The organism is Cohnella abietis, assembly GCF_004295585.1.
In the GTDB taxonomy this organism is placed as follows: domain Bacteria; phylum Bacillota; class Bacilli; order Paenibacillales; family Paenibacillaceae; genus Cohnella; species Cohnella abietis.
Window position 1 is genome coordinate 173,014 of record NZ_AP019400.1, and the last position, 57,671, is coordinate 230,684.

56 protein-coding genes, 1 tRNA gene and 1 riboswitch (2 of these 58 only partly in view) are annotated in these 57,671 nt (G+C 42.3%); of the genes, 30 read left to right on the plus strand and 27 right to left on the minus strand.

The window, feature by feature from the left end; translation table 11 throughout:
• A protein-coding gene (locus tag KCTCHS21_RS00785; protein ID WP_130604683.1) for an S-layer homology domain-containing protein crosses the window boundary here: on the plus strand, nt 1–210 show its end. It extends 282 nt beyond the left edge of the window; 210 of the gene's 492 nt are visible here — the last part of the coding sequence; its start codon lies beyond the left edge, outside the window; its stop codon occupies nt 208–210.
• Between the two features lie 54 nt (nt 211–264).
• On the opposite strand, the gene KCTCHS21_RS00790 is transcribed toward KCTCHS21_RS00785, so the two are convergent.
• The 3 genes from KCTCHS21_RS00790 to KCTCHS21_RS00800 all read right to left on the minus strand — a co-directional run bounded on the left by KCTCHS21_RS00790 (nt 265) and on the right by KCTCHS21_RS00800 (nt 5,034).
• Nucleotides 265–1,386 (minus strand): tyrosine-type recombinase/integrase, encoded by a 1,122-nt coding sequence (locus tag KCTCHS21_RS00790; RefSeq protein WP_130604684.1) that lies wholly within the window; start codon nt 1,384–1,386, stop codon nt 265–267.
• An 894-nt stretch (nt 1,387–2,280) separates the two neighbouring features.
• Nucleotides 2,281–3,732, minus strand: coding sequence for a stalk domain-containing protein (locus KCTCHS21_RS00795; RefSeq protein ID WP_130604685.1), 1,452 nt, complete (start codon nt 3,730–3,732; stop codon nt 2,281–2,283).
• A 57-nt stretch (nt 3,733–3,789) separates the two neighbouring features.
• The gene (locus tag KCTCHS21_RS00800; protein ID WP_130604686.1) at nt 3,790–5,034 is read right to left on the minus strand and encodes a stalk domain-containing protein; all 1,245 of its coding nucleotides are present in this window, start codon (nt 5,032–5,034) and stop codon (nt 3,790–3,792) included.
• Between the two features lie 161 nt (nt 5,035–5,195).
• Between KCTCHS21_RS00800 and KCTCHS21_RS00805 the strand changes: the two genes are divergently transcribed.
• Together KCTCHS21_RS00805 and KCTCHS21_RS00810 are read left to right on the plus strand one after the other, a co-directional pair.
• Complete coding sequence (locus tag KCTCHS21_RS00805; protein ID WP_130604687.1) at nt 5,196–5,537, plus strand: helix-turn-helix domain-containing protein; 342 nt, start codon at nt 5,196–5,198, stop codon at nt 5,535–5,537.
• A gap of 27 nt (nt 5,538–5,564) precedes the next feature.
• Complete coding sequence (locus tag KCTCHS21_RS00810; protein ID WP_130604688.1) at nt 5,565–6,299, plus strand: Crp/Fnr family transcriptional regulator; 735 nt, start codon at nt 5,565–5,567, stop codon at nt 6,297–6,299.
• Nucleotides 6,300–6,367: 68 nt separating this feature from the next.
• Here the strand turns inward: KCTCHS21_RS00810 and KCTCHS21_RS00815 are convergent, their stop codons facing one another.
• Nucleotides 6,368–6,646 carry a hypothetical protein gene (locus KCTCHS21_RS00815; protein WP_130604689.1) on the minus strand — a complete coding sequence of 93 codons (279 nt, stop codon included), beginning with the start codon at nt 6,644–6,646 and terminating at the stop codon, nt 6,368–6,370.
• A gap of 72 nt (nt 6,647–6,718) precedes the next feature.
• Nucleotides 6,719–6,850 (minus strand): hypothetical protein, encoded by a 132-nt coding sequence (locus tag KCTCHS21_RS31875; RefSeq protein WP_269472736.1) that lies wholly within the window; start codon nt 6,848–6,850, stop codon nt 6,719–6,721.
• On the opposite strand from KCTCHS21_RS31875, the gene KCTCHS21_RS00820 reads away from it, so the two are divergent.
• Both KCTCHS21_RS00820 and KCTCHS21_RS00825 read left to right on the plus strand, forming a co-directional pair.
• A complete protein-coding gene (locus KCTCHS21_RS00820) occupies nt 6,849–7,262 on the plus strand; it encodes a hypothetical protein (protein ID WP_232058015.1) in 414 nt (137 codons plus the stop codon). The two genes, KCTCHS21_RS31875 and KCTCHS21_RS00820, sit on opposite strands and share 2 nt — an antisense overlap.
• Before the next feature lie 2 nt (nt 7,263–7,264).
• Entirely contained in the window at nt 7,265–7,582 is a 318-nt protein-coding gene (locus KCTCHS21_RS00825) for a hypothetical protein (RefSeq protein ID WP_130604690.1), read from the plus strand.
• A gap of 465 nt (nt 7,583–8,047) precedes the next feature.
• Here KCTCHS21_RS00825 and KCTCHS21_RS00830 read toward each other — a convergent pair whose 3' ends face one another.
• The 3 genes from KCTCHS21_RS00830 to KCTCHS21_RS00840 all read right to left on the minus strand — a co-directional run bounded on the left by KCTCHS21_RS00830 (nt 8,048) and on the right by KCTCHS21_RS00840 (nt 12,767).
• Nucleotides 8,048–9,166 carry a CpaE/TadZ family protein gene (locus KCTCHS21_RS00830; protein WP_130604691.1) on the minus strand — a complete coding sequence of 373 codons (1,119 nt, stop codon included), beginning with the start codon at nt 9,164–9,166 and terminating at the stop codon, nt 8,048–8,050.
• Nucleotides 9,167–9,258: 92 nt separating this feature from the next.
• Complete coding sequence (locus tag KCTCHS21_RS00835; RefSeq protein WP_130604692.1) at nt 9,259–12,243, minus strand: leucine-rich repeat domain-containing protein; 2,985 nt, start codon at nt 12,241–12,243, stop codon at nt 9,259–9,261.
• Between the two features lie 50 nt (nt 12,244–12,293).
• The gene (locus tag KCTCHS21_RS00840; RefSeq protein ID WP_130604693.1) at nt 12,294–12,767 is read right to left on the minus strand and encodes a hypothetical protein; all 474 of its coding nucleotides are present in this window, start codon (nt 12,765–12,767) and stop codon (nt 12,294–12,296) included.
• A 643-nt stretch (nt 12,768–13,410) separates the two neighbouring features.
• Between KCTCHS21_RS00840 and KCTCHS21_RS31025 the strand changes: the two genes are divergently transcribed.
• Complete coding sequence (locus tag KCTCHS21_RS31025) at nt 13,411–13,587, plus strand: hypothetical protein (RefSeq protein WP_162309238.1); 177 nt, start codon at nt 13,411–13,413, stop codon at nt 13,585–13,587.
• Nucleotides 13,588–13,975: 388 nt separating this feature from the next.
• Nucleotides 13,976–14,809, plus strand: coding sequence for a SinI family restriction endonuclease (locus KCTCHS21_RS00845; protein WP_157993906.1), 834 nt, complete (start codon nt 13,976–13,978; stop codon nt 14,807–14,809).
• Between the two features lie 202 nt (nt 14,810–15,011).
• Here the strand turns inward: KCTCHS21_RS00845 and KCTCHS21_RS00850 are convergent, their stop codons facing one another.
• From KCTCHS21_RS00850 to KCTCHS21_RS00860, 3 genes are all read right to left on the minus strand, one after another.
• Nucleotides 15,012–16,241: a DNA cytosine methyltransferase gene (locus tag KCTCHS21_RS00850; RefSeq protein WP_130604695.1), complete on the minus strand. Its 1,230-nt coding sequence runs from the start codon at nt 16,239–16,241 to the stop codon at nt 15,012–15,014.
• 135 nt (nt 16,242–16,376) lie between these two features.
• The gene (locus tag KCTCHS21_RS00855) at nt 16,377–16,847 is read right to left on the minus strand and encodes an NUDIX hydrolase (protein ID WP_130604696.1); all 471 of its coding nucleotides are present in this window, start codon (nt 16,845–16,847) and stop codon (nt 16,377–16,379) included.
• Nucleotides 16,848–17,418: 571 nt separating this feature from the next.
• Nucleotides 17,419–18,114 carry a hypothetical protein gene (locus KCTCHS21_RS00860; RefSeq protein ID WP_130604697.1) on the minus strand — a complete coding sequence of 232 codons (696 nt, stop codon included), beginning with the start codon at nt 18,112–18,114 and terminating at the stop codon, nt 17,419–17,421.
• A gap of 455 nt (nt 18,115–18,569) precedes the next feature.
• On the opposite strand from KCTCHS21_RS00860, the gene KCTCHS21_RS30750 reads away from it, so the two are divergent.
• From KCTCHS21_RS30750 to KCTCHS21_RS30695, 6 genes are all read left to right on the plus strand, one after another.
• On the plus strand, nt 18,570–18,710 hold the full coding sequence (locus tag KCTCHS21_RS30750) for a hypothetical protein (protein WP_162309239.1): 141 nt from the start codon (nt 18,570–18,572) through the stop codon (nt 18,708–18,710).
• Nucleotides 18,711–18,743: 33 nt separating this feature from the next.
• The gene (locus KCTCHS21_RS00865; RefSeq protein ID WP_130604698.1) at nt 18,744–19,121 is read left to right on the plus strand and encodes a hypothetical protein; all 378 of its coding nucleotides are present in this window, start codon (nt 18,744–18,746) and stop codon (nt 19,119–19,121) included.
• A gap of 294 nt (nt 19,122–19,415) precedes the next feature.
• On the plus strand, nt 19,416–19,607 hold the full coding sequence (locus KCTCHS21_RS00870; protein WP_130604699.1) for a hypothetical protein: 192 nt from the start codon (nt 19,416–19,418) through the stop codon (nt 19,605–19,607).
• 240 nt (nt 19,608–19,847) lie between these two features.
• On the plus strand, nt 19,848–20,027 hold the full coding sequence (locus tag KCTCHS21_RS31030) for a hypothetical protein (protein WP_130604700.1): 180 nt from the start codon (nt 19,848–19,850) through the stop codon (nt 20,025–20,027).
• A 622-nt stretch (nt 20,028–20,649) separates the two neighbouring features.
• Nucleotides 20,650–20,988, plus strand: coding sequence for a hypothetical protein (locus KCTCHS21_RS00880; RefSeq protein WP_130604701.1), 339 nt, complete (start codon nt 20,650–20,652; stop codon nt 20,986–20,988).
• Nucleotides 20,989–21,649: 661 nt separating this feature from the next.
• A complete protein-coding gene (locus KCTCHS21_RS30695) occupies nt 21,650–21,814 on the plus strand; it encodes a hypothetical protein (protein WP_162309240.1) in 165 nt (54 codons plus the stop codon).
• Nucleotides 21,815–22,127: 313 nt separating this feature from the next.
• Here the strand turns inward: KCTCHS21_RS30695 and KCTCHS21_RS00885 are convergent, their stop codons facing one another.
• The 4 genes from KCTCHS21_RS00885 to KCTCHS21_RS00900 all read right to left on the minus strand — a co-directional run bounded on the left by KCTCHS21_RS00885 (nt 22,128) and on the right by KCTCHS21_RS00900 (nt 25,127).
• A complete protein-coding gene (locus tag KCTCHS21_RS00885) occupies nt 22,128–22,787 on the minus strand; it encodes a hypothetical protein (protein ID WP_130604702.1) in 660 nt (219 codons plus the stop codon).
• Nucleotides 22,788–22,800: 13 nt separating this feature from the next.
• Nucleotides 22,801–23,313 (minus strand): hypothetical protein, encoded by a 513-nt coding sequence (locus KCTCHS21_RS00890; RefSeq protein WP_130604703.1) that lies wholly within the window; start codon nt 23,311–23,313, stop codon nt 22,801–22,803.
• A gap of 677 nt (nt 23,314–23,990) precedes the next feature.
• A tRNA-Arg gene (locus tag KCTCHS21_RS00895) sits at nt 23,991–24,066 on the minus strand.
• Between the two features lie 98 nt (nt 24,067–24,164).
• A complete protein-coding gene (locus KCTCHS21_RS00900) occupies nt 24,165–25,127 on the minus strand; it encodes a hypothetical protein (RefSeq protein WP_130604704.1) in 963 nt (320 codons plus the stop codon).
• Nucleotides 25,128–25,372: 245 nt separating this feature from the next.
• Between KCTCHS21_RS00900 and KCTCHS21_RS00905 the strand changes: the two genes are divergently transcribed.
• Nucleotides 25,373–27,337: a stalk domain-containing protein gene (locus tag KCTCHS21_RS00905; protein WP_130604705.1), complete on the plus strand. Its 1,965-nt coding sequence runs from the start codon at nt 25,373–25,375 to the stop codon at nt 27,335–27,337.
• Between the two features lie 72 nt (nt 27,338–27,409).
• On the opposite strand, the gene KCTCHS21_RS00910 is transcribed toward KCTCHS21_RS00905, so the two are convergent.
• From KCTCHS21_RS00910 to KCTCHS21_RS00925, 4 genes are all read right to left on the minus strand, one after another.
• A complete protein-coding gene (locus tag KCTCHS21_RS00910; RefSeq protein ID WP_130604706.1) occupies nt 27,410–29,965 on the minus strand; it encodes an ABC transporter permease in 2,556 nt (851 codons plus the stop codon).
• Entirely contained in the window at nt 29,962–30,654 is a 693-nt protein-coding gene (locus tag KCTCHS21_RS00915; RefSeq protein WP_130604707.1) for an ABC transporter ATP-binding protein, read from the minus strand. Before KCTCHS21_RS00915 ends, KCTCHS21_RS00910 begins: the two co-directional genes overlap by 4 nt.
• 108 nt (nt 30,655–30,762) lie before the next feature.
• On the minus strand, nt 30,763–32,073 hold the full coding sequence (locus tag KCTCHS21_RS00920) for a sensor histidine kinase (RefSeq protein ID WP_130604708.1): 1,311 nt from the start codon (nt 32,071–32,073) through the stop codon (nt 30,763–30,765).
• On the minus strand, nt 32,061–32,750 hold the full coding sequence (locus KCTCHS21_RS00925; RefSeq protein ID WP_130604709.1) for a response regulator transcription factor: 690 nt from the start codon (nt 32,748–32,750) through the stop codon (nt 32,061–32,063). Before KCTCHS21_RS00925 ends, KCTCHS21_RS00920 begins: the two co-directional genes overlap by 13 nt.
• Nucleotides 32,751–32,969: 219 nt before the next feature.
• On the opposite strand from KCTCHS21_RS00925, the gene KCTCHS21_RS00930 reads away from it, so the two are divergent.
• Entirely contained in the window at nt 32,970–33,248 is a 279-nt protein-coding gene (locus KCTCHS21_RS00930) for an aspartyl-phosphate phosphatase Spo0E family protein (protein WP_232058017.1), read from the plus strand.
• On the opposite strand, the gene tadA is transcribed toward KCTCHS21_RS00930, so the two are convergent.
• Nucleotides 33,180–33,641: a tRNA adenosine(34) deaminase TadA gene (tadA, locus tag KCTCHS21_RS00935; RefSeq protein WP_130604710.1), complete on the minus strand. Its 462-nt coding sequence runs from the start codon at nt 33,639–33,641 to the stop codon at nt 33,180–33,182. The genes KCTCHS21_RS00930 and tadA overlap by 69 nt on opposite strands.
• A 236-nt stretch (nt 33,642–33,877) precedes the next feature.
• Here tadA and KCTCHS21_RS00940 point away from each other — a divergent pair, with 236 nt between their 5' ends.
• Together KCTCHS21_RS00940 and KCTCHS21_RS00945 are read left to right on the plus strand one after the other, a co-directional pair.
• Entirely contained in the window at nt 33,878–34,636 is a 759-nt protein-coding gene (locus KCTCHS21_RS00940) for a hypothetical protein (RefSeq protein ID WP_130604711.1), read from the plus strand.
• A gap of 33 nt (nt 34,637–34,669) precedes the next feature.
• A complete protein-coding gene (locus tag KCTCHS21_RS00945) occupies nt 34,670–35,338 on the plus strand; it encodes an NAD(P)H-binding protein (RefSeq protein ID WP_130604712.1) in 669 nt (222 codons plus the stop codon).
• A gap of 71 nt (nt 35,339–35,409) precedes the next feature.
• On the opposite strand, the gene motB is transcribed toward KCTCHS21_RS00945, so the two are convergent.
• Complete coding sequence (gene motB / locus KCTCHS21_RS00950; RefSeq protein WP_130604713.1) at nt 35,410–36,246, minus strand: flagellar motor protein MotB; 837 nt, start codon at nt 36,244–36,246, stop codon at nt 35,410–35,412.
• Nucleotides 36,227–37,033: a flagellar motor stator protein MotA gene (gene motA / locus KCTCHS21_RS00955; RefSeq protein ID WP_130604714.1), complete on the minus strand. Its 807-nt coding sequence runs from the start codon at nt 37,031–37,033 to the stop codon at nt 36,227–36,229. Before motA ends, motB begins: the two co-directional genes overlap by 20 nt.
• A 186-nt stretch (nt 37,034–37,219) precedes the next feature.
• Nucleotides 37,220–37,407: riboswitch (cobalamin riboswitch) on the plus strand.
• Nucleotides 37,408–37,672: 265 nt separating this feature from the next.
• Between motA and KCTCHS21_RS00960 the strand changes: the two genes are divergently transcribed.
• Both KCTCHS21_RS00960 and KCTCHS21_RS00965 read left to right on the plus strand, forming a co-directional pair.
• Nucleotides 37,673–40,435 carry an S-layer homology domain-containing protein gene (locus KCTCHS21_RS00960; protein ID WP_130604715.1) on the plus strand — a complete coding sequence of 921 codons (2,763 nt, stop codon included), beginning with the start codon at nt 37,673–37,675 and terminating at the stop codon, nt 40,433–40,435.
• 91 nt (nt 40,436–40,526) lie between these two features.
• Nucleotides 40,527–40,814: a 4a-hydroxytetrahydrobiopterin dehydratase gene (locus tag KCTCHS21_RS00965; RefSeq protein WP_130604716.1), complete on the plus strand. Its 288-nt coding sequence runs from the start codon at nt 40,527–40,529 to the stop codon at nt 40,812–40,814.
• Between the two features lie 86 nt (nt 40,815–40,900).
• Here the strand turns inward: KCTCHS21_RS00965 and KCTCHS21_RS00970 are convergent, their stop codons facing one another.
• Nucleotides 40,901–41,104, minus strand: a complete 204-nt coding sequence (locus KCTCHS21_RS00970) for a DUF378 domain-containing protein (protein WP_130604717.1) — start codon at nt 41,102–41,104, stop codon at nt 40,901–40,903.
• Nucleotides 41,105–41,215: 111 nt separating this feature from the next.
• Complete coding sequence (locus KCTCHS21_RS00975) at nt 41,216–41,701, minus strand: GNAT family N-acetyltransferase (protein WP_130604718.1); 486 nt, start codon at nt 41,699–41,701, stop codon at nt 41,216–41,218.
• Nucleotides 41,702–41,882: 181 nt separating this feature from the next.
• On the opposite strand from KCTCHS21_RS00975, the gene KCTCHS21_RS00980 reads away from it, so the two are divergent.
• The 6 genes from KCTCHS21_RS00980 (at nt 41,883) to KCTCHS21_RS01005 (ending at nt 49,306) form a co-directional block, all read left to right on the plus strand.
• Entirely contained in the window at nt 41,883–43,073 is a 1,191-nt protein-coding gene (locus KCTCHS21_RS00980; protein WP_232058018.1) for an MFS transporter, read from the plus strand.
• Nucleotides 43,074–43,130: 57 nt separating this feature from the next.
• On the plus strand, nt 43,131–43,982 hold the full coding sequence (locus KCTCHS21_RS00985; protein WP_130604719.1) for a sulfurtransferase: 852 nt from the start codon (nt 43,131–43,133) through the stop codon (nt 43,980–43,982).
• 608 nt (nt 43,983–44,590) lie between these two features.
• Nucleotides 44,591–45,319, plus strand: coding sequence for an HIT family protein (locus tag KCTCHS21_RS00990; protein WP_130604720.1), 729 nt, complete (start codon nt 44,591–44,593; stop codon nt 45,317–45,319).
• Entirely contained in the window at nt 45,291–45,899 is a 609-nt protein-coding gene (locus KCTCHS21_RS00995) for a hypothetical protein (protein WP_130604721.1), read from the plus strand. Before KCTCHS21_RS00990 ends, KCTCHS21_RS00995 begins: the two co-directional genes overlap by 29 nt.
• A 34-nt stretch (nt 45,900–45,933) precedes the next feature.
• Nucleotides 45,934–48,438, plus strand: a complete 2,505-nt coding sequence (locus KCTCHS21_RS01000) for a nucleoside triphosphate pyrophosphohydrolase (protein WP_130604722.1) — start codon at nt 45,934–45,936, stop codon at nt 48,436–48,438.
• Nucleotides 48,439–48,931: 493 nt separating this feature from the next.
• Entirely contained in the window at nt 48,932–49,306 is a 375-nt protein-coding gene (locus KCTCHS21_RS01005; protein ID WP_130604723.1) for a DUF2812 domain-containing protein, read from the plus strand.
• 295 nt (nt 49,307–49,601) lie between these two features.
• Here KCTCHS21_RS01005 and KCTCHS21_RS01010 read toward each other — a convergent pair whose 3' ends face one another.
• The 3 genes from KCTCHS21_RS01010 to KCTCHS21_RS01020 all read right to left on the minus strand — a co-directional run bounded on the left by KCTCHS21_RS01010 (nt 49,602) and on the right by KCTCHS21_RS01020 (nt 51,345).
• Nucleotides 49,602–49,904 (minus strand): PadR family transcriptional regulator, encoded by a 303-nt coding sequence (locus KCTCHS21_RS01010; protein WP_130604724.1) that lies wholly within the window; start codon nt 49,902–49,904, stop codon nt 49,602–49,604.
• Nucleotides 49,905–49,928: 24 nt separating this feature from the next.
• Entirely contained in the window at nt 49,929–50,744 is an 816-nt protein-coding gene (locus KCTCHS21_RS01015) for an RDD family protein (RefSeq protein ID WP_130604725.1), read from the minus strand.
• 181 nt (nt 50,745–50,925) lie between these two features.
• The gene (locus tag KCTCHS21_RS01020) at nt 50,926–51,345 is read right to left on the minus strand and encodes a zinc-ribbon domain-containing protein (protein WP_130604726.1); all 420 of its coding nucleotides are present in this window, start codon (nt 51,343–51,345) and stop codon (nt 50,926–50,928) included.
• Between the two features lie 393 nt (nt 51,346–51,738).
• Between KCTCHS21_RS01020 and KCTCHS21_RS01025 the strand changes: the two genes are divergently transcribed.
• The 5 genes from KCTCHS21_RS01025 to KCTCHS21_RS01045 all read left to right on the plus strand — a co-directional run.
• A complete protein-coding gene (locus KCTCHS21_RS01025; protein WP_232058019.1) occupies nt 51,739–52,308 on the plus strand; it encodes a YkoP family protein in 570 nt (189 codons plus the stop codon).
• Nucleotides 52,309–52,643: 335 nt separating this feature from the next.
• Entirely contained in the window at nt 52,644–54,179 is a 1,536-nt protein-coding gene (locus KCTCHS21_RS01030; RefSeq protein WP_130604727.1) for a hypothetical protein, read from the plus strand.
• A gap of 296 nt (nt 54,180–54,475) precedes the next feature.
• Nucleotides 54,476–54,796: a PadR family transcriptional regulator gene (locus tag KCTCHS21_RS01035; RefSeq protein WP_130604728.1), complete on the plus strand. Its 321-nt coding sequence runs from the start codon at nt 54,476–54,478 to the stop codon at nt 54,794–54,796.
• Nucleotides 54,783–55,385 carry a DUF2812 domain-containing protein gene (locus tag KCTCHS21_RS01040; protein WP_130604729.1) on the plus strand — a complete coding sequence of 201 codons (603 nt, stop codon included), beginning with the start codon at nt 54,783–54,785 and terminating at the stop codon, nt 55,383–55,385. The genes KCTCHS21_RS01035 and KCTCHS21_RS01040 overlap by 14 nt, the downstream gene beginning before the upstream one ends.
• A gap of 295 nt (nt 55,386–55,680) precedes the next feature.
• Nucleotides 55,681–57,671 carry the 5' portion of an FG-GAP-like repeat-containing protein gene (locus tag KCTCHS21_RS01045; RefSeq protein WP_130604730.1) on the plus strand. 379 nt of this gene lie beyond the right edge of the window, so 1,991 of the gene's 2,370 nt are visible here — the first part of the coding sequence; the start codon lies at nt 55,681–55,683; its stop codon lies off the right edge, out of view.

Here is a 57,671-nt window from a genome sequence, read left to right on the forward strand (position 1 = left end):
TATATCGTAGCAGCTGTACAAGGTGAAATCACTTGGGGGTTTAACGATTCTAAACTGAGGGATGCCGTAATGACGATCCATCATGTTCGGCAGGTGATAGACTTCCGTGGGGATGTATTCACACGTATCGAGCTGGTTAAGTATCTGAAGCGTTTTTCGGAAAAACAAAACAGTCAAATTATTCAGATCGTAGATGCCAAGTGGAAATAACAAAAGTAAGGTCCGCCAGAAATGGCGGACCTTACTTTTGTGTATCCTATAAGACTAAGCCAATAGCTGCTCCAAAGCCAACGTTATTCCTTCCTCCATCTGTGGCGTTACATGAGAATAGGTGTCTAGCGTCATGTTGACCGTGCTATGCCCGAGTCGCCTGGAAACAGCCTTCATGTTAATGCCTGCTTCGAGTAACAAGGTTGCGTGCGTATGTCGCAGATCATGGAATCGAATCTTCCTTAAGCCGCTTTCCCGTACAAGCTTCCTCCAGGTCTTGACGAAGTTGTGCGGACTGAGGTAATTCCCATCAAATGTATGAACGATAAAATCCTTGGGGTTGTTGAATACTCTTGCATCCACTTCGCTCTTCTTAGACCCAACATACAGCACATTTTTTAACACCAAAAGTTCTTGTATGACGGTGGCCGGCAATCTAATCTGTCTTATGCTACTACGGGTTTTAGTTTGGCCCAACTGGAAGCCCCGATCTTTACGAGTTAATGCGTTTTTGATCGTGACCGTCCCCTTGCTAAAGTCGATATTTTCCCACCGAAGTGCTAGTACCTCTCCAAGTCGGGCTCCAGTGTATGCGGCGATTAAAAAGGCTAAATACCATCGACTAGACTTGGCAAAATCCAAGAATTGCCGAAGTTCCTCCGCGTTCCAACAGTCGAAAGGTTCATTTTCAATTTTCGGGAGCATACAGTCCTCTGCGGGATTTTTGGCTATGATATTAAGTTTAACTGCCCGGCCGAGACCTTGTTTCAGCATCGTATGAAGGTGCTTTACAGTACGGGGTGAATTCGTCTGATTCATCTTCATGTACAACTGTTGAATATGTTGCGTCGTTAGTTTGCTTAAAAGGATGTTGCCCAAGTTCGGTGCGATGTGGTTATTAAAGTAGCCCAGGTAATTGGAGTACGTGCTCGTCCTCAGTTGGCTCTTCTTTTGAGCGATCCATGTTGAAAAGAAATTAAACACCGTCTCTTTAGAAGGCTCGATAAATAAACCGGCATTAATCTCATACATCTTTTTAACCATTGCTTCCTCTGCCTTCTCTTTATCTGCAAAGCCTCCGCCAGTAATTCGTTTCCTAGATCCGTCTAAATTCTTTCCCACAGGAATTACAAATTCCCATTTCTTGTTTGAGCGCGCGCGTACATGCCCCTTCATAGCAGACAGCCTCCTGTTGTCAATTCAATTTTGGTATTTATACCAAAATCAAAACATGTGCTGTCACAGGCTCTCAATATAATTCCTAGCTCAAAATTAGAAGTAGTAATCTCGGGGTACCGGGGGACTTATAGGGGATAACCTAGGGGACAGTTATAAAATAAGGTTAAAGTTAATAAATAAAGAAATAGATAATAGTGGGTATTAGATTGTCCCTCTGTCCCCCAATAGATCTGCACTCTCTTAAGGGAGAGTTGTTTTCGCGGTTCCGATGTTTGCTTTTCCATCGGGAATCGGGGGACAGAGGGCAATATTATCTCCGTTTCTTTCTACAAAGAAAGAGGAGACGCTCATATATGCGTCCCCTAACTTGTCCCCAGCTTATTAAGTTCTGATTTAATCATATTCGAAGCGCATTTCAGCATCATTCCAACCTTAGTTCAAATTTTGGAGTTTGATCATATATGCTAAACCACATTTTGTTGTTTATAAATCAATTAGCCTAACGTTTCCAATCTGTAGTTTCGGTTTAACTGCTGTGAACTTACAGGGTAGAGGTCCCATCCTATTAAAACCTTCATTCTTGGAGTGCCCAAGTGTCCGTATCCATACTCACTTTGCCCACAAGGCGGTTTAACCGAGTTTAAATCCGTTTAACCTGATTTAACTGGGTTAATATACAGTATCCCCTTGTGTCTCGTCAAAACTAGAAACACATTAATAAGAGTATCATATCGACGACGAAAATGCCTTTCCGACGAGCTTCTTATAGTTTCCCTTACATTTTACAACAGAGGCGATATTTCAACCACTCCAGCAAACACTCTAGGGCTAGAAAAATGCCTTCCGTGTCTCATTGGCCGTCCTCATACCGATGTCGTATCTGTACATGTATTAAAATCGGAGGTATAAATAACCATCGCTGTATTCAAATTCAATACGTTCCCCGTCATATGTGCGTGAGAACCAGGAATCGTCAGCTTTTAGTGCCTCTTTTACATCATTGTCAAAAGTAGGCATAGATAGCATCAACTTTTTACTAAGAATATCTTTGACTAATCCCATGACGGAAGAGTTGTTAATTCCGGAAGGTGCAATCTTGAACTCCATAACTGACTTTGCTGTTTTGTAGTTTTGTGTCAGAACAACTTGGTGGTCTACATAATATTGGTAGCCTTCGTCAAGGTCCCTATCTTCGTAAATAGTGAACTTACCAGGAAACTTTTTGGACACGAAATCAAAGAAGAAAATATTGTTAAGCTCGCGTGTTTTACTTTTATCCGCATTGGCTTTAACATCATAATCAAACAATGCTTTATCTCTAGCATCCGATAACTGCTTGATTTCAGCATCGGTTTTTGCAGCACTGATCTTGGTATTGTAGTTATCTACCAAGGCAACACGATCGTGATATAACTTGAAAGAATCCTTAGATGAGGAGATGATAAACTCTTGTGCCCAGAAGTTATTGTACAAGCCAATACCCATTTCAGTATAACTCTCTGTTTTAATAGTCGCAAAGTGGCTAGGGCTTTGATGCCACCCTTCTACTACTTTGTCCCCCGCGGTAAACCCACGGGCTAAATTTTCACCCATACTAGCAAACGAAATCCCTGCTTTGGAAAGCATCGCTTGAGGTGTTCCTAAGGTGACTGATTCATGTTCTACTGTGTTGTGTGTGTATATATCTTTTGCTTTTATTCTCGCTACTTTGGATAATTCTACATTAAGAGTCAACGGATTTTTGGTTCCTGCGGAAAGCCTAAGAGCATTAGTAGCGAAAAATGCATTTAATTCTTCCGTTGATTGGTCCCAGATACTACCTATAACTTTGTATTCTGGAAAGGATTGAGGAAGGTCTAGAATGCTCAAATAGTTAAGGCTAGCGATTTGATTAGCATTATCCCACTTGACCTCGGATCCAAGAGATTCGCCACTAGCACGAAGCGGAATAAGTGTTGAACCTTTAATCGTTTGAGCCGGTGTATCGAGTTTTTGAACGAATGTACGTGTATTATTGTATTGGTCTGATATTGTGCGTTGGATAAAAGGAGACCCAATGGTCAATTGCAAAACGACCGTCTTGTTGTCTTTCTTGTAGGTTGCAGTAACCCGTTGGTTAGCATTATCCCAATCTACTTTTGCACCCATTGCTTCAAATACTGCACGAAGAGGTACCATTGTACGTCCTTTGATGCTAATTGGTTGTGCATCGCTAAAATTAACAGGTTTTCCCTCGACAAAGACTGTAATATCGCTTGTTTTCCCATCAGCAAATACATGGATAGGGACGCTAAGGGTGACACATAGTATTAGGCATAATAAACCTAATTTTTTAAATTTCAAAAATTACAACTCCTTCAAATGAAGAGAATTGCACTAGGCAATTCCCTTTAATTAGGTCTATTTAGCACCCGCTTTGACAAGAACTTCAACTAGATTATCCTTTTTAAGTTCTTTTGCGATTGACAATATTTTATTCTTTTGAGCTTGCGTCAGCGAATCCAAATTCGCTTTGTATTTTATAGCTAACAACTCAAACGTGTCTGCTGAGGCAGGCTCAATCATATAAAATGATATAGCCGTTGTGTATGCCGATACGATCAATTTTTGCTTTAAATTCTTATCTGGAACTCCAGCAGGGATATTATAGAAAGTCATTCCCTTGTCGTCAGCATAAAAAATCTTAACTGACTCACTGTTCGGATCTGCACCATGACTAAGCATCCAATCTACCCATTGCGGATCTCTAAGGGTAATAAACACATCTACATCAGCAGCATCAGCCCTAAATCCGTAATCATATAGCATTTGTGCCAATTCAATAGAAGGGGTTGTATACCCAGTTATTTTTTTCCCCTCGGGTGTGAGATGTGTGGCCTGTATACCCAAGCCCGCCCTCCTCAAATACGAATACCATCCATCACTTCCCGTTCCCAGATTTAGATCTACTTTCTTGGTTGCTAGTAGTACTTTTACAATGTCAGTCAACTTATTAGAAACAGCATCCGAAAAGTAAGTATTTACATTTGCCCCCGCCGCTACTGCAACACTAGCCCAAGACGCGTCTTTCTGGTACATGATAAGCTTATTCAAAGCATCATTTGGATTGATGCCATCTTTAAGCAATGCAGAGAACTTAACTAGGTCATTATTCTTTAGAACAATGTCCAACTGCGGAAGAAGTTCGATAAGTTCAAGCGTATATTTCTTGTTATCCCATCTAACCCCTATCTCCAAATACTTTTGTAAAACATCAACCGGAACATAGAATGACCCATTAATTAACGTTACAGGTTGCGTTAGTTTTACATTTTCATCATTCCTTGTAGCGATCAAAGTACCAACTTGGGTTTCAAAAAAATTACGTTTATTGGTGGTAATTAGTAATGTTTTTTTGTTATCGCCCGGAAACACTTGACCACCTAACTGACGAAATACACTTGTAGGAACAAAAACTGTATTCTTTTGAATAATTGGCCCTGGCATCAAAACAACGCTTTTATTGTTAATGGTAAGCGAAATTTTTTTTTCAGGAGTCACAGGTTTCTTTGCCGGTTGTTTGTTAGTCGTTGCTGCTGCGGAAGTCACAGCGGAACTTGCGAGAATCAGAGCTACGACTAACATTAGCGTTATGATGCGTTTCATTAATTCAACACTCCATTGTATGGTTTTAGTTAATTTACATACTACGAATACGACAAATAAATTACAATACACATTATAAATGTTATAATTATATAAATACACACCGAAATGCCGTTAATACTTTATTCCACCTCTTGTAAGCTTGTTATGAGGTGGTTCACATGGAAGAGCTCGTAAAGCGATTAGGTAAACGTATTCGCCAACTTCGTAGGGAGAGGAAGCTAAGCCAAGAAGAATTGGGCGAGCGATCCAAGTTACATACAAACTACATTGGTCAGGTCGAGCGTGGGGAGAAAAATTTAACTGTCCAAACACTCGAAAAAATAGCACGCGGTTTAAATGTATCCCTTGAACAGCTTTTTCGTCATCTTGACCCAATGACGACAAGCGACGGAACAAGTGAACTACTTGAGTTGCTAAGCGAGCGTTCTAAGGATGACAAAGCCTTGGTTCTGTCGCTCGCTAAGTCAGTGTTTAAGTGGGGGCAAAGAAAGAACTATTAGAAGATTGACCAACAAGGAGTCTGTCGTATGTATTCCTCTGTCCTCGATACATCATTTTTCAAAGGTGTAATAGATTCTGCGGACGATGACTTTGTAATAGGAATGTTCGTGGAACGTCACTACCCTAAAGGTTCAGTTGTGTTTCAACAAGGCGATGAAGGACGTGAGATGTACGTCATTAAGTCCGGTACATTAAAGATTTACAGGCAGGACCAGGGACGAGAAATTGTGCTTGGGCATCAGTTTTCAGGCGAAGCGATTGGTGAACTGGAAATGTTTCACTATGACAATAAACGGCTTGCCTCTGTTGCTACTATGGAGAAGACGACCCTCTGGATGATTCGTAAAGCCGACCTCGATAAGCTGGCTCTGAAATATCCTGTACTTCTGCGCAAAGCGTTGTACATTGTGAGTGAACGGTTAAGTCAAGCGAACCGCAAAATTGAATATTTATCATTTCTGGATGTACGTGTGCGTGTAGCCAACATCCTTCTTGACTTAAACTCCAACTTCGGAATAGATGCAGAGCAAGGTCGACTAATTCAGTTTCGCGTCTCGCAGCAGCACTTGGCAAATACAATAGGTGCTGGACGTGAGTCAGTTGCCCGCGTCTTGTTGGAATTGCAGAAGGAAAATCTTATACATATTGCAAATAAAGATATGTACATTGTAGATTTGCCAAGACTTGAACGATTGGCAGGCCCTGAGTCGGAACCTCAGGAAGAACGGAAATGGCATTCATCCCACAAATACATGATATAATTTCCATTTATAAAAATCTATATCCTATTCGACAAAATTCTTGTATTTCTGAACACAAGAATTTTGTGCTACAAGTCACAACTAGGTTTCATTAGCTTGTATCCGTCTATGGCATGTGCCAGTTCAGATTTATTTAAGCGCAGTAGTAACAATTGTACATAAGTTTGCTGTTGTTTTTGCCCTATAACATTAATCAAGTCAGTGAAAAATGATAGGTCGAGTTCTGTCCCACGTCTATAAATACAACGGAACAGAGCTTCTGCAGCATTATCGCAACTTTCTAAAGTGAGCAGTACTTTATTCTCTTCTTCAACCAACAATTTGTAACGCTGTTGCATATCTTCCATGTTTGTTCCCTCCTAGCTGAAATTAAAAAATCCCATTCTAAAATGTCCCAAATATATTTGTCAAAGGGGCTTTTATTGTAGTAAGACGATACGGAATGCAATAACTGTATCAGGAATTGAATATACCAGTTCCATATAGCCTACAAATAACGTGACGAACCCAAGGCACGATGTAACTGCAATTGTCCGAATGAATAGTTTCATGAGATACTCACCCCTGCGCGCGTTATATTTCCCATTGAAGCAGAACGATAAAAATCGTCTCAAGGAAATTTCCCCGTTGATTGACGGAAATATACGTCCCCATGTTTTGATTGGGAGAGCAACTGCAGAGGGGGGCCATCTTATAGGCAAATATTTTGAGCTTGGGAGAATCGTTGTAACGCCCAGCATTATAGAGAATGTAACCGAAACGGAACAAATGGTTCTCTTAAATCAGCACGCGAACTGCAACTGGGGTGAAATCAGCGAACACGACAGTCTTGAAAATGAAAATGGCTTAAAGCACGGAAGCAGACTCATGTCCGTGTACACAACCGAAAACGGAGTAAAGCTGTATGTCATAACCGAGGCTGATAGGTCATATACGACAATGTTGCTACCGGAGGATTATTAGCGATGAAGGAGAACACCGGAATTGCCGTTCAGGATGAACAAGTACAAGCGGTTGTTCAAGGTCTTGTTGAACACTTGATTGAGTCAAATGACGGGGCTAGTGAGGTTGCAGTTTCGGGTTTGGCAGGGGAGCTACGAGTACAGATTGAAAATACCGACGAAATAATCCGCATAATTGTGTATCATAATGTCAACATGATGCTGTATGCACTTGCTAGTTACAACAAATCGATTCGTGAACCTGGCCTTCACCATCGGGCTGAGTTAATTAACAAGTACCTCACTAACCTCATTCTGCTCGAACGTATGGGGTCAATCTAAGGAGAATTCCCTTGGCCACTGAAATTTACGGATGTTAAAATTGAAGTATGGAATCAAGAGGAAACACATACTTTCAGGTTGAGTTGATGAATACGAAAGAGGTGGTATATCGAGGCAACCGTTGCATTGCTTACATCGGCTTCGCCTACAGTCGCGAGGTTCCAATGCCCGCAGCTTTCACAGCCTTGGAGCACGCTCAACTTGGTTGCTTTGCAGGAGCATTTGTTGAAGACCATCGGCTTTTACCGAACCTTCTGGGACACTTCTTTAAATGATACAACACTCCTCATACACTTAAAATATAGAAGCCCACGGACCTGACACAGCCGTGGGCTTCGTTTTTATTTGGTCTTTCAATTCGTAATAGGGGGTACAGATGCGCATACCAACTCATGAGTTAAAGGAATTGATTTGCAATGCCATTCAAGTGGAAGAGAAGATTGTAGACGGGCTTTTGAACTTCATCTAACGATTCAATTGACGAGCGATATCTTGCAACGCAGTTAGAAAAGCTTTCACCTCACCTGTTTCCAATGCTCCCTGCACGACCTTGTCTGCCATTACCCAAGGTAAATGCGGAATACGGGCCACAATTGAAGTGCCTATGCCTATCTCTATCGCTTGGTTTGACTGTAAGCCGCTACTGTTTTTGCCGTATTCATTCAAGATCAGTTGCACGGACTTATTGTTGTAAAGTAGTTTCTGTTTCAGTTCTTCTGGAAACCAACGTTCAAACGCACGAAGCGAATGGCTTTCCGCAGTCGTTACAACATATACATGGTCTGCATTCATTAGTGAAATAACCGATGTATTTGATACCAAATGGCTACTTATTTCTATGAACACATAATCATATCGTTGCTTGAGTTCCTCCAGTAGTTTAAATGTAACATCGCCTGTGAACCTGTTTGTTTCGTAAGGTGACGAAATGTGAGGCAAGATATGTAGATTTGCTAGTTTTTTATAAATGAATACCTCACAATTAAGCAGTGAGCGTTCGGTATCCTCTATGAAATCCTCAAGTTTTTTCTCTTTAATTTCATGTTTTTCAAAACCAAAAGCATGAAGCAAATCTGAATTATATAAATTTAGGTCTACAACTGCTACTTTCTTATCTCCATTTTTATCAGCAATAAAAGAAGAGAGATTCTTTATGAATGTTGTTTTTCCTTGTCTCGGTAGCGGGGAGTAAGTCACTATGAGTTTTGACTTCTGACTACTCCGGTTCATTTTGAGATACATTCTGGTCTTTAATGCCGCCAACCGATCTGATTTTAACAGGTTTATTATTTCGTTTGTTATGTCCTTCTCCATCATCCCATAAATATCGCAAATGAACAGATGGGGCATTCTTAATGTCACTTGATTTGGTCGATCTGTAAGCAAGATAATGGGCTTATCTCCTTGCGTGTACATAAAATCGAGTACTTTTCCTGGAAGGTTTGTAGATAGAATGATTATATCTGTATCATTTGCTCCCTTCATGGCTTGATCCAGATCAGACCATACCGTTACATAATCATCTATTATCTTTGTTAGCATGTCATTCAAATTTATATCTCCTGTGGCAATTCCAATTTTCATGTTACTCACCTCGTTATATAGTCTTTAATATTATATTGTTCTGCGTTAAAGGAAGAGGGCATAACCCCATTGATGAAGCGAGCCCTCATTAATTAATTTATTCCAAGCTTGATGTCCTGATTTAGCATTTCAGGTTCAACTTTAATATTGATAGTCTTTGTTCCAGTTGTGATAGCAATATTCTTATGCAGCAGTTTATTGGTAAGTCTCTTTTTAATGACAACCAGCAATGTATGATTTGCTAGTACATCTGGAATATCAATTACAGTTTCATTTGTGGGTTTAATCTTCATTTTCTTCAATAATATTAGCTTTTCTTGACCTGGCATATTATGCATCTCGTAGACAAAAACATTCTTACGGCGGAGCCAGAAAATAACGAGAACAACAAAGGTGAAAAGAACGGCACCCAGTATTATTGGGTTAATGCTTTGATTAGTCTCATCATTAGTAGACGTTGGTTTGTCATCTATTGGCGTTAATGGGTCAACGGTAGGGGCAGGATCAGCATTTGGAGTTACAATTACATTAACGATTAATTCGGGATTATCCTGGGTTAGTTCTAGAGAAACCGCCGATTTCCCGTGGCTCTCAACACCATTGTCTACAACAATTTTAATCTTCCCGATTTTCTCCAGACTGTTTGCATCTAAGAGAATTAAAGAATGTTCTCCGAGCTCCACTTTATAAAAGGCATACTCACCATTTTCGTTTGTTATCGTATTTTGCACGATAGATTGCAATTTAACCTGCACTCCTACTAGTGGATTTCCGTTTGAATCCCTTACTACACCATGTATTCTCCCATATATCGTTACTATATCTTCAACTGAGGATTCTTTATCTACTTTTATGGAGATTGGCTTTCTGGGTATGACCGAGATAATGGGCTTTATTGGATTTACAGGAGGGATAGGTTTGTTCGTATTCTGATTAACACTAGATTGCGTCTCGTTCTGCTTTTCAACTAATAAATGAGCAACAGCGGTCTGACCTTCCCAATGGATACTAATCTTTGTTGAACCCACCTTATCACCTGTTACTACACCATTCAAAATGTGGGCGATTCGATCTAAAACCACCCATGAACCTTTTGCAGTAATATCTTGGGTACTGTTGTCACTATAGATGGCAATCGCCTTGAACTTAGTTGTAGCTCCAACTTGTACTTTAGCAAGCTTTGGCGTAAGCAGAATTTGTTTCAAAACTATAGGTGTAGGCTCCGGAGTGGGTAGTGGTGGTTCTGGAGATTCCTCTGGTGTCGGTGCTGGAGTAGCTGTAGGACCTGGTGTTGGTCCTGGTGCCGTATCTAGTGTTGGCACTGTAGGTGGGTCTAATGTGGGCGTTGATTCAGGTGTTGGCTCCGGTGTTGGCACAGAGGGTAACGCTTTTACGACTAATATAACTGTACTATTCAGGTTGTTCCAAGTGGCCGTCACATTCGTTGAACCAGATGTAATTCCGGTGGTCAATCCAGATGAGTTAATGCTTGCTTTCATCGAATCGGAGAGTGACCAAACTGCGGTGTTTGTTATGTCCTGCGTTGATTCATCAGAAAAGTTTGCTGTGGCTTTATACTGTTTTGTTTCTCCAACTTGAACTGTAGCCGTAGCCGGTGAAATAATGATGCTCTGAAGGGTTACAACTGCCGGATCGACTTGAACATTAAGTGTAATCTTTGTAAAGGGTGCATCAATGCCATAGTTAAACGCTGTTATTTGGGTCGTCCCTTCACTCACCCCTGTTATTACACCGCTTGAATTGATAGTTGCAATGTTATTGTTTGCAGAAGAGAATGTAGTTCCTTTAGGATCACTAAAAGTAAACGGAAATGTAGACCCATCACTCGTAAGGTAATTAATATACCCTGGCTTGATTGTCGCACCTGTTGAAACTTTTATTGTATTTGTTACTGACGACAATGGGAACATTTTCTGTTGCGGCTCGATACTAGATCCAGCGGGTAAAGCATTGGCGATCGATTGGTTTTCCCCACTGAACAAATCAATGAAGTTGTAACTAATATCTGCATACGTTAGGCTAGTAAGTCCATTAAGAGACGTTATATCTGTAATAATATTTCCCTTAAGATCCAAGATGTAGAGGTTGCTAAAACCACTAATTGGCGAGGGGTCTGTGATTTCATTATTGCTTGCAACAAAGTTTTTAAGATTAGATAATCCGCTAACCGGTGTAATATCATTTATTTGATTGTAACTAAATTGAAGGTCTTGGAGATTAGTTAGCCCGCTTAATGGTACGATATTTGATACTTGGTTATTGCTGAATACGAGATGTGTCAAGTTAGTAAGTCCAGACAGCGGAGATATACTCGAAATTCTGTTGTTCTGAAGTGCAAGACTTTGTAGCTGCATTAGCTCTGAAAGTGAAGATATATCTGAAATTTGATTATTTCCAACATACAAATTTCTCATCGCAGTAAAGGCTAAAAAATTGCTTATATCACTGATTTGATTCCGGGAGATATCTAGGTAAAACAATTGATTCATGCCGCTTAACGGACTAACACTACTAACATTATTTCCACTAATGTTAAGCGACCACATACCGGTCAATCCAGAAAGGGGTTCAAGTTCAGAGACAGCATTGTTTGACAGGTTAAGGAACCGCATGTTCGTTAGCCCTCTTAAAGGACTTAAATCGGAAACATTATTGCTGCCTGGACCTGCATCAGATAATAAATCAAGATTCTCCAGTGTCATAAGTCCGGCAATTGGAGAAAGATCTGTGATGTTATTACCTGCTAGATTTAGCACCCTGAAATCCAATCCCTTGAACATTTCCATTCCTTCAAGGCTGGATATATTCTTGTTCCAAAGTTCATATGGAAGCCCCTTATCTATACCTGACAACGAGTTGAGTTTGATCTCAAGATCCGACTTATAAATTGGTGAACCTACAGGTATCTCCAACCAATCATGAATGGCTTGATCTAGATTAGCGTCGGGAAATATTGCTTCTGGATTGGCTGCAGCTGCCTTACCCATGAATAGCGGTAACATTTGAAATACCAATAAAGCCGCTAATATTAATGAAATGTGATTAAACTTCTTCATATGTTTGTTCTCTCCTTTAGTAAACTTTTATTGTCGATTTCATGTAATCCTTAAAATAGGTGCTTTAACTTTTCAATAATCGGAAAGGCCCAAGTCCAGGCAACGCTAAAGGATTCGGCCGTTTTAATCAACAACTCACCTGCGGGGGCTTCAGGATTATTTTTGGTGTTCATCAGGTATGAAGTGCCGAATGAGATCCCAAAAATCGCCGCAATCCAGATGATGTATTTCAGTAGATCCGAAACCTTATGTATGGCTGTGATCACAAGCCACTTGGTAAGTGAAAAGGTATTTGGCTTGGTTTGCTGTACAGCTCTATCAGCTTGCGGGGCTTCAACTGTTTCTTTACTAACTTTCCCGCTGTTGGCGATTGCTTCAATTAAGTGTTTGACTTCAACCGCTTGAGTTTCCATTTGAATAATGTATCGATTAAGGCTTTCCAAACTTATATGTTGATGCATATAACCTCCTCCGGATTCTAAGAGATGATTTATCTTACCTCCATTAAAAAATTGTCTATTCATTTGTTACAATAATTACAATAAACTTCCATAAATCGCTTCCTTACGGAGAAATGCCTTAAAGGTCTACACAATGGTTCTGTTGCTACAAAAATGGGGTCAGTAATAATAGATTCCTTAGGCGTAATAAGGGGCAGGGAATGGCGGGGTACGTGGTTAGTGGGAAAGTCAGCGTACAAGTCAAGAAACGTCCTTCTTGAATAAAATAAGGTAGGAAAACCATGAAAGTGGTTTCCCTACCTTATTTGCCTAGTCTTGTTGCTTGGAATAAAGTCTCCCTTTGCTGGTTAAGAGAAAATTTTAGTAGGGAGGACTTAAAAGAAGGGGCTGCTCAGAAGTACCCCCATTGTAGTCATTGCGATCGACGGGAAAAATCCTCGTCGCAGCAAAGAAAACGTTAAAGGCTAACGCGCGCTGCATGTCGTAAATTTTTGGGAATTAGTAGTTAATGAAAGAGTAACGAAATTACGGTTGTTCATGAGCTCCCTGGTGCATAGAGACAATTGATGCGATGGGATCAAAAATGAGATTGCAACTACAATTGTTGATGGCGGGGGGGGGGGAGAGAGAATGTGTTGCAAGTCAAGAACGACAATCAAAAAAACGTTAAAGCATATATATCACTCTATTTGAATCAATTAATCGTATGCAAACTGAAAGTTTTTTAAAAGCAACAGGTAAATCTTTTGAATCGAAGGAAAAGGCTCATGGTCGTATTGAAACCCGTACCTGCTATGTGACCGAAATGATCGATTCGCTAACGGGGAGAAATGACAATTATCTTCGAACGGCTCATTGGGAACCACAAAAAAGTGAAACATAGCAATTTCATATACAGTCAGGAAGCGCGACGGCAGAACAACTACTGAAGGCCAGAAGAAGCCATTGGATGATTGAAAATAAACTACACTGGACATCAAATACAACTTTCTTTGAGGATAAAGCCGGGTTGGGGAAAGTCAGGGGGCATAAAACCGTAGCGAATTACGCCATCTTGCAATTAATTTGGTCAAAAAAAACAGACTAAAGGCAAGTGTTCGTATGAAACCCAAATGCTGTGCATTAAATCACAAATATCTTTTGAATGTTCTTCAAGTTTGACTGATTTTAGATTCTTAAGTGATAGCCTTGCCTTGCAACTCCTTTAATATACAAAATACCGCAAAAAGATTATACTATTAATGGTTAAATTTTACTTTGGAGGCCTTGTCGTGGCTATAAATATCAATGATTTTTTTGATTTAAATTTAGATAAAAAGGAAAATATTATTACAGAGTTAAAAAAAAAATATTCATTTCTTACACCAAAACAACAGACAAATTTATATCAGTTAATTGACTTGGCGGTAGAATTCAAACAGATTCCAGATCAAATACAATCAAAGGATATTAGTGCTTTACCTCTAGAAAAACAAATACTGCCTTTATTACAAAAATGGTTAAATAACAACGTTAATTCTATTACGACTCGTAATAATGCTCGTTTAGCCAAGCCATTTTCAGATAAAGACACTGTTGAAGACCCTGCATTAGCACATATGTTATCTACATATTTTAAGGTAGATAATTACGATTTAACTGGGGATTGTGGAGTTGAGCAACATCTACAATCTCATCAAATTTTAATGGCAATTGAAAACATTCAAGGCCACTTGTTAGAAGAGTACATCGCAAGTGTTATTTGTGGTGACCCGTTTAATTTTCTTTGGTGTGACGGGCAAACTATTAAAGCGGCAGACTTTTGCAAACGCATCGATATTCATGGTGAGCCATCACTATTAAGACTTATCCAAATTAAAAATAAATATAATACAGAGAATAGTTCTAGTAGTAAAATCCGGGAAGATACTCCAATTGTAATTTGGTATAGACTCGGAAAGAAAAAAATCGATAAAAAAAATGTGCCTGACTACAAATGGGATGATTTAAACAACGCTGTTGAGGGGATAACAGGACATAATCCTGACCTTTCCGAAGAAAAATATTTGAATTTTCTTGAAAATATAATCACTCACAATCCAAAAATTTTTTACAATGAGGCATAATAAGCCTTTACTAAGTTTAAAGCTCTTATTGGAACCAGCGTACTGCTGGGTTCGACCCCAAATTAGTAGGTCTATCGGTAATCTCTCGTGGGGTGTTACGCGTGAGACCTGTTTCATTTTGTGGTAAAGCCCAATATTTTCAGTTTTAATTAATAAAAATAGCCGATTCTATTTTTAATAGAATCGGCTATTTTAAATTCGCTTAGACTAACTCAAGTACTAATTCGAGCTGGTTATCTTCTATTGTGAGAGACTTTTGTTTTTCAATTTCTTTCTCAAAAAGCGGTAAAAATTCAAAATCAGAACAATTTTTATATCTTGAGTATGGGATTTTATTCTTCATTTCTCTATCCTGATCATAGTTTCCTAAGTGAAAATCCATTATAGTTTTTCCAGCAACGTGCCCTAAGCCAACTGGAACAGCATTTCCAATCTGTTTATATATGTTCAACATCTTCCCTTGGAATCTCCAATGGTCTGGAAATTGCTGAATTCTCGCGTACTCTTGGGTTGACAGGGGTCTGAGATTTTCTGGGTGTGTTAACATGGTTGCAGGCATAGAAGGACTAGTCACCAAAGTTGGTGATGGCTCATTAAAGCTTAAGCGGCGATAAAATCCTGTTTTCCCCCCGCCAAGATGATATGAGTTGCCCATTGCTTCTTCAACAATATCCTTCGGCAGATGCTTCCAATATTGACCACCACTTAGAAATCCAAGGTAATGTTTCATTTTTTCAGAGAGTTCACTAAAACTCATATCTTCTTCGTTTAAACCTTCTATTGCTTCGCCGAAAGTAACCCATTTATGCCCAGTTTCTTCCCCTGTTGCTGAGTGTGTCGGACTTGGCAAAGGTATTCTTTTCCCTTTGTGTCCAAACATAATTACACGCTCTCGCTTTTGGGGCACTCCATAGTTAGCACTATTAAACAAACTAAAACTAACTGAATAACCGTATTTCTCAAATTCCTTAGTTAAAAAATATACTACACTGCCTTTAAGATTAACAATGTTCTCATATTCTTTGTATTCTTCTGGGACAAAACTCATCTCAGTTGAAAGAATACCTCGAACATTTTCTAATATAAAAAATTGGGGTTCGATTTCTTTGATTACTCTTAAATAATTGCTAATAACATTCCCTCTGAAATCCTCCAAACCCCTGCGAGCGCCTGCAGTGCTAAATGCTTGGCAAGGCGGGCCACCTACAACTAAGAAGACTTCCTCCTTTTTTAAACTCGCTGTTTTCAATATTTCATCAGTAGTAACATCATTAATATCCTTATTTATCACCGGAATATTGCTGTTTTCAACAATCGTTTTAGCTGCTAGCTTGTCCATTTCGACACAAACTCTTATATCAAACCCCGCTTTTTCAATCCCCAAATCAAGTCCCATAGCCCCTGAAAATAAAGATATTGCATTATAACTCATTATCTTCACTCCTAACAAAGTTTCTATATCATAACATATTTCAATTCCAATTAAATTGAGGCAATTATACCAATGATGATATCAATCCAACATCGACTGCAGTTTTGATATTATTACATTCATTTTTCTCAGCGGTTAAACAAGTTGTATTAGCTCATGATTTACTAAAATATCATTTTCAAAAGTACAAAAGTGTTCATAAATACTAAAATTACTAAACATTATCGGCAAGAATTCCTTCAAATGGGGTAGAACGCCTTTGTTTTTTGGATGGAACACCCACTCTAATTTTTTCCAAGAGAGTATTCCCTCTTGTACTTCAACAGGAGTGTTATATATAAATTCATTATTAACTTCTGCAATATAGCAATACATTCCTGTTTTTTGACCATTACTAATCCATGTTACTTGGCCTGAGTACCTAGGTTCAAATATTGATATTCCGGTTTCTTCTTTGGTTTCTCTAATAACAGATTCAATTGGAGTTTCTTTATCCTCAATTTTGCCCCCGACGCCATTCCATCGTCCCATGCCTGGCTCGCTTGTTCTATTTAATAGTAGAAGCTCGTTCCCACGTTTGATGAAGCAAATTGTCCATTTAAGCATATTACTCAGTCCTTATTTTTTTGTTAAGTCTATATTCCACACGTCGATATAATTCCCTTTATTTCGAACAAATATTAATAATCCAAAATAGCCGAGTATAAATATTGGTGAATCATAGAACTCCTCTCTAAATTAATATCCCCATTTTCAGGGGTGCTGCAGCCTCTTCTTTCATATATTCAAAGACAATATGAGCCGGGTTTCTTTTGTATCTTAGTTAAACATTTTAAAAGTATTCCCTTATAAACAGCAAAAAATCTCATATTAATATGCCGAAAACTGCACTGTCAACTTCTCCTAAATTGATTTCAAAAGTAAGAGCGTCATTGCATCATTACCTCCTATTCGTGTTGTTTTACCATTAAAACAGAACCCCGTATTTATCTGTAAGAAAATCTCTCCTCTTGAAATTACGCGAATGTACGCTGTCATGATTTGCTTAAAAAGCACAAGCAGAAGTTATAGCAAAGGTGCTAATCTAAAACAGATGATGCTCATGATAAAATGAACCTCCAATCCCGTATATGATTGGAGGTTCATGTTAGATATTAAAAATATTTAGTTTTTATAATTAGGAATTAGCCAATTTCTCTACATTTTGTATAGTGTTATATAAATTATCAAGCAAGTCATTATACTTTATGGTTGTTTTACTCCAATATTCTTCTCCTAACAACCTCGGAGTTTTTCCGCTGTAAGTCCAGCTTGAATTATTTTTAATGCATGCTACAAACCAGCTGTGATTAAAAATTCCTAGTTCATCATTGACACGATCCGCTTGACTTCCTGTTAATGTATTTTTTTGTGTTTTTAATTGAGTGTAGTATAGATTATTATTATGAAAAGTTATAACGTCTACACCTTGTATCTTTATTCCAAACTCTAGCTCAGTTGAAACTACGTTATTAGATAAGTTAGCAACATCTTCCCAAAATAAGCCTAATTTTGTACTAACGGATCTTGTAATTGCGTTAGCAGAACTAAGCGTCTGTGCTCTAGACATTTCATATATATTGCTATCATTGAGCATACTTTTTTTCTTTAGTTCAATTACAAAAGGAGTTATTTGATCGTTAAATCTATCAAATAATTTATTAATCATATTTGATCGATCTGGTTTATCATCAATAATTTTGGGCAGAATTTCATCAAAAACAATCGACCACATTTTAGCTCGTTTAGGGGCTGAAACTTGACTTGGTGTAACACCATGAGATTCAAAAAACTTTTTATGTAGAAATTCTTTTCTCTTAGAGATATCCAGCATTCCCACTCCTCAATCACTAATATTAATAAAATAATACTAATAGAATTTTCAGGAAAAATAAAGGGGTTTTGGAAATTGCACGGTTCTTCAACATTTAACTATGGCGACCCCGTGAGGACCCGGAGTTAGTAATAACAGAATTTGCGAGTATTCTGGTGAATGAATTGAAGATTCAAAGGAATATGTTGGAATGTGTCGAATGTAAGATGTTCAAGATAAAAATGTAGGGATTGATCGCTTATGGAATCCAATAAACGGGACTGGCACATCGTAATAGCGTTGGTTGTTTGAATTTTTTAGCCTGGTTTTTTTTAGCTCAATTAATACTACTTTTATGATGGGGGAAGCAAAGGACGAATTATGGGGTTATTTGGACTGTAATTGCTGTCTTTAAAATCTATTCGGTAATTTACTTCGGTTACAGTGAGGATTATAAGCAAGCCGTGGCACCAGTTGTGGTTCAAACTCAAACCAAGAGCGTCGAGCGGGTAAAGGTACAGGCGAAAGATCTGAAACCGAACGAAGACCTGAACGAGCTTTGGACAAAGTATACATACGTTGAGAAGCTAAAAGCATCAAATGTGCTCGATGGGTAAGCGGAGTTTGTTAATCGTAATGAAGGTACAAATTTGATTCCAGGAGAAGGCCCGACAAAAATTAAAAATGCAATGCAACTAAATCTAAGCATTGATGTCGATAGCCTAGATCCTGAGCTGCTAAAAATGCTAGCTTTTCGAATTTCTATGCGTATCAAAGATCAAAAGCGAGATTTCGAGTTAACAAACATATATTTATCGTTTGTGGACAAGAATGGGAATGAGAATCGTGATTGGCAAAACTTTGGTTTGGGGATAAACGTTATTACAGGCTATTTTAAGCAACCCACCAAGACATCACCGGATAATTTTTATCAATGGGTTGAGGATCAGTTCATGCTTTCTGAAGACGACAACTGGCTGATGGAGAATGAAGCGTGGACGACACTGAGTGAGAAATCGAGACCATAGAAGGCTTTGCTTATATCAAAGCAAATAAAGCTAAAAAAAACGTTAATAAGCACGCTGTTCTATTCTTGGAGGCAGGCATTACTAGACACGTATTCTCACGTCACTCCTCAGATGGAGGAAATCATCAGGGTGGCGTTGGAGCGGATGTTAGCGTAATCTTATAGAATACACAAGTGCGATACACTTGAAAGAATACTTAAGGGTTTTTCTTTGGTCAAGTTAATAAGAGGGTCTAAGATTCATAAATCAAAGCATTAATCCTACGACCAATGCTTTGTAAGGAGACTAATAACCATGACAACAAACAAAACAGCTTTTATCGCTCAACTATCCAAATCCGTACAGGATGCTATCAAGACTGATCTCAGACTGGCTTTGATTGATACTGATTTGACGGCAGAGGAGCAAGAAACGGCATTACAAGATGCTATGGATAGCCGTTTATGTGACCTATCGGATACCATCGATATCAGTAATTATATCTAAGAGCATCTATAAATAAATCCTACGAAAATTTTACATCTAGCAAGTTGCTGTATTGCACTTAAAACTGAAGAGAAACCCTTAAATAAGGATTCGAATGACACCGTAGATTCTCCTCACAATATATAAAATTTCATCTCGGAATTCTCTTTTAACTTCGGTCCGGACCAATGTAGCTTGTCAACTGATGCGTGTATATGTCTCAGGTTGTTTATTGGGAATATTTCCGATAACATAACGCAAGTGCAGGCGCAGCAACAGACACAGGCTCAACAGCAATCACAAAATCAATTGGCAACTCAGATTCAAAACCAAGAGCAAATACAACTGCAACAGCAAATGCAAATATTAACGCAAATCCAAGCTAAAATTCAGGCACAACATGAGGAGCAAATGCAACTGCAAAGCAAAATGCAGTCGTAGCAGGAAAAAACGGTCATCAATGTCAAATCGTTTAATTAGCCCGAACCACCACCACCATGGCCGCCTGGTGAGCCCGTTTAAACTGTAAGCGAACTAGGTTTTACGCATAAGGATTTGTGTCTAATTCAATAAGAGAGTACTCGCTGCAATTAGCCCGGAGCTTAGGTTCTCGGGCTTTTTGTTATAACAACCGATAATTTTGATTTTCCGTTCCCAATCCGTTCCCATCACTATTTTCTTTTAGAAAAAAGGATGTCTTCATGTGTTTCCAATATTTTCAGGCCTCTTAGGATAGAGTTATAAATCTGGAAAGACTATAGACATGATGAATTTTTCAAAAATGTAGTAATATAAGTTAAATAAGGAAGCATAATATTATTATATAAGATTAGGTAAAAAATGATTTTTTACCTATATGAGAGGTAAGCGCATCAATTTACAATAATAATAGAATGTTTTATTTTAGTGGAATAAGGGTAAACGACAAGAACTGTTGTGGAGTAAAAGGGAATTTAACTGATGTTTCGAAATTATGCCATGCCCTTCAATTTGGGATTTTTGATACTCTGAGAACCTTACAAAAACTATTGAGGTGATTTTGATGAAAGTAATACGGTTCTTCTTGGTTATTCTGGCATTCTTAGTTTTCATTGTAGGCTGTTCTAAAGATGTACCATTTCGCGAACTCATAAAGAATAGTGATGAAGTATTGATACGACATGATAATTTCGAGAAGAAAATAACCGATAAAGACAAAGTCTTAAGTTTGGTAAATGTTCTGGATAAGAGTAATCCTATTGAGCCACCAGATAGAGCAAAAGGTATAAACCTTGAAGTGGCAAAAGAAACGATAATGATACATTTTGACAGGGCCGATTTTTTCTACATTGGTGATGGATACCTTCTATATGTAGGCCAATATTACTCAGTTTCAAAAGATATTGAAAAATACATCAATTAATAAAACAAAAGATGGGCAGTAACTTTATTATTATTGTTTATTTTGCATGTTACTACATACGTCTCCTTAAAATCAAAAGAGGCTTTTTTATGCGACGGGCAGCCGCAACTTTAGTGAGCCAATTCGCTATAAGTAATTCATAAAAAGCAGCGGACACGTTACTTCGTGTAAACACGAACCGAGAGCTTAGAAGGATTTTTTCCAGAGGGTGAACGTCCCTCACCAAGCACTCTGGTGTGACTTAGTAAGCTTAATCTAGAGCATGTATCTCGTGGTATTGGCCTGAAGGAGATGCGGACAATCGAGAGACCCGTAGGCCGATGAGCAGACCCAAATGCGCAAGCGTGAAGCACGAAACGGCAGGAAAAAATCGTCGACTGTGCGAAATTAACAGGAAGCCTAAGGGCAAAAAATCGTTTTCCATTGACCCAGACTAACAATGATGGCTTATCAAGTGAAAATGCTGGGTATGTTCAAAAGGAAGATGTGATGATCCCGTGAGGTTCTCTATTTCCCTGCAAAGGATGATATCATATAAGGCTTCACCGAAGTTGTGATCATACTAGAGAATTCAGGCGTTCTCATAGTACGGAAGTAGGAAGATGACTAAACGTCTGCCGAACGGGAAAGGAATGACCCTGTGGACAAACACTTGACTGTGGTGCCAAACAACCGTCACGTTACTACGGTAAGAACGAACGTAATGGGTAAGGCAGAACTCGATATTCGAATGTCCAAGGTGAAACAGAAAATACCCGACTATTTTCAAACGGCTCTTGGCGGAAAGCGGATTGCCCGTTTCGCGGGTTTATTTCCACTCTACTAAAACAGTCCCTTCCTATACACCACTCGCTTGTCTCTGCTCTTCACGGTCAGTTTCAGTTTAGGGCTACGTAACTAGTAACGTTTTGTATTCACTAAAGATGATGTAAGCGTGGCCTATATTTAAATACAATCATATCTAAGCTCTCTTTCCTTGGTCAGTTCAATGGGTTTAGATATTATCTTTAGAAGAAAGAGCATAGTTCATCACCCATACAAAAGAGCCTCCATTACACATAAATCGTGGTTTTAGAGGCTCTTTTGTTTCTTGGCAAAACTATTTTTTTATATCCAAATAAAGATATTCTATATAAGCATTATTTTAAAGCAACATCAGTACTCGTAATGACAATTTTTTGTTCTATGGCCTGATTATAGATAATTTCTTTGAATTCTAAGATATTCTGACCATAAATATTAGGATTATCATTATCGGGTATCTGTTTTAATTCAACTAATTTATCAATCGCATTGGAAATAGTCTTAAGTTTCTGGTATTGCGCAGGAACATAATCATTCCAATATTGGTCTTCAGTCAATTCCAAACTTTCAATAATCTTACGCTGAAATTCTTGCGCGTCATTCGGTTGAGTCTTCAAAAAATCTCTATTTTCTGCAGCTTGTTTTTTTCCATCTTCTAATGATGCTGAAACATTGAGTTCATCAGCCTTTTGAATTAATAACTGATCGGTTATTAGTTTCTTTAATAAATCTTTATCAGCTATTGAAGTACTTATACCTGAAATAGAATTTTGATTCTGTATCTGTGCCCTATAATCTTCAAGATTCTTTTTTGTGATTGAATATGAGCCGACTTGAACAATTGTAATATCTTCTATTTTTTTGTTTCGAGCAAGTGTTTCTCTGAGCTCTTTAAATGTTTGAAAAGTTGTATCACTCGCTGAAGCAGACATCATGATAGCGCCCACAGCAACTATTACCACAGCTAATGTTCCAATTAATAGTCTCTTTTTCAAAATAATCTCCCCTTTACCAATTAAATGTTACCGTACTTGTACTATTAAGTTGAGTTCCAGAACTACCTACATTAAAATATGAAGTCCCGGTATTACTAGTGAAAGCAGTTGCATATCTCTCAACCGCACTGGAATATTTCCCATACCAATTGTAACTCGAATTATAGAGATAATTACCGACTGTAGGAAGTGTTCTTGCTGCACCCCGAAGTGTTAAAGTTCCAATATTCATTTGGGCCGTAGGATAACTATTCCAGTAACCTTTATGGGCCCAAACAATAAGATCTTTCTTTGTTACTTGATAGACTACTGATGAGATAGGATCATAAACTGATTCATAATTAAGATTAACATCAGTGTTTAAGGCAACCGGAGTATAAATTGACCCTGAAGTATCAACTACCCAGGCATTAATCCAGGTTGTTTCAGTCCATTTTTCAAAAATAGGGGCTGCTTTAGCATTGGGTGTGTAAAAAATTACAGAAAAGAGTAAAACAAATAGCGTAAAACTACTCACGATTTGCATTTTAAACGGACTACTCCTTACATTAACCATAATTAAACACCGCCTTAATCAATTTTTATTGAAAGGCAAATCTTCATACCTTCCAATATCTCAATTGTAAATTTTATGATTGAATTTGTAAATAGTGTAAAAAAAACTAATATTAATTTCTTTATGGATTATTTGAGAAAGGGCAAGATCCACAATTCTTTACTAGCTGGCGATTAACTAATATGCCAAATCAATGCAATATTAATAGATTGAGTATTCCAATAGTCTTTGCTAATAAACAAGGTTCATACATGGTTGACTCTTTTTTAAATTGATATGTCCAATATATTTTATGATAATTAATCTTAATTAATAATATAACAGAAGAACTGAAGCCGATTTATTAAGCTATGACGAAGGAATTTTTGTTCGTGAATTGGGTTACTTCGAGGAAGTTAGAGGGCCAAGTATTCATTTATTATTCGTTCGTGCCGCGGCAAATGGGACACCTATATGAGATCATCCTTGTAGGAGATTTAGAGTGGATAATGCTCTTCATCTTTCGTACAATCCAATGACCTCTCTGTTGTCATGTTGTTGTCCTAATGACAACAGGAAGGCAACTTCGCCCACGAGGAATTCTCAAAACGACACCTAAAAAATAAAAAAGAACCGCACAATAGCACGGTTCTTCAACATTTTAAGTATGGCGGCCCCGAGAGGACTTGAACCTCCGACCTGCGGTTTAGGAAACCGTCGCTCTATCCGCTGAGCTACGGAGCCACAGCAATAGTCAGTATACCACAAAACCTCCGTAGTGCCAAAAAGAAGTTGTGCTAGAGGGGAGATTTATTCAGTAATTTAGCCTCATATGTCCCCAGCTAACTGGTCTTTTTCTCGATTTTTGATATTATCCATTGGTTGGAGATCTTGCGCAGGGTAAATGTTAATTCAGAGCTGTCCATGCTCTCATCTTTAACGAGAAAGATTTTGTTCGGCTCAGGAACAGATAGCTCGTGGATTCGTATATCTAATCCACCATAATCCATGCTGCTTAAATTAATATAATCCTCCGTGTTAAAATGAATCAAACCCTCGTTATCGACGAATTGCTTCAATTCCTCTTCTAACCATTCTTTATAATGAAAGTCCTCGATAAAGTTTTTTATGACCTTCTCAGGCTCAGCAGGGTAAATAAATTTCTTTTCCTCGTTAGTATACTGCAGATCCACTTTCTCCTCGCCCAGAGCGTCATACCGCTGATAGAAAATAAGCTGATGGCTCTGGGTATCATTAACGTCAACATAAGTCACGCTATCATAAATGCCGTCGTTGTCATAATCCTCTAATTTTCTTGTTCCGCTCCCGGTCGTTTCCGGAAAATTATAATTAACTTCCTCAATTTGATCTCCATTTAACTGAAAAATCGAAAACCCTTCACCATACCCGTCCATACCGTTCTGCTCAGAATACAAAACAATAAATTTTTTATCGGTTTGATCTAGCTTCTGAATTCTGACATCTATATTGTCATGTGCGACCCCTATTGAATCCTTCAATTCACCAATAACTTGGCTTTCGCTCACAACAAATATGCGAGCAAAATCCCCAAAAACGACAATGGACTGTTTATTCCCATCGTTATTGAGGTTATCTTCTACAATTTTAGTGACTTTCAATCCGTCAGGCTGAATGCTCTCAATAATAGTCTCCAAGGTCTGAGTTTGTTGAGGAGGAGCGGTCTTGGTCGCCTCTTCAATGACACTGACATTAACATTAACATTTGCTTTAGTACAAGAGCAAAGAGTGATTAATAGGGTAAACGACAGGATGATCTTTATCATTTTGTAGCTCCTATAATATCTGATCTGTAGTCGATTATTATTGTGAATATTCGACTCTGTAATACCATAATAAGACATTATAGAATTTGATAGTGTAAAAAATATCTAAAATTATTGGAATACTGTGAGCATGCGCGGTGAGTACGAATGTCGAAGGCTTGAAGGAATGTCAATAATTTTGTCGAACTAGAAACAAGTTGGTAAAAGTATCCTTTGCAGGAAGAAAAACAGGAAGAGGTCGAACAATGAGGAAAATACTTCAAACGATTATCGCGGCATGTTTAATGATGGGTGTCGTATTCGCAGGGCCGGGGATCGCACTGAACAAAGTGTTCGCGGACGGCGAGCCGCAAATCGAGGATATTATCGGCAAAAATATATATTTGCTATCGGACGGCACGTTGTGGTCGATGGTCGACGGCAATCGGATTATTCGTACACCGGGCAATATCGCGACCGTTGTTGGCAACGAATACTTCGGATTGGGAATGACTAAGGATGGGAAGCTAGTCGAATGGGGGGTCAGCGGCCCACGTCCGGTGGAAGGACAAACAGGCTTGAAGCAGCTTGTGGAGGATTATTGGTTGAAGATGGACGGAACCGTGTGGAACAAAGTCGGCAAGCTCAAGGGGCTGGAAGGTGTATCCTTAATCGGAAGCGGGGACAAAGCTTTCGCAGCGCTCAAGCAAAACGGAGAGCTTCTATATCTGGACGCGAATTCTTCGAGTAGAGATAAATACAGGAAGCTGGGGACGATCACAGATGCCTCGTCCGTTGTCTCCTTGACCGTATTCAATAGCCGTGTCGAGTTATTGTACTCGAGTGGAACTGTTATCGAGTACGATGCGTTTAACTTCGACGACAATGCTCAGATTATTCCTGTCCAAGTGGCGTCGGATGCCGTTCACCTTGCGATTACGGCGGCCCATCCTACGGATATTATGATCGTCACCCGCCGGGACGGCACTGTATGGTTTACGGGAGACTATCGGGATCGTTGGAAGCTTGTACGTCAAGCGACAGGCTTAGGCAACGTCGTCAAAACGGCTGTCTATAAGGGTGCCGATCTTTTTTACGCGAAGCGGACGGATGGAAGCTGGGTGCTCTACGACGATGGCGAAGTGAAGCCGGTCGATGCTCCTCGCGTGCAAAGCGTGGACGTTACCGTATCCGAATCAAAGCCCAATGTCGGTGACACGCTAAGCGTAGGTATCCAAGAGACGTATACCAACAAATCTAAGATCAAGGTCGCGCCAAGCGCGGCGAATATGACGGTCGACAAGCCGTATTTGCTGAAAATTCAATCTGACGGGAAGCTAAAAGTCACCGGGGTCGGAGAGATCCAGCTAACCGTGACAACAAGCGGTATCTCCAAGACGATGACGATTTCCGCCAGCTTACGCAATAATTTGAAGTATGCCAAGCAGGATAAAGGAATCGTTTATTTGCCGGCGAAACCGGTAATCCAAGCGCTAGGGGGAACCGTGGCTTCTGCTAACGGGACGATTACCGCGACGATCGGCGACGTGACGATGACTTTCAAAGCGGGAGACTTCAATGCTTCCCTGAACGGGACGCCTATTAAGTTAAAAGCCGCGCCTCTTGCGGATAAGACGGATACGCTCATCCCTTCGTCGTTGTTAACGGATGCGGTAGGAGCGCGAGTGCAATGGGATACGACTTGGAAAGAAGCCGTTATCACATTCGCTTCGGCGAAAATGACGGTCGTTTCAACCGAGACGGCCGTGCTGATCAAGAAAGCGATGCAAGGAAGCCTCGTTAAGTACATCGGCAAGAGCTACTGGATCAACGGGTTTCAACAGTGGGATAGGTTCTCGAAGGTGACGGTATCAGATATTGCACCGGACGAGCTTGGCGACTTCGTCATCATTTTCCAATCGGCTGGAGGCAAAACGCTGAAAAGCTATCCAATGTCATCCTCCAGTGTGACGGATATCCTTACGGACGAAGGTTATTTTTTCAGCTACGATCCGAAGAAAAAATACGCATGGTCCGCATCAATCTGGAGCCAGATCAAAGCCGGCAAAGTGTCGCTCGGTATGACCAAGGAACAAGTGCGCTTCTCTTGGGGTGCTCCTGCAGGTAAAAGTACCGCCACGGCGGCGGGCAAAACGATCGAGACGTGGGTGTACCGGGATTTCAGCACCGTGTCATTCGTTAACGGAAAAGCGACATTCATTCTCTATTAACATAGGTATTTAAGATTGAAAAAGGTGCACAACAAAAACCGCCGGTTTATCGGCGGTTTTTGTCGTGCTTGACTATGCTTCCTCACGCAACTCCTCTAGAAGATTTGCCTTCTCCATGCGTCTCAGAGGCCCCTGTACGGATATTAGCCCGACAAGTATAGCGGCTCCGCAAGCGATAAGAGCAGCACCCCATGGGAACTCAAAGGGGAAGCCTTGGAAATTAGACAGCTGTGTGAAGAGGAAGTAACTTAATCCGACCCCTAGAATGATCCCCCAGAAGCTGCCGATAATCCCGAACCAGATGCCTTCGGCTGAGGCCATCTTTCGTATTTGACCCATTGTCATACCGACAGCCTGGAGCAAACCAATCTCACGACGGCGCAGCAGCAGATTTGTCTGCACAGTATTAACAATATTTAAGCTTCCGATTACCCCGATAATCAGTAGGAAGCTGTATACGAAAATCTTCATTTGCAGGTTAAATTGGCGCGTTTCCTTCTGTTGAGTGGCATAATCAATGAGATAGCTCCCAGGATTAGCTCGGGCTAGCTCCTCAAGCTTGCTCCTAATCGGATTGACATCCGCACCATCCTCTAATGCGATTTCAAATCCATATCGTGCTGTGCCTAAGGGATCTGGATACTCTGGCTCCGGGACAGCTTCGTATAGTTTGGTGAATGTCGGCTTGGCCGCAATAATGACGAGACTATTATCTTGATAGGCAGAATCGAAAGGGGACTGTGTGAGAATACCAGCTATAGTTACCTCGCGAATCTGATTTGGGTTTATTAATCCTGTATTAGCCAAGTCTAATGTTATCTTATCCCCAACTTTATAACGGGTTAAAGGAATCAGCTCTCTTTTGCCTTTAATCGTTACGGGTTTAACTGCCTGTACAATGAGAACTCCATCCGAAGCAGCAAGCTTCACGGGGTCAACGTCGCCAGACTGAATATATATCTTCGTTTCATCAAATCTTGCTTCATCGTACAGGATTAGCTGAGAATAAATAAATCTATTAGCACGGTTATCCCATTCGGCTTGATCAAACTTATAAATTGTTTTGTTCTCGAAATCTAGATTAAATTGTTTGTCAGGAACGAATGCGCGCGCATCAATGTTTTTATATATTCCATACACGCCTCGGACTCCGGGTAATTGGCTAAACTGTTGAATCTCCTCGTCCGTAACGATATCGGTAGCCTTCTGACGCTTCCCGCTGCCGTCCCCTTCATCGAGAGGGGACTTCGTGATCTGGAAGGCGATCCGATCGTTCTCATTCGTTGTTGTCGTAATGCTCAAGGCCTGCTGGGTAAAATAATGAAACACAATAAACAGTGTGATACTAACAACAATGGAAAAGGTTGTAATGCGAAATTTAGTCCGGTTCCTTCTTATATTATTCGATGCCATCTGTCCTTCGATTCCAAGTAAGGTAAGAAGGGAGGGGATGCGCAATCGCCGGTATGACTCCCTAACAATACTTCCTGCACCTTTAACCGCTTCAACTGGAGACACACTCGACGCTTTGCGTGCAGGAAGCCATGCAGCTAAATAAACGGCTAGGAAACCAATAACAAAGCTTCCGCCCATGATCCACCAATGGAAGGTGAGATGGAAATCCTCCATCATCATGACTTTCAGTCCACTCTGAGTCATCAGCCAAAGTACAAGCCATAAACCGGACCAGCCTACCAGCAAGCCAAGAGGAACACCGATAGCGGATAACACGGTTGCTTCACGAAATACAAGATTACGAATTTGTGCAGGGGAAGCACCAATTGTCCGCAGCAGTCCAAACTGCCGGATTCTTTCCAGCACGGCAATGTGAAAAGCATTATAAATAACGGCCACGGTGGAAAGCACCACAAGACCAATCAAAACGCCAAATATGAGAGATAGAGCGTTATTCACATTTGAATCGCTGCTTTCACCCATGAGCGCGAGCAGTCTAAAGTTCGTGAACATTTTCTCGTTAAGCTTCTTGAACTCATCCAGGTGGCTACTAATATCAACGCCGGACTTTAATGTGAGGAACAGCTGTGCGTTCGAATCAATAACAATTTTAGCTGGATCTATTAATGAATATGCTCTGGCAGAGCCTCGTACCTGACTTAGCTTTTGATTTTTCAGTATCCCAACAACTTGATAGGAATGGTTAATACCGTCGGGTCCTGTTAAGGTTGTTGTTTCATTCAGCTTAGGCTTACCAGGCAGATTAATCATCATCCATTGTTCAATGATGATCTCGTCAACCGAAGTGGGCAAGCGTCCTTCTTGCAGATGAATGGGAAGCAAATCAAAGGCTGCTTTATCGGCTGTGATAACCTCAACGGAATAGGAATCCTGTAGCTCTGTGGTCAGAACCCAATTAAGTACCCCGATCTGATCAACGAGCATGTGTTTGTTAAGAGTCTTATATAGGTCGGGAGTGGGCTCGTTGTAACCGATATGAAAAGAGCCACTCTCGTACTTGGTATTAAGTAGAGCATTATCCTTTAAGGCTTGCCCCATCGTTCCGAGAGCACTAATAAGCGCAACAGAAAGAATAATACCTACAATGGTCAAAATGGATTTTCTGCGTTGCTGCTTTAGATAACGTCCAGCCATTGCGCCATAGCTTCTCATACCTTGCTCCCAAGGCTACCCGAATCGTTAACGAGCAAGCCATCCTGCAGGCTCAGCACCCGATCGGCTTCCGCAGCCACGTTCAAATCATGAGTAATGACAATAACCGTCTGATGGAACTGCCGAACTGCAAGCTTTAGGAGCTCTATTACTTCCCGTCCGTTCGCACTGTCGAGGTTACCTGTTGGCTCATCCGCTAGTACAATCGTTGGACGGTAAGCTAGCGCTCGGCCGATTGCGACTCTTTGCTGCTGTCCACCGGATAGCTCAGAGGGCAGGTGCTTGCGGCGTTCATGTAGACCTAGCGTGTGAATAAGATCATTAATATATGCTTTATCAGGCTTGCGATGATCGAGCAGTAAAGGCAGTTGAATATTTTCCTCTACGTTCAGCACCGGAATAAGGTTGTACGCCTGAAAGATAAAGCCAATTTTTCTGCGGCGGAATACCGCACGGTCTTTCTCTTTAAGTCCGTACAGACTTTCCCCATCAATATGGACATAGCCACCGCTTGGCTTGTCGAGGCCACCCAGCATATGTAGCAGAGTGCTCTTTCCTGAACCACTCGCTCCGACTACGGCAACAAATTCACCTTGATTAATGGCAAAGGAAACTTGATTGAGGGCGTTGACCTGTGTTGAGCCTTTGCCATAGGATTTGCTCAGGCCGTCAACGTTAATGACGTTCATCTATGGATCATCCTCCGGTTAGTATAGATTCGCACGACGGAAGCTTTAGGCTTCCATGCTACGAATCCAGTATATCGCGGTAACCTTACAGATTAGGGGGGTGTGAGCTTACAGTTCTGTAAGCTTCATAGCATTCATTGGGAAAGGGTGATGGGGCAAAGTTAAATTAAAAATCGTGCCTCCAAGAGGGTTGGCTGAGACAGACAAAATCCCCCCATGCTTCTCGATAATAGACTTAGCCAGCGGCAATCCGAGCCCGACTCCACTACCCTCCGTAGAGGAACGATAGAACTTCTTAAAAATATGCGGCAATTGCTGTGCTTCTATTCCACGACCCTGATCCCGTACCTGTACCCGAACGAACACGGGGGTCCTTTCCAAGCTAATCGATACATTGCTGCCAATAGGGCTGTGTTCGATGGCGTTCTTCAGTAAATTCGATATTGCCTCTGCAAGCCAGTGGGGATCATGAGGAATGATCAATTCGGAGTCAGGATGCTCGATCAGCATTTCTATTTGCTTATCCTCAGCCAAACGACTGATCGATTTCACAGCTTGTTGTAAGGTGTCCATAAGTGGGACTTCCCGTAAGCTCATCTCTAAGGCCCCAGCCTCTAACCGAGCAAGCTTGAGCAAAGCTAGCGTCAGCCATTCCATTCGATCAAGTTCTCCTCTACACGTCTCCAGAAATTCTGTAGCGTGATCTGGGTCGAGCTTATCCCCCTGTAACAATTCTATGTAGATCATTAGGGAAGCTAATGGGGTCTTTAATTGATGAGAAATATCAGCTACCGTATCTTTCAGAAAAGCTTTGTCTTGATCAAGCTGCTCAATAGTTGCTCTCAAGCGCAGGGTCAGCTCCTGTGCTCCATTTGCTAACAGCCCTAGCTCCCCCTCATCGTACACAAAGGAAGACATAGGCTTATTATGCTTGACGGTGTCCTCCAGAGAAACCGCTAAGGTTCGGATTTGTCCTAGTAGCTTGTGATATTCTCTGAACAATAACCATGCTATCAGAGCGATGAGCACCGTAATGCTGCTAATCAAAATCCACAAAGTGCTCCAATGATATTGCTGCAGCACAGGTAGCCAGCGGCTCTCGAATAAAGAGGCTACTCCGTAGCGCTCCATGATTTTATGACCTTCGGCTACGGCTTCCGGGGTGGGTGCACCTTTCTCGGATAATTGTCCAAGCCACTTATCGGCCAAGTCAGGATGCTCTGAGTATAAGGTTCCAAGCATAGCTGCTTCTTTGTCCAGCCAAGTGTTCTTGAGCCTTTCGGTAGAGTAATGGCTGTACACAGCGATCAATACCACTGTTATGAGCAACGATGAGGCTAAAATAACAGAAAGCCTCCGCACTGGGGGGTTACGCCACAATCGCGCGAGGCTGAGCTTTTCATTTTCTACACGTTCCATCGATATCCGGCTCCTCTAACCGTCACAAGCATTTGCGGGGTTTGTGGATCGTTCTCTATTTTCTCCCTAAGCCTTCGAATATTAACAGCTACAGTGTTGTCGTCAAGCACCTCAGTACCGTCCGGCCATACTTGCTGAATAATTTGATCCTTGGATAGAACGACACGGGGATGAGTCATGAACAAAGAGAGTAATCTGAACTCTGTCATGCTAAGAGGAACCTCTAGTCCTTCTTTTTCTAATCTCATTTCATTGATGTTTAGCGATAATCCTCCAGCGTTCAAATGATTTTTTACAGCATCGCGAGCGATGGGGGCTCTCCGTCTTAATACAGCATGGACACGCGATAAAAATTCCCGTAGCCGGAATGGCTTCGTAATATAATCGTCTCCTCCAAGATCCAATCCTCGAACGATGTCGAATTCTTGGTCACTCGCTGTTAAGAAGATGATGGGAGTATCTGCGCGCTTGCGAATTTCGGTACAGAAGTCGAATCCGCTACCGTCAGGAAGCTGTACGTCTAATAGGAAAAGGTGGACCTCATTGTCTGCAACCAATGCGCGTGCATCCTTAAGGTTATACGCGCTAAGTACATGGAAACCCTCTTGCTGGAGTGTGAATTGGATACCGCGGTGAAGAGGTTCGTCATCCTCAACTAATAAAATACGAATACTCAAGTCGGTTGACCCCTCTTCTGGTAATAAAATCAGCTAAATGGGACTAGGGTAACGGGACTAAAAACCTAATTTTGTCGGAAAATAATTTAAAAATGTTTAAATCTTCTCGACAGGGTTCTACAAAAAACTGGATAATTTTATCTTATAATGAATTTAGTTCGTTTTTCCTATCGTTGTATGACAAAGTGTGACGAAATGCCTTATGAAAGGAGCGGTCAGATGACTCACTTGGAGACCTCACAGTTAATACGGCGCCTCCAATTGCTACAACGTCGTCTGTGTGAAATGGCTAACGACCTGGGCAATCTGACCGATCCCGAGATTGTAGCGGTCAGTGAGGAAGCGGATCGCCTTATCATTCAGCTTCAACGCTTGCGCAAGGAAGAAGCAGAGTATCGGAAAATGTCAGAAGTATGTGCCGTCTCCGCGTTAACGGCTTCTCAACCGACGGAAGAAGTCAGTCAACAAGCAGGCACACTCCTCGTGAAGCACTCCTGATGTCCAAGGAGAGACATGATTAAATCTTGAGTCCTGCAATAAGTCCATTAATGTGCCAACACAGCCGGCCTTTGGATCAGATGCGCCGTAGACAACGCGTTCTACGCGCGATTGCAGGATGGCACCTGCACACATTGGACAGGGCTCTAATGTGACATATAAGGTACAGCCTAGCAGTCGCCAAGCTTGCAGGGTTTCACTTGCTTGACGGATAGCGATCATCTCTGCATGAGCGGTTGGATCGTGGTCTCTTTCACGTAAATTGTAACCTGCACCTACAATGATGCCCTCTCGGACGATAACTGCACCTATAGGAACTTCACCTAATGCTTCGGCTAGTCTTGCTTGTTGGATCGCCTCTTTCATCCATCGTTCATCTTCTGTATTTATCATTTTTCCTACTCCTTACCAGCGAACATGTATTCGTTGTTAACATGCTGTGCACAATTTTGTGGATAACTACCCGGTTATCCACAGAGTTATGCACATTTTTTGTTTTACCATGGGTACAACTCAATTTAATTGTATCAGGTTGGTAAATAAGGTCAATCCGAGTGAATTTGAGAATAGAGTATAGGAGGTAGAGTAGGACAGACTGTGCTTTTAATGATCTAGGGAGGAGATGTGTGATGGAATCGGTCAGTTTTGTATTTCGAAAGCATCCAGAACGGGAGCCTTCAGGAAAGCTTTCTATATTAGGAGCTTCGTGCTGCTCCGCAGAGAGGATGAATGCCTATGTCAAGAGACGCAATCCCAATGCTCCTGAGGTAGCAGAATTATATTTGCGCCAAGGAAATCGTTATGGTGTGAGAGGGGATGTGGCATACTGTCAATTGGTTCATGAATCTAGATGCTGGACATCCGAGCTTTCATTGCTATCTTGGGCACCATTAACATTATCCGAATTGAATGAGGAATCTTATATTGAAGCGCAGATGCAAATGTTATATACCTTTGCCACAGACTTAGCATTACCAGATGGTGGTGAGGGAAAGCTTAGAAGACAAATGGCTCATCTGGAGCGGGCAGGCTGGAGAGGCACTGTTCCTTGCTGGGAGGATCTGAATGGGAAATGGCCGGCATCGGGAAATCGTTATGGACAAGATATCGTGGCTATGTGGCGCAGCATGGTGGATTGGAAAGGAAAAGGAGAGGTTACAATGGATAATTCGAGAGGACAGGATATGCAGCGACCGATTTCAGCTAGGGGAAGAATAGCGGGAAGCTTGGATTGGTCGTCCTTCAGTAGTGAAGAGATGAAGTGGCTCAAGGCTCAGCAATTGCTGCCTTCTCCTGCTCCGCATCCAGACCAGAAGGTGACCTGGTCGGAGCTGGCAGTTCTGCTACGCCAATGGGAAAATCGGGGCTCAACTGCTACAATAGAATGAAATACAGTTTCATCATAGAAAGAAGGATGAAGCATGGCTAAAACAGCTATTGTTGCAGGAGCTACAGGACTTATCGGATCTAGTCTCTTAAATCGTCTGTTAGCAGATTCTAGATATGAGACGGTCATCGCTCTTTCTAGGAAAGCTCTGCCAATCAGCCATCCTAAGCTCAAGGTTGTTGAGGTCACTCTCGAATCCTTGCCTAGCGTGGCTCCAACGTTGGAGGCTGACGATTGGTTCTGTGCACTTGGAACGACAATTAAACAAGCAGGCTCCCAAGAAGCATTCCGCCAGGTTGATTATGAGTATCCATTAGTGCTTGGACAGCAAGCAGCAGCTTCTGGCGCCAAACAGTTCCTGTTAGTCTCGTCCATCGGATCATCGGCATCTTCTTCTATTTTCTACAGTCGGGTTAAGGGTGAGATTGAAAGGGATTTAATCGCTCTAGCACTGCCTAAGCTGCATGTCTTCCGTCCATCGCTGCTAGTAGGAGAACGAGCAGTAAGCAGGCGGGGAGAGTGGCTATGGGTGGCTACAATGAAGGTGTTCGATCCCTTGCTGTGGGGCTCCCTTCGTAAGTACAGATCCATTAAAGGGGAGGATCTGGCTACTGCAATGATTCATGCTGCAAACCTGCCTAGCTCGGCGGGGGTACATATGTATCATGGTAAACAGCTGGAAGAGCTGCGTAGGGCACAATAGTTGGAGTCACATTATAGAAAAAGGAACGTCGCAGAGAAGTGACCTCTTCTGCGACGTTCCTTGTAATAACACTACTTCTTAGCTGTTTCGCCTTCTTTGGCAATTGCAGATAACGTAATTTCTTTGCTGCCGTCCGTTGGCTCCAGATAGTTACGAAGAATAGATACCTCAACCCGCCGGTTAGTTGCGCGGCCCGCATCTGTAGTATTACTTTCAAGCGGTCGGAATTCGCCGTACCCAATAGCGCTGAAGCGCTTCGGATCGAAGGCTGAATTCTCTAATAATATTTTCATGAAATTGATCGCACGCTTGGAGCTAAGCTCCCAGTTGGACGGAAATTCAGCTGTATTAATCGGTTGATTGTCTGTATGACCAGTAACCAAAATCTCGTAGTCAGGATACTGCTGCAGCATCTGACCGATTGCAGAGGCTAGCTTCTGCGAATCCTGTTTAATATTGGCGCTACCAGATGGGAATAAGGCATTATCCCTAATCGTAATAAGAAGCTGTGAATTATTCAATTGTGTATCCAGTGCGGAGGAAAGTCCGTTTTTCTTAATATACTTATCTAGCTGCTGCTTAAGCTCTTCTAGGTTCTGTTGCTCCTCTTGCTTAAGAGTTTCCCGGGACTTGTCTTTCCGTCCTTCATCTCTGCGAGGGAGAGTCTGGTTAGAATTTTTCTTAAGCTTATTATCTTGTGTAAGTCCGCCATTATCAAGAATACCGATTCCCGTACTAAAGGCAGATTTGAAGGCTTGGCTCATTTCCTGTAATTTAGCCGTATTAACCGAGCTAGCGGCGAAAAGAACAATAAACAAGGCTAATAGCAACGTCATGAGATCGGAATAGGGGAGGAGCCAGGATTCGTCAATATGCTCCTCATGTGGTTCATGCCGTTTTTTGCTCACGTTGCGAATCCTCCTTCTCAGCGAACGCCAACCGCTCCGTCGGTGTGAGGAACACTAGAAGTTTTTGTTGAATTGCAATAGTTGATACGCCTGATTGGATAGAGAGCAGACCTTCAACCATCATGAGCTTAAGATCAACCTCACGCTTGGAGAGACGCTTAAGCTTGTTGGCAATAGGATGCCACATAACGTAACCGGTAAATATCCCGAGCAGGGTTGCGATAAAAGCTGCGGCTACAGCATGGGCGAGCTTCTCCATCTCGGCTAGATTTCCTAGGGCTGCGATAAGTCCGATAACCGCTCCTAGTACCCCGAGTGTCGGTGCATACATCCCTGCTTGGGAGAAGATGAGTGCTCCGCCACGATGGCGCTCTTCTGTTGCTGAGATATCTTCTAGTAGAACATCCCGTACGAAATCTTGATCATTGCCGTCAATAATCATGCGCATGCCGCTTTTAAGGAAGTTATCTTCGATTTCGTCTACACGGGCTTCGAGTGCGAGCAAGCCCTCACGGCGGGTAATCGTTGCCCATTCCATGAACATGCTAATCAGTTGTTGTCGTGGGAGTAGCTTTGGCTCTGCAAATATTAGCTTAAATAGCTTGGGAACCTTAGCAAGCTCCGACATAGGAAAAGCGACCATGACGGATGCAACCGTTCCGACGAGGATGATGACATAAGCAGCCGGATTGGTGACCAAGCTTGCGAGTGGTGCTTTTTTAAGAATCATTCCGAATATCAGAGAGAAAAAACCTAGAAACAAACCAATAATAGTTGAATTTTTCATCGTACACCCCGGCATATGGAAGATTGTTATGTACGGATTAGGAGTTTACTCTCACAACCGACACGATAATAGGTTTATCGACATCTGCTTGCCAAAGCTTTAGAGGATATTGGTGTTTTTCACAAATTCATAACAAGCTTATCCAATAGACAGCCCCTAGCCTGCATGTTAAGATGGCTACACAAGTGAATAAGGCGGAAAACAGGTGCTCGCAAGAGCTTAATAGGGAAGTCCGGTATAACTCCGGCGCGGTCCCGCCACTGTCAATGGGGAGCCAATCGGAAAAGCCACTGAAAGGTCGAAGGACCTTTGCGGGAAGGCCCGAGGAGTGAAGATCCATGAGCCAGGAAACCTACCTGTTTTGACAAGCACCCGATTATCCTACGAGGAATAGGGGAGGTGTGGCGGCATATTGCGGGACTATCTTGAGCTATTGGGCTACTAGAGTACCGCGGCAGAGTATAAGGCTCATTCTTTCCCGTTATCGGGCGAATGGCCATCGCGCAAGTGCGCGCGTGAGCTCTGGAGCCATCACGCAGACATCTTTCCAGTGGGGGAGATGTTTTTTTGTTGCGCGTATTCAGGTAAGAGTAGGTTAACCTTCGCTGCAAGGCGGAGACATTCGAAGAGGAGTGTGGAATGATGTACGGGGAAGCGAAATCAGGTTCAAGAGCAAGCTGGAAGGCATGGCTGCGTAGCGGCTTGGCATTGGTATTGTTGCTGCAATTATCATTAGGTACATGGGCGAATCAAGCACAGGCTGCGGATGCAGCAGCTGAAACAACAACGAAAGAGACAGCTGTAGTAGCTTCTGCTCCTACTAGAGAGCAAGTGGGTCAAGCGGTTACTTCCTTACAGACCCTTCTGAGCAAATCAAATCCGATTGGTGACTGGGATGCTTTCGGTCTTGCTCGTTCAGGAAAGGATGTATCCAGCCGTTATTTACCTGAGGCAAATAAAAGCGTAGATAGTGGCAAGCTTCGGTTAGTAACGGACTACGCACGCGTTGCATTGGCTATTAATGCTAATGGAGGCGATGCTAGCAAGGTAGGAGCGGGTAAGGTTAACTTACTTAGCAAGATCGCTAACTTCGAGAAGCTGACAGCACAGGGCATTAATGCGCCAGCTTTTGCTCTTCTCGCGCTAGATGCAGCAGGCTATCAGCCAGGAGCGAAAGACACTTGGTCAAGAGATAATCTAATTAAATGGTTGGTCGATCATCGTAACACCGATGGCGGCTGGTCTCTTGGCACAGGTAAGAGCGATGTTGATATTACAGGAATGGTACTGACTGCTCTTGCTCCTTATAAGGATAATAAAGATGTTACTGGTACTATAGATGAAGCTATTGTTTGGTTATCGAATGCTCAGCGGGATACAGGTGGTTTCGGCAATCCAACGGAATCCAGTGAAAGCTCTGCGCAGGTGCTTATTGCCCTTACTTCTCTTGGGATTAATCCTGTAGATGATTCGAGGTTCGTGAAGAACGGCAAATCAACTCTTGCAAGACTGTTAGAATATCGCTTGAAGGATGGTCAGTTCTCGCACGTAGCAGCAGGTAAAGCCGATGCTATGGCGACGTTCAACGCGTTGCTTGGATTAACAGCAGTTGAGCGTTGGATGGATGGACTTCCAAGCCTGTATTCGGGAGTCAATTCAGCAACGAAAACAAATGTTACCGTTAACGGTATATCAGGTATCCTTGCAACGGGTTCTGTAACAGGTAAGACGGCACTAGAAGCATTAGTCAATGTGCTTAATGGCTCCAATGTTACTTATGCTGTAGAACGTGATCCGAAGTACGGACCTCTTCTAATTTCGGTAGCGGACTTGGAAAATGATAAATTTGGCGTATATGACGGCTGGCTGTACGCGGTCAAACGCGATGGCGCATGGGTGACAATTGGGGAAGGCATGAGCTCCTTCGCTCTTCAAGCAGGTGATGAGCTTTCTGTTTACTATGGCAGCATGGAAACGGCGCTTATCCACTCCGTGAAGCTCGAGCCAGCAGCTCTCCGTGAGGGACAACCTGCCATCGTGAAGGTGGAGAAGGAAACCTTTGATTGGGACTCTGGCAAGTTGATCGTCAGTGCCGCTGAGGGTGCTCAGGTTAAAGTAGGCGGACAAACAGTTACAACGGATAAGGATGGCAAAGCAGAGCTGAAGGCACCGAAGGCTGGATCCTACAGCTTGACTGTAGACGGCTATCGCAGTGACGCTGTACCTACTTACTTATCATGGACATCCAATATTCAAGTCGCTTCCTATTTCAAAAAAGCACTCGTACGTATTGAAGGGGATGCTGGGGTATTAGCTTCCGGGTATGCTCAAGGCGGAACAGCATTGGAAGCGATAGAACAGCTTCTAAAGGCTAACGGTGTTAAGTACGAGGTTGTAGATTCCAAATACGGTAAATATATTGAATCCATTGGTGGCATTACTGCCAAAAAATACGGCGGCTACGATGGCTGGTTGTTCGCTGTAGTACGAGACGGCTCGTGGGTCATTCCGGGTGAGGGAGTAGGCACATTCCTGTTAGAGGATGGAGACGAGGTTGTTGTATACTACGGGGACGCAACTAAATTAGTTGATCCTGTTGTGATCACACCTGCTCAGCCTAAGCCAGGCAAGGCGTTCACAGTAACAGTCACTAATCGTGCATGGAACTGGACGGACAATAAATTTGATCCTGCACAACCCGTAGTCGGCGCTACAGTAAGTATTGGCGGCATTACAGTAACTACTAATGATAAAGGTCAGGCGACACTGAAGGCCTTGCCAGAGGGCTTATATTCATTGCAGGTGATAGGATACGAGAAAGACAAAGCACCAAGTGTTGTGCGCTCGGTTACTTCCCTGCCGATTGTAGGCAGCTATAAGGATCAAAGCAAGATTGCTGCATGGGCTGTGGATGCTGTTAATATTTCTAGAGGGGCACCGCTCCTACTTGGCATAAATGATGGCAAAGAATTGTTCCAACCGCAGCAAGCCGTTACTCGTGCGGAATTTGTTGCCGCACTTGCTCGCGGTCTTGGCTTGAAGCGTACTAGCAACGTACCTTTCAAGGATGTTTCAAGCGAAGCGTGGTATGCAAAGGATGTAGGAGCTGCCGTTGCAGCTGGTCTTGTTAGCGGAGTTTCCAAGGATAGCTTCGCACCAGACGCGACGTTAACAAGAGAGCAAGCTGCAATTCTACTAACGCGTGCACTTAAGCTTAAAGCGACGACAACAACTAAGCTTGTTGATGCTGAGCAAATCAGTGCAAGCGCAGTGGCAGCAGTGCAAGCTGTTATTGAACAAGGCTGGATGACTCCTTATGTAGGTAAGTTCTCTCCTAAGGCTACGTTATCTCGTGAACAAGCAGCTGTAATTGCGGTTCGGGTAATGTCTGCAAATAAATAACAAATCTACGCGTTATACGGATACACTATGCCGGAGGGATTACCTTCGGTGTAGTGTTATTTTATTAGTTTGCGGGAGGGGCATAGATACGATGGTCAAGCATCCATTGTTAAATGAAACGGAGCTCGAATTAGCGTTGCTTGAGCTGGGGAGTTGGAAGGTTGAAGAGGGAAAGTGGCTCGTGCGTAAGCGACTGTTCGGAACTTTCCCGGAAGCTATTGCATTCGTGAACCAAGTGGCTGTAATCGCAGAGGACATGAATCATCATCCCTTTATCGGGATCGATTTTAGACGCGTCACGCTAAGACTAACCACCTGGAACTCTGGAGGTTTAACGGCATTGGATATCCATTCTGCCAAGGCTTATGACCAATTATAATGAAATGCGAAATAGAAAGAAGCAAACGGGACTATTCTTAAGCGAGTGAATCGCCAAGAATAGTCCCGCAGCTTAGAAACGGTCTGTTAAGCGTCTCTGGATACTTTGGGAAAAAGTGCGATCGCATAGAGAGCTGCTATACCAATTACCGTATAGACAATCCGCGAGCCAACTTCATCCGTTCCTCCGAAGATTTCACTGACAACGTCGTACTCGAACAAGCCGACAGAAAGCCAGTTTAATCCACCGAGAATAATGAGAATCAGACTAATGACATTTAGTGCCTTCATTTTCAGAAACAGCCTCCTTATTGGGCCTAGAAGCCCTTTTTGGTGAAACTGCCTGACAGGAGCACACTCACTCTTGTTGTTCCCTATAGTTGTATGAAAGGGACTGCCTTGTTATGCCTTTTGCCACACCATGCAGAACACACTCACGTAACCATGAGAAGCTCGGCGGTCATATCCGTCTGTGATAATAAACCCTATTTTCTCGTATACACGGATGGCACGTTTGTTCCATTGCTCCACTTCGAGGTCGATTTCTGCTTCAGGCTCCCTACGGCAAGCTTCTTCCACAGCCAGCCTCGCTAAGGCAGGTCCCCAGCCTTGATCGCAGCAATCTGGTCGTAATCCCATCCCAATGCGTAAGGTGCGATCCATAGGAAACAATTGAATATATCCGATTAACGAATGATGCTCATCCCGGACGGCCAAATACTGCTTACGCCGGATTTCGTCATCACCGAACTCTAGGTTTTGCTTCAGCATAGTCTCCCAAGGAGGCCAGCGATAAAGATTATACGGCTCCGGATAACGCCAATCACAGATAAGCCGGCTATCTTCTTCGGTCATGGAGTCTAACTTAAAGTGGGGCGTCGTTACCATACAGCAGCTCCTTTGTTCAGTATAAACCTATTATATAGGTTGTTTTAAGACAGCCCAATGACATTTTACGCGTATACGTTATAATTCACTAAATCCCATAAGGAAAGACCCAACACGGGGCAATCTATCGTGGTATGATAATAAAGCTAGATGAATGGGAATTGCAGAGGAGATAGAGATAATGGCACGGCTAGTTTTCTTAGGTTGTATGGCATATTTAGCAGTAGGGCTCGGACAATTGGTTGTCGGTACGATTATGGAACCGATGGTTGACGCATATGGCGTTCAGTATGGAGATGGTGGACAGCTTGTCATGAACCAGTTTCTTGGCGGGATGGTCGGTATTGTGCTTGCCCCTTGGTTAATTAAAATAATCGGAAAGAAGACACTGCTGCTCTCAGCACTCGGACTTATGGTTATTGCGCAAGTGGTTTACTTCTTCAAGCCAGATTGGGGAGTTATGCTTGCTATGGGTCCTTTAGCTGGTTTTGGCTTTGGGACGACGGAAGCAGTCGTGGGCTCGTTTATTATTGGAGCTGCGGTAGGTAATGCCAATGTGGCGATGAGCCGTGTTGAAGTATTTTTCGGGGGCGGAGCTCTGCTGATGCCTTTTGCAGGTGCTTGGCTCATTTCTAATGGATATTGGTCCGGTGCTTTTCTCGTGGTCGGAGCTACGGCCGTCATTGCGATGCTGCTATGGTTAATATACTGGCCGAAAATATTGGATCAACCGGGGGGACTAGCAGCAGATAAGGCCGTTCGTACATCGAATACGGGCATCAGTCGTTCGAGGGTTCGTGTTGTGCTTATCGCTTGTTCCTTGTTCTTCGCTGTCTATGTCGGGCTTGAAATGAGCTTGACTCATTATTTGCCATCGATGCTCGTTAATAACAACGGTCTATCCGATTCCACAGCTGCGCTGTCCTTAAGCATATTCTGGGGTGCGATGGTCGTTGGTCGTCTCTTCGCGGGACATACTGCAGATCGTTGGGGCGGAGCGGCTTATTTGTTGGTCACGTGTATAGTGACAGCTATTCTGTTCATTATAATGGGCGGAATGGATAGCGTATGGGCAACCTATATATTGGTTTTCTTAGCAGGACTTGCGATGTCAGGAATGTTCGCTATTGCTCTCGTGTTTGTTAACCGTGCTGCACCTGGAATGACGGAGAGAACAACGAGTCTCATGATGGCTTTCGGTGGAGTTGGTGGGGCGTTAATGCCGAAATTAACAGGATGGTTTCTGGATGAAAATGGTACCGAAGCGACGCGGTGGCTGTTCGCCGTATTCGCGGTGGCTATGCTTGGAACTATGATTTGGGCACTCATTGCAACGAGACCATTGCGTCGAGATTCCAAAGCAGCAGCTTGAGTATAGCGGTGTGAAGATAATAGATTAATTAAACTAGTTAAGGGTGGTTTACTAATCATGAAACATATTGTACCCGTCAAATGGCTGTTAGCTCGCCTATATGAGCCAGATATACTTATTGTGGATTGCCGGTTCCAGCTAGGTCAACCGGATGCCGGACGCAAAGCCTATGAGGAATCGCATATTCCGGGCGCTGTCTATATAGATTTGGAGCAGGACTTATCTGCTCCAATTGGTGAGCATGGTGGTCGTCATCCTCTGCCTAGTATTGAAGAGCTAGTTAAGAGACTTGGTCGGTCGGGAATTAGCAACGAGCAAAGGATTGTTGCTTATGATGATCAAGGCGGGGCTATGGCTTCGAGATTGTGGTGGATTCTGAGCTACTTGGGGCATTCCTCTGTGTATGTGATGGAGGAAGGACTGGCGGGATGGCAGAAAGCCGGATTACCTGTGTCAGCTGACAAGACAGTTATTTTCCCAAAAACATTCGTACCTCAGCCACGTCCGGAGATGCTAGCAGATATGCAGGAAGTGAAGTCTAAGCTAGGCACCGTGGGCGTCACCTTAATCGATTCGCGTGAAGCTCCTCGCTATCGGGGTGAGGTTGAGCCTATTGATCCGGTTGCCGGGCACATCCCAGGCGCAATCAACTTCTTCTGGGGTGAGGGTCGTCGTGCGGACGGAACATGGAAGAACGGCGACGAGCAGCAAGCGCGTTTTGCCGACTTGTCCCAAGACGATGAAATCATTGTCTACTGTGGCTCAGGCGTAACGGCCACGCCTAACGTCCTCGCGCTTCAGGAAGCGGGATTTACCCGTGTGAAGCTTTACGCTGGTAGTTGGAGTGATTGGATTTCTTACAGTGAGAATCCGGTTGCGGTGGGGGGAAGAGAAACGATAAGTGAATAGTGGTGTATCAATTTCGAATTTTGAGATGCGAGCATTTGCCTCGGTAAAGTATTCAAATGGCCCCGAATCAATAAGGAGTCAGCATTCGGTTACTGAAAGGTTTGCGGTACGGTAATGCCGGATGCCAATATTCCTTTCTTTGCTTATAAATAAAGAAGGTCAGAACCTTTCGTTGGAAGGTGCTGGCCCTTTTAAATTATATTGGATCATTGGCGGTTTGAAATCAATTCAACGACTAAACTTCATTACATTGAAGTCAACATCTTAAGTTGGTGCGATTTGAGTCAACATGAAGTCAACCACAACAAGAGGAGGTTAAAAATCAGTTGAGGTGAACTATTTCAATCAGAGTGAGAATGTTTGGCTTTTAACTATATGTGGGTAATTAGCGTCGCCATCTAGATGTGTGAATAAATATCAGTTTTGAAAGTCAAGTGGAAACACGTCGAGACTACTGAATACATAATTTGAAGAAAGATAAAACCAAAGAGGACTGCCTTGCATAGAGTTACTACTGAGATTCCAGAGCAACATAGTCTGATTCCTCTTGCCTTTCTCTCCAAACTAGAGGAAAATGATTATGAATAAGCAATAAGGGGGATGAGACGATGACGAATGATCACAATTGCCGGTTTTGCAAGGTTGCTGACCCTGTACATTTCGGTAAGGCCGATACATTTTGGGACCGTCCTTTATTAGAAACCAAGCACTTCTTTGTTGTTCCAAGCCTAGGTCCCTTGGTTGAGGGCTGGCTTTTAATTGTCACCAAAGAACATCATATTTGTATGGGATCGCTAGATAAAGCGGAAACTATTGAGTTAAAGCAACTACTTGACACGACTAGTTCTTTGGTCCGCTCCATCTATGGACCGATAGCCGTGTTCGAGCACGGACCTGTTGAATCCAAGTTGCCCGTTGGATGTGGCGTCGATCATGCGCATATACATGTCGTGCCCGTGTTAGATTCACTAATTGAAGCAGCTTCACAATGGTGTGATACAAAATTTGTATGGGATAATGTATCGGGCATTGAAGCTGTGCGAACACCTTATATGCGTAGCCAATCCTATCTTTACATCCATCAAGATGGCTTCACTCCTATGCTCTACGACGGCATCGGAATTCCAAGTCAACTATTCCGCCGAGCAATTGCAGGTTCATTGGGCATTGCTGATCGTTATAATTGGCGTGAAAATGCCAATGAATCTGTTATTGCAAAGACGATCGAGCGTATTACGCCGGCACTTCAACAGGTGTCACCGGAAGAATTAATTCGGTACGGAGGCGGTGTGGTTGACAGAGCATTCGATGAAGCAACCTTCAGAACAATCGACTGATTCTACTTCAGTGGCTCAATATAGCAGTCATGTTCAACAGCAACCATCAATAGCTCAGATTAATTGTGAACCTACAATCGCTGAAAATTGGCAGACCAAATATACGGACCGGAATGCTATCAAACAAATTTGCAAAGAGGCGATTTATCTAGTTTGTTTGCTAATATGCATTCCAATACTTATGCTACTAGTTTGGAATGGATGGATAGCTCAGTTCTTCGGATTAAACGAACCATTCATTATTGGGTTTCGAAATAATGCTTTGGCTTGGCTTGGGGGTATGCTGGGCGGTACATTGTTTTCTATTAAATGGCTTTATCACAGCGTCGCAAGCTACACCTGGTATCAGGATCGCTTTTTATGGCGGGTCTTAACACCACCTCTATCTGGGGCACTTTCTTTTGCTATTATTTTATTAATTTCTTCAGGGTTTATCAATATTTTCGATAAGACTGCATTAAGCAATCCCTCAACAATAGTGGGACTGGGATTTCTAAGTGGATATTTTTCCGACAGCGCAATTGCTAAGATGACGGATGTAGCCAACACCTTATTTGGGACATTAGATAAGAAGAAATAGTAAATAAAATAATGTCAAGCAACTGGAGGTTTTGATGGACGAATATGTGGTAATGGGAAAAGAGTGGTTTGATCAAACGGGAACATTTGAATACGATGCTGATCTCGTCGGCCAAAAATCAATCGGGCTAGCTTGCTTACCCTCTGGATGGACACCCGCTTACGCTGTAATTACGACTTCTGTTTTCATGCGCTGGAAGCTTGAATCGACCCATGATATGATGGGTCGATTAAGCTGGCTAGCGCCTTTTTTATCGGGTTGGGTAGATAAGCTTGCAGGTTCGTTCTCACAAGTTATTATACGTTCGAGCGCAGTAAATGAGTCGCTAGAGGACCGTGGGACCTATACTAGCCGTGTTTGTGATGCGAATTGCGAGACAGTAATTGGTGAGCTTAATCAGTTATATCATGATTTTGCAGAAGGTTCCCCACATCAGGAGGGCCCAGCTATAGCCTATATTATTCAAGGCTATTTGGGGCGACACCGATTTGGTCATCTTTCTAATGAACGGAGAGTGCAGAGGAATCGTAATAACTGGCTTTATGAGATAGAGGGCGGTGACTCAGCAACGGTTCCTAGTAGAGGTGTATTGACAAGTAACATCAAGCACTCAGTCGGATTACTCGATTCGAGGCTCAATTATGCCCTTAGGCAGGTCGCTAACTATTTCTATACAAAGGATCAGGATCAGCGTGTTCATCTCGAATGGGTTCATGACCATATGAACCGTCTATGGTTGGTGCAAGTAGATGTGGAAGTCACCAAACCCAATAGTGCTCCCGGATCTGAATGGAGAACATTTGAAACGGACGAAAAGTTGACTGATATTCGTTTTAGTGTGTTTAAATCTGATTATCATGTATCGGATAAGTGGGATAAAATAAAGTGCATTCGTGATTTTCGTGATGCAGGCATTCCTTACGGTGAAGTATTTGTCTTGGAAGAAGTGGAAGTTTTGAGAGAGCTTGCCGGAGGCTCTGTTTCAGAAAAGCTGCTTCAAGATATCAATTACTTGTTAACGTACCCCATTGTTATACGGACAGATGTAAGTAAGGGCAAAAAAAAAGAAGGTTTTCTGTTTCCTCGGACCGAGACAGCGATGAGTGCTGACGTAGCTATTAAATTTTTGTTGGACAAGGTGCAATACTTTTTGAAGAGCGGTTTGGATTTTCCTGATTTCTGTTTCATTGCTCATCGGTTTATTGTTTCTAGATCTTGTGCCTTTGCTTTTAGTAGACCAGGATCACCACAAGTAATTGTAGATGGCAGTTGGGGATTGCCGGATGGATTGCTATATTATCCACATGATACGTACCACTTGACAGAAGGCAGGAAAGGCCTGACTCTTCGCAAACATATTCGTTGTAAGGTAGATTATCTTGATGTGGATACTGTCGGAAATTGGGTTAAGAAGCCAAGTGGTGATAATTGGGATTGGGCAGAGTCACTGAAAGAGCATCAACTCGGGCTTATCTTCCAGCATACACGAGCATTGGCCAAGCAGTTGAATAAACCGATACAGCTGATGTTCTTTGTTGGGGTACATCCTAATTCTGGACATCCTGATGTTTTGCCTTGGTTTTATACGGACCATACCATCGGTGCATTTACTCTGGATTCATCGCAACGTTACGGAATGAAGCGGGAGCTTGTTACCAATGACGCAGACTTGAATGAGTTGAAGAGGAAGCTTGAAAAACAATTTGGGAAACCCAATTTCATGATTCAGATTAAGCTTACACCTCAATTTCTTCGCAACGAGAAGCTATTGGAGGAGATCTCGTCTGTTGCTATAGCACATTCAATTCCTGTGGAGCTAGAAGGGAGCATTTTGAGCCATGCTTATTACATCTTGCAGAAAAAGGGTGTTCGTGTGCTTTGTCCCGATGTTATGGATGACGATTCACTCAATGATACCCAGACTTTTGGCAAGCTGGTCCGCGATAAGATCCCTGAGTTAATTCAATCTCATGGCGAGAGAGCAACGGTCGTACAATTATCTGTTGTCCAACGTATAGCTTATTTAAAAGCAAAAGCGATTGAAGAAGCATTGGAATTGAACGGCGAAACAGATCCAACGAAAGCCTTTGAGGAGTTAGCAGACTTGTACGAAGTGATGAAGGCGTTACTCCAAATTTACAAGCGGTCATTTAAAGAGCTCGAAGAGGAGGCTGCCCAGAAGCGTTCGATACGCGGGGGATTCGAACAAGGGATTGTGTTACTGGAAACGAGTAATCTTCCTCTTCTCGATGTGCAGGCTCATGGATTGTTTGAGGTGGAGAAGACTTCAGTTTTGCGGATGAATTATACGGATCACGAACAGGAGCTTCGTCTGTCTCTTCAACCTCAATTAAAAGATGGATGTTTAACGATTCCGCTCGTTCCTTCACCAATTGAGAAGCCAAATACTTCAACGACCATTCATCGGTTAAATGGTGGATACGAAGTGGCGGTCAAATATCAAGGTAAATCGGTTGAAGTTTCAATTCAGGAGGCGGGTAACGGAGATATCGATCCGAATCAGCTTACGTTATTTTGAGGATGTCGATATGAAAATATCGACTCAGCCTATGAGTAAAAATCCTGTGGCGGAAGAAATAAGAGCAGAAAGGTGAATAGCAGTATGTAAATTCTGAATACAGAGCATGGCGAATACAACGCCTTCGCTCCGTATTTTTTTATGTTTGAAGCCAACACGGAGTCAACAGTTATGCCGTGTAAGTATATAAAGTTAGGAGGGACTGAGCGAGTCATCTTATGCCCATGTACACATAATAAGGTTAGGGACAGTAGGTACAGTCGCTTATACAAGAATACCGTCTCTTTGTTTTGTTTTCCTACATGAGATCTAACGGGTGGCTCTTCTAAGTTAAGAGGTTATAGACGTAAATGATGGAATTAATTAGAAGTCAACAGAAATGTCTGTATAGGTAACGGTAGATGGCCTTGGAGTCGTCTAGCGTCTTGGCTCGAAGGAAGAAACCCAGATAATATTCGAGTGGATGCTACAAGGCGACCACAGCTGAAGTCAGTTGTTCGTCGAAGGATTTGCTTGCGAAAAGATCAGCTCGTTCGGCTCGTATACATTCCAGCAGTCAAACCGCAAAATGGTAATCCGTCTGGATTATCAGGATTATATGAGTGCGGAGAAATTTGGAGAATATAAAATGACTTATTCGGATTTCGGATGGACTCATCTGAAGGGCAGCCGCTGGGGGAGCATACAATATTGGCAAAAAAACGCGGATGGCCGCGACGAGATTTTTTCAGATGCCGGATCGCAGGTTGCTTATTATAAACGCCTTATAAAGTATTCCCTGATGACAGCATGTCTCTTTTATATTTATACAATGATCATGTTCAAAGGGAATATTTTCGTAGCCCTTTTTGATATCAAATTTATCTGATGCAAAGCCTCTTTCAAGTGGTTAATTTCTTTCATAATTCTTCCTCCAAATCGAGCGAACGCTCTCATGTTCTGTGCCAACACAAAAGGGCCGGGAAGTCACCCATCACAGGTGTCTCCCCGGCCCTAGCTCTGTTTAGTTGGAAGAGATCTGACGAGGCACTCTGTACCAAGTCAACACGTTAAGGATAAGAAAAATGGCATCAACATGAAATCAACTGAAATGCAGGGACTGGCATTTTGTTGTTGAAGAAACCTTCTACTGAGCTTTTTGGTTAGCAATATAATGATCTATACTAAAAGTTTATCCCGAGTGAAGAAACACCTCGGAGTACGGTTCTCCACTCTTCTAACATTTGATTCAAATAATCCTCGCCGGAAGGAGTAATACCATAGTATTTTCGTGCTGGACCGTTCGGTGATTCCTTTTGCGTAATGTTGGTATAGCCGGTTGTATTTAACCTACGAAGAATGGTATAAATGGACCCCTCATAAACATCCGGGAAAACCTGTCTAACGGATTTCATAAGTTCATATCCATACAGCGGTTCGTCTTTAAGCTTAAAGAGAATACACATTTCAAGTATTCCTTTTTTCATTTGGGCTTCCAAATTAATCACCTCTTACACATCTGACACAATGGTGTCGGCAAGCATATCGTGAAGTGCTTTATGTTCTTTTGTAAATAAGATTGTAAAAATAGATATAAGGGGAAGAATTGGGATGGAGTTGAGGAGCGTTTTACCTAAAAATTCCCGATAAAAAATAGCTTTAGTCGTAGTCGGTTCGGTACTCGAATATCGAATTTGGATGTGCATCAGTTTCTTGCCGATCGTCTGCCCTTTGAATAGTAGGGTGCAAATCAAGGAATAGAAAACATAAAAGACAAGACACATAATTGCCAGAATAGATCTGGCAGGCATCGGGTGTTTGGCATTCTTTCGTTGTTCCTCTACGACCGTTCGGACCCCGTTTTCGTTGTCCACAGATTCTGTTCTCGAACTGATGGCTACCGATGAAGTGGAATCGCTTGTTGTATAGATCATAAGCGCTTGAGTTGCCAAAACTCCGTTTGCGGGGCTAGGATAGGCAGCAATCAAAAAATAGGGAAGCGAATAAGCTCCTATAAAAATCGATAATAGTAGCATGGGAATTACAGCGATAACCGCATCTATGAGGTAAGCGCATATACGACGGCCAGGATTGGTTATGCGTTTATTCAGTTGCTTAGTTCCTTGGTTGCTATGTTCTTCTAATAATGATTTTGCTATAAACGCAGGTGAACCAAGCTCTTTTGAGATTTCCTCGTCGGTTCTTCCATCTTCTTCACCGGAGATAAAAAAACTTTCGTAGTCGGACAAAATATCTTTTAATTCGTCCGGTGATACTCGTGTTTCTAAGTTTAATTTTAATTCACGTAGAAATTCAGATCGTTTCATGCGGTTATCCTCCGATACTGATTATTAAACAGTAGAATGGTTTTAGTATAGATTACTACTGTTCAATAAACAATACTGAATTTTTGTTAGATGCAATTAATAATTAGCACTAGTTATTTTCCCATAAAACTAAAAAAAGCCCGCCGACCTGCTAAGGTTGACGGAATTTTCATGTTATCAATTAGGTTTTACGTCGTTGCAGGCCATATCCTACTAGGCCACCAGTACAGGCTCCAAGTAAGCTAAACAAGAATAAATATTCTCTCCCTTTACGCAATGCTGTAGAGATATGACTGTCAGGATCACCCGATTTTCTTAGCACGTGATTAACAGGATCATAGTAGCTTCCCTTAATTAGATTCATTACAGAAGGTTTTTCTCCTCTTCCGGCACTTTCAGGAGCAAGGCTAAACCCTATTGCTCCCCCAAAAAGCAATCCTACAAGTATGCTGACAATAACGATTGTTTTTTTACTAGAAATAAGAGGAGTTTTATTAAATTCCTTTTTTTCATCGTTAGGAGTCCTAGCTTTCCCACACTCGGAGCAAAACACAGCATCTTCATCATTTTTATTACCACAATATGTACAATGTAATCCCATTCAAGCCCCGCCTCATATGTTTGATAAAGGTAATTATGCAAACCCCTCCACTATATCACGTAAACCATTATATATCCTTCTGAACCTCTGTCAAAAGATTCAGTTGCTCCGCCGTTAGATTGTCAGAGGTCGGGTATCATTTATTGAGTGGTAACAGTATATCGATATTGAATACAGAGCGCGTGGGATGACCATTCGCTGCTCTGTATTTTTCCTCAGGAAGAGTAGAATTTCTTTGGCCTTTTTATCAATGTTGCTCATTCGTCTAGCATAAGACGGTATTTCGGACACTAGAAGGTATTGTTTGTCATATTACAGTATGGCACTACCCGATATTACATCGCGCAAACCATCATTAAGAAAGCAAGATACAGAAGAAAGTAGGAGAGCGCGATGGAAGCAACATTATCGAAAAGAGCGGTGCAGTCCCTATGGATGAAGTGGGAGGGTATATTTGACTGGATTACAACCTTTCGCAGCGCATCGATTAAACAATACGGCATTTGTAAATTAGTTGTGAAGCGCCACCATGGGAGGACGTTAACCTGTTATGACGGACATCAAATTAGAAGCGGAGATTGGGTTGGAGAGCTTCATCTGGACAATCGAAAAGTGATGGAGCTTACGCGAGAATTAGGGGCAGATCGGGCGGGGCTGAGCATTGCGCGTATGTTTCGGGCAGCGATCAAACAAATTCGTCTGGAACTGAACGATAGTCCGGAGCTGAATCAAATTCAGGCATTAATGGGAATTACGTTGCTCCATCGGGGAATCACCTATGGTACCGGCTTTGAACATCATCTGATTAAGGTGAAATGGCAGCGGCTGTGGTACGGGTATTATCTTCGCTTGCTGCTCAGAGTCATGCATCCAGAAGGGAAGCGGCGTATGCGGCAAAATAGAGAGCAGCTTTCGCCTATGCTAATGATGATGAGCACACCGGCGCTGAAGACGCGTGGATGATATAGGACTACTGGACCCCGAAGTCAACTAGGAGTCAACACGCGGTTTCTGAAAATACTTACAGTTCGAAGGGGAATCGAGCTTGCGCTCATATGCTCCAAAATACACTGTACAGACAAACAAAGGGCCGGAACAGCAGCCCACTTTGACACTCCAGCGCAATTCTACACATGTTGCAGATAATAGCATAAGGTGAGAACCGTGTACTGAAAATGATAGCTGTTGGTAGAAACGGAAATATTCTGTCTCCGTGTGGTAGTTTTGTATGAGTTAGACATCAGATGTTGTACAATAATGAAAAAAACATCAGCAGAATCGACAGGAGAGGATAAATTTTGAAATTAAGTACAAAATTTCGCACGTCACTTTTGTTAATAGTGGTATTACTGCTAATCGGAGGGCAGCTTTCTTACGCCGAAGAGCAACAGAAGATTAGAACGGATGTAAATTTCGAATATGTTGTGGATAGAACGAGCGGTGATGCAGTCCCAACGGTGACGATCACGACTACAGACTATGCGGATGGCTACGCTTCCCATAAAGATACATATTCTTTTGAGAATCTAGCCATTAAGAAGCTAAGCATAGGTAAGTTGGATTTTGATTCTTATCAAAGCTCGGGGAATATGTACAGCTTGGAAGGAAGCAGTAAGGTTTACTGGAATGACAATTATACGATTAAATCAAAAACGGAACTCTATATCTCACGTCTGTATGAGTTTGATAGAGTGACGAAAAAGATGAAGGTGATTAAGGAACTAACCGGAAAAAGCAGATATAACGGAAGAATAGATATTTATCCTAAATTCAAAGCCTATGCGATAAATCCGGACAGTTATAACTCTGACAACAAAAATAATGTTGAGATTTACTCATTGTTTAGCAATAAGCTCCTAGGCAAAGTGGGATTCGTAAGAATGGAGTCTCAAGAGGTGTCACTGAACGATACCGCTAACCGTTTTACCCGTCTTTTGGCACCCAAGACGTTGCTCGTTGGAAAGTACGAAAAAATGATTGGAGATAGAGGTCAAGCCTATGTAGGTTATTCCTTATTCGAGATGTCTTCAAGTGGAAGCGTAACAAAGCTAGAGGATCTTCCTAAGAATGCGAAGGTAATGTGGGAGAAGAAAGTTGGCACCATCACCTATGCTAACTATTATGATACCAAGAGTAAGCACTGGTTTATTGGTAGCAAGACGAGCGGCAAAAGCAGCTATACTCCGCTTACGCGGGTGGGAACGGACGCAGTGGCGTACTTCTCACCTAATGATAAATACTTAATCATTACGGAGTATAAACTCGACGCGAAAACTAAGAAGCGTACATCTTACGTCACGCTTGTGATCGATGCCAAGAAGGGCAAGTTACTCTATGAGCTTCCAGCTTTTAATATAAAGAGCAAATATCATGACTATAGGTGGGCATACGGTGATGATCTGGTTAGAGTATATTGTTTTGGATATGCAAGAGATGGATATTTAAATCTATCTACTGGAATTTTCACTAGCAGCTATAACGAATCGAGAGTGGATGAGACTACTTCTTATACAGGTAATTATGCGGACTTGCTTTCTCCTGAGATTAGCCCAGCGTTCATGCTTGATAACGATACACGGATCACACTTCCGGCTCAGGGTGCATTCTTTTCGGATAAAGGCATTTGGTATGTAGGTTTGAACGATTTTGCCGAAGCCATTGGTGCGACTGTGACCAATGAGGATGGGAAACTGACTGTAAGCAGAAATAATAAAGTAATGAAAATAAATCCAGTTACAATCATCTCTTTCCGGAATCAAGCATATGTGCCTATGAAGGATTTGAGGAGTGGTCTGGGTCTTAAACTCCAAATAAACGCTGAGGAAAACATTTGAAGCAAAATCCAGCAGCTGGAGTGATTGGATTTCGTATGAGGAGAATCCAGTTGCGGTGGGGGAAGAGTAAGAACGGAAAGAAACTAATAGTGTGTTAATTTTGGATACATCGCCACTTGAGGAAAATACCTAGGGCGATGTATTTTTTATGCCCGAAATCAACATGGAACCAACAATCGTGTGATATAAGCAACTTCATTATGGTGATTATACAGTTGAAATGTATAGTTGGACTGTATATAATCTTATTAAGTTCAACTATTCAGTTTAACTGTATAAAGAAAGAAGGCGAACGAATGAAGCACCAACTGCTCCCGCTGTCGGAGACGATGCACTATATTTTGTTGGCGTTGAAGGAGCCGCTTCACGGGTATGCCATAATGCAAACGGTTGAGCACATGAGCAGAGGGACCGTAATTCTGGCGGCAGGAACGTTATACGGAGCCGTGGAAAATTTGAGCAAGCATGGCTGGATCGAACCGGTGGCAGGTGAAACGGGACGCCGCAAAGTGTACCGGATTACAGATGACGGAGTAAAAATACTGGAAATCGAACATAAACGTTTGCAGCATTTACTATCACTCTATGAAACGAGGGAGTACGATGAAAAAACTTAGATTGTTCGCCAATCTGCTAAAAGAGGAAAAGTGGCTAAACGACCGATTGGCCGAAGGATTTGCTTGCGAAAAGATCAGCTCGTTCGGCTCGTATACATTCCGGCAGTCAAACCGCAAAATGGTAATCCGTCTGGATTATCAGGATTATATGAGTGCGGAGAAATTTGGAGAATATAAAATGACTTATTCGGATTTCGGATGGACTCATCTGAAGGGCAGCCGCTGGGGGAGCATACAATATTGGCAAAAAAATGCGGATGGCCGCGACGAGATTTTTTCAGATGCCGGATCGCAGGTTGCTTATTATAAACGCCTTATAAAGTATTCCCTGATGACCGCATGTCTCTTTTATATTTATACAATGATCATGTTCAAAGGGAATATTTTCGTAGCCCTTTTTGATATCAAAGCAAGCTATTTAACCAACGGTTTATGGGAGATGGAAGGTTCAAAATTCTGGTTGGGGTTTTTATTCGAAACCCCTTTTGCTATGCTGCGCTTCTTGCCAGCCTGGATTTGCACGGTCGCCTGCATCATGTTCCTATACAGCTACATCCAATACAATAAAAAGAAGAATAACTACATTTGAGGGACTGCTCCCTAGAGTGAGGTCCTTGCGGGCAACGACAGTTGGAGTGACTGGATTTCGTACAGCGAGAACCCGATTGCAGTGGGGGACGAATAAGAGTCGAAAGACGTATAATAGTTTATTGATTATTAATACAGAGCGCGGTGGGTTTGATGCCGTCGCTCTGTATTTTTTATGGTCGTTTATCTGATGCAAAGCCTCTTTCAAGTGGTTAATTTCTTTCATAATTCTTTCATAGCGCTATGTTAGACTTCGAATTGATGAACTTCACAATAAGAGAGAAGAGGATAAACAAATGAAATTTCTAACACGGCAAAAATCCCTATTTGTAAAAGTTGCGTTGGCAATCGCTCTACTATTTACGGTACAGACGCCTTTGCAATCTTTTGCAGCACCCTTTCAGAGTAAGACTAGCTATTCGACAGGCATAAGAACTTCTGATGTAACTAGCGCCGATTTTAACAACGATGGTCATCTAGATCTTGCTGTTTCAAGCTTATATTCTTCCACTTCCAACATCTCAGTTCGACTTGGCAATGGAGATGGAACCTTTGGAGCTTCGACCCTATACGATGCCGGAGGTAAGGCTGAAGCCATAACGACGGCGGACTTTAATGGGGATGGGAACGTCGATTTGGCAACCGCTAACAGGGATTCTAATACGATTTCCGTTCTACTAGGAGATGGCAACGGGAACTTTGCAAACGCAAAAGTTACTCCTATAGGCACCAGCGTTTTTTCTCTTGCTGCAGCGGATTTTAATAAGGATGGGAAAATGGATTTGGTAGTGTCCCCTTCTGGAAGCCAAGTTGTGTATGTGATGCTGGGGAAGGGTGATGGAACATTTGAACCTCAGAAATATGTCGTCACCGGGGCCAGGTCTTATCAAGTTGCGACTGGGGATTTTAATGCGGATGGTAATGCAGATTTTGTGGTTTGTAATTTTGATGATGGTACAGTTAGCGTTCTCTTAGGGAATGGTGACGGGACCTTCGAACCCAAAGTAGATTATACAACTGGGCAAAACCCTCGAAGAGTAGTTATCGGTGATCTGAACAAGGATGGACACTTAGATTTGATTACGAGTAACTACTCGGGTACTGTTTCTATTCTACTGGGGAAGGGTGACGGTACATTTAATAGCACGGTTAATCAAACTACTGGAGGGAACGAACCGTGGGCTGTCTTAATTGGGGACTTCACAGGCGATGGGGAAGTAGATCTATTAGTGGGCAATTATGCCTCTACCACTCTCTCGATCTTGACTGGCCGTGGTGATGGAACCTTTGAAACAGCAACTACCAATAATATTGATTTGAGCAACGTAATCAACTTTGTTAGCGGTAATTTTAACGGCGATAGCGTGTTGGATGTGGTACTTGTTAGTGAATCTTCAACTAATCTCTACGTTCTTCTAGGTAATAGTAGAAATGCAGATTTACAAGATTTGAGCCTGTCAGCAGGGACAGTACTGAACATACCATTCAGTGCGGGTACACTCGGTTATACGTCGAGCGTAGACTATAGCGTGTATGAAATAAGAGTAACGCCGACCGTATTCGACCCTACGGCTAGGGTGACGGTGCAGATGAATGGCAGTGGCACGCCAAAAGTGGTAGCCAACGGGGCTGCGAGCAGCGCTCTGCCATTGATCGTAGGTGTTAATACCATTGAAGTCGTGGTCACTGCGCAGGATGGAACTACAAAGAAGACATACACGGTGGATGTAACACGTCAGTCCCAGCCTCCTAGCTCAGGAGGGGTCGTTACGCCTACACTCAGCGCGAATGCGAATCTTAACGAATTAAGCCTAACAGGGGGAGCAGCGTTAAGCCCTGCGTTTACTTCAAACGTATATAGCTACACGTCGAGCGTGGCGAATCACATAGAAGGTGTTAGCATAATCCCAACGTTGGCGGATGTGAAAGCGAACGTTAAGGTAAGGGTGAATGAGGGAGCGCTAGAGGCAGTTACTAGCGGAAGCACGAGCGGTACGTTGCCGCTGAATGTGGGAAAGAACGTGCTAGATGTGATCGTGACGGCCGAGGATGGCACAAGCAAGAGTTATACGATTTCCCTAACTCGTCAGACCGAGACAGGAACTAAGCCACAGGAGGCTGTATGTACATTCACAGACATTGATGGGCACTGGGCAAAGGCAGCGATCTGTGAGGCAGCGGACCTAGGGATTGTTGAAGGTGTTAGTACAGATACATTTGCACCGGATAGAACCGTTACTCGAACGGAGTTTGCGATTATGATGCTGCGCACACTTCAAATCCCAAT

Excerpts from the sequence above, each read along its gene's own strand:
- KCTCHS21_RS00790 (WP_130604684.1), bottom strand. The coding sequence starts at position 1,386 with ATGAAGGGGCATGTACGCGCGCGCTCAAACAAGAAATGGGAATTTGTA.
- KCTCHS21_RS00800 (WP_130604686.1), bottom strand. The coding sequence starts at position 5,034 with ATGAAACGCATCATAACGCTAATGTTAGTCGTAGCTCTGATTCTCGCA.
- KCTCHS21_RS00805 (WP_130604687.1), top strand. The coding sequence starts at position 5,196 with ATGGAAGAGCTCGTAAAGCGATTAGGTAAACGTATTCGCCAACTTCGT.
- KCTCHS21_RS00810 (WP_130604688.1), top strand. The coding sequence starts at position 5,565 with ATGTATTCCTCTGTCCTCGATACATCATTTTTCAAAGGTGTAATAGAT.
- KCTCHS21_RS00815 (WP_130604689.1), bottom strand. The coding sequence starts at position 6,646 with ATGGAAGATATGCAACAGCGTTACAAATTGTTGGTTGAAGAAGAGAAT.
- KCTCHS21_RS00820 (WP_232058015.1), top strand. The coding sequence starts at position 6,849 with ATGAGATACTCACCCCTGCGCGCGTTATATTTCCCATTGAAGCAGAAC.
- KCTCHS21_RS31875 (WP_269472736.1), bottom strand. The coding sequence starts at position 6,850 with ATGAAACTATTCATTCGGACAATTGCAGTTACATCGTGCCTTGGGTTC.
- KCTCHS21_RS00825 (WP_130604690.1), top strand. The coding sequence starts at position 7,265 with ATGAAGGAGAACACCGGAATTGCCGTTCAGGATGAACAAGTACAAGCG.
- KCTCHS21_RS00830 (WP_130604691.1), bottom strand. The coding sequence starts at position 9,166 with ATGAAAATTGGAATTGCCACAGGAGATATAAATTTGAATGACATGCTA.
- KCTCHS21_RS00835 (WP_130604692.1), bottom strand. The coding sequence starts at position 12,243 with ATGAAGAAGTTTAATCACATTTCATTAATATTAGCGGCTTTATTGGTA.
- KCTCHS21_RS00840 (WP_130604693.1), bottom strand. The coding sequence starts at position 12,767 with ATGAATAGACAATTTTTTAATGGAGGTAAGATAAATCATCTCTTAGAA.
- KCTCHS21_RS31025 (WP_162309238.1), top strand. The coding sequence starts at position 13,411 with ATGCAAACTGAAAGTTTTTTAAAAGCAACAGGTAAATCTTTTGAATCG.
- KCTCHS21_RS00850 (WP_130604695.1), bottom strand. The coding sequence starts at position 16,241 with ATGAGTTATAATGCAATATCTTTATTTTCAGGGGCTATGGGACTTGAT.
- KCTCHS21_RS00855 (WP_130604696.1), bottom strand. The coding sequence starts at position 16,847 with ATGCTTAAATGGACAATTTGCTTCATCAAACGTGGGAACGAGCTTCTA.
- KCTCHS21_RS00860 (WP_130604697.1), bottom strand. The coding sequence starts at position 18,114 with ATGCTGGATATCTCTAAGAGAAAAGAATTTCTACATAAAAAGTTTTTT.
- KCTCHS21_RS00870 (WP_130604699.1), top strand. The coding sequence starts at position 19,416 with ATGACAACAAACAAAACAGCTTTTATCGCTCAACTATCCAAATCCGTA.
- KCTCHS21_RS00890 (WP_130604703.1), bottom strand. The coding sequence starts at position 23,313 with ATGCAAATCGTGAGTAGTTTTACGCTATTTGTTTTACTCTTTTCTGTA.
- KCTCHS21_RS00900 (WP_130604704.1), bottom strand. The coding sequence starts at position 25,127 with ATGATAAAGATCATCCTGTCGTTTACCCTATTAATCACTCTTTGCTCT.
- KCTCHS21_RS00905 (WP_130604705.1), top strand. The coding sequence starts at position 25,373 with ATGAGGAAAATACTTCAAACGATTATCGCGGCATGTTTAATGATGGGT.
- KCTCHS21_RS00910 (WP_130604706.1), bottom strand. The coding sequence starts at position 29,965 with ATGAGAAGCTATGGCGCAATGGCTGGACGTTATCTAAAGCAGCAACGC.
- KCTCHS21_RS00915 (WP_130604707.1), bottom strand. The coding sequence starts at position 30,654 with ATGAACGTCATTAACGTTGACGGCCTGAGCAAATCCTATGGCAAAGGC.
- KCTCHS21_RS00920 (WP_130604708.1), bottom strand. The coding sequence starts at position 32,073 with ATGGAACGTGTAGAAAATGAAAAGCTCAGCCTCGCGCGATTGTGGCGT.
- KCTCHS21_RS00930 (WP_232058017.1), top strand. The coding sequence starts at position 32,970 with ATGACTCACTTGGAGACCTCACAGTTAATACGGCGCCTCCAATTGCTA.
- tadA (WP_130604710.1), bottom strand. The coding sequence starts at position 33,641 with ATGATAAATACAGAAGATGAACGATGGATGAAAGAGGCGATCCAACAA.
- KCTCHS21_RS00940 (WP_130604711.1), top strand. The coding sequence starts at position 33,878 with ATGGAATCGGTCAGTTTTGTATTTCGAAAGCATCCAGAACGGGAGCCT.
- KCTCHS21_RS00945 (WP_130604712.1), top strand. The coding sequence starts at position 34,670 with ATGGCTAAAACAGCTATTGTTGCAGGAGCTACAGGACTTATCGGATCT.
- motA (WP_130604714.1), bottom strand. The coding sequence starts at position 37,033 with ATGAAAAATTCAACTATTATTGGTTTGTTTCTAGGTTTTTTCTCTCTG.
- KCTCHS21_RS00960 (WP_130604715.1), top strand. The coding sequence starts at position 37,673 with ATGATGTACGGGGAAGCGAAATCAGGTTCAAGAGCAAGCTGGAAGGCA.
- KCTCHS21_RS00965 (WP_130604716.1), top strand. The coding sequence starts at position 40,527 with ATGGTCAAGCATCCATTGTTAAATGAAACGGAGCTCGAATTAGCGTTG.
- KCTCHS21_RS00970 (WP_130604717.1), bottom strand. The coding sequence starts at position 41,104 with ATGAAGGCACTAAATGTCATTAGTCTGATTCTCATTATTCTCGGTGGA.
- KCTCHS21_RS00975 (WP_130604718.1), bottom strand. The coding sequence starts at position 41,701 with ATGGTAACGACGCCCCACTTTAAGTTAGACTCCATGACCGAAGAAGAT.
- KCTCHS21_RS00980 (WP_232058018.1), top strand. The coding sequence starts at position 41,883 with ATGGCACGGCTAGTTTTCTTAGGTTGTATGGCATATTTAGCAGTAGGG.
- KCTCHS21_RS00985 (WP_130604719.1), top strand. The coding sequence starts at position 43,131 with ATGAAACATATTGTACCCGTCAAATGGCTGTTAGCTCGCCTATATGAG.
- KCTCHS21_RS00990 (WP_130604720.1), top strand. The coding sequence starts at position 44,591 with ATGACGAATGATCACAATTGCCGGTTTTGCAAGGTTGCTGACCCTGTA.
- KCTCHS21_RS00995 (WP_130604721.1), top strand. The coding sequence starts at position 45,291 with ATGAAGCAACCTTCAGAACAATCGACTGATTCTACTTCAGTGGCTCAA.
- KCTCHS21_RS01000 (WP_130604722.1), top strand. The coding sequence starts at position 45,934 with ATGGACGAATATGTGGTAATGGGAAAAGAGTGGTTTGATCAAACGGGA.
- KCTCHS21_RS01010 (WP_130604724.1), bottom strand. The coding sequence starts at position 49,904 with ATGAAAAAAGGAATACTTGAAATGTGTATTCTCTTTAAGCTTAAAGAC.
- KCTCHS21_RS01015 (WP_130604725.1), bottom strand. The coding sequence starts at position 50,744 with ATGAAACGATCTGAATTTCTACGTGAATTAAAATTAAACTTAGAAACA.
- KCTCHS21_RS01020 (WP_130604726.1), bottom strand. The coding sequence starts at position 51,345 with ATGGGATTACATTGTACATATTGTGGTAATAAAAATGATGAAGATGCT.
- KCTCHS21_RS01025 (WP_232058019.1), top strand. The coding sequence starts at position 51,739 with ATGGAAGCAACATTATCGAAAAGAGCGGTGCAGTCCCTATGGATGAAG.
- KCTCHS21_RS01035 (WP_130604728.1), top strand. The coding sequence starts at position 54,476 with ATGAAGCACCAACTGCTCCCGCTGTCGGAGACGATGCACTATATTTTG.
- KCTCHS21_RS01040 (WP_130604729.1), top strand. The coding sequence starts at position 54,783 with ATGAAAAAACTTAGATTGTTCGCCAATCTGCTAAAAGAGGAAAAGTGG.